Below are 57,671 nucleotides of genomic sequence, written 5' to 3' on the forward strand. Positions count from 1 at the left end.
CTTAAGGTTCTGTCTATGAAGCTCCCTAAATTTAAGAAAAAACTGCACCTTATAACCTCGCTGCTAACCTAAAATTTTGATACACTCCACCACAGGAAATACAATATACGAATTACTATGAAGCTTTATACGATCCAACATTCATTGGCACTTCTTAGCATTCAATTAATCATAACAAGTTGGTGTCTATTCACATACTCTCATTTACCAAACACTGTTCTTAATTCTATGATTTTGGTTATGTTTGTATTTTTATTAACTACTTATACTCTTCCGTCAAAAAATAGACTATTTTCAAATAAACAGCATGAGTTCATTATTACACTTATAAGTAGTTATGGCGTTTCAGCTCTATTTATTACACTCATCCGAATAGATTACTCTCGTCCTGCTTTGCTTATAGGGGCTGCCTTAACCTTTATTTGGATTCTCATCTATTATCGTTTACATAAAAAACAAAAAATTACACTATATTCTCTTACTGGATCAGTAGATAGTGTTGACTCACGTTATAAAAACATTACCATATATCAGTATCAAAAAGACATATCACTACATCAAATCAAAAAAAACTCCGATGGACTGGTTACTAATCTCCATGAAATACACTCAAGAGATACAGCTCAATTCCTTGCAGATTGTGCTCTTGCTCAAATACCCGTTTATCATTCGGAAGTGATTACTGAGCGATTAAATAAACAAGTATCAACTACTCATTTATCCGAAACCACCTTACAATCTCTCATCCCAAACTCTATATACTTAAAAATAAAGCCCGTACTAGAAGCAACTCTTATCTTACTATTTTTGCCTATAACTCTTATTTTATGCTCTATTATTTCAGCTCTACTTTATATACAAGATCCAGGAAAAGTAATATACACCCAAACTCGAGTTGGAAAAAATGGTACAACATTTACTCTGTATAAATTCAGAACCATGTACAATTCAGCATCAATCAAAAGTACACAATTTGCTACTCAAGAAAAACATCGAATTCATATTATTGGTGCTTGGTTAAGAAAATTTAGATTGGATGAAATACCGCAGTTTTATAATGTATTAAAGGGAGATATGTCCCTAATTGGCCCTCGACCTGAGCAACCTGAATTTGTTAAGTCCTACAAACAGCAAATCCCATTTTACAACTATCGCCATACGGTAAAGCCAGGAATCACCGGCTGGGCACAGATAAATCAAGGATATACCGACAATTCAGAATCAACGCAGACAAAGCTAGGCTATGATATCTATTATATTAAGCACTACAGCTTCGAGTTAGATTTAACTATCGCAATAAAAACGGTTAGGACCTTACTAACAACTGATGGATCTGCGTAATGAAGCAAAAAAAAGTAGTACATATACTCATTGACAATGCCACTCGACTTGAATTTTTCCAACGAGTCCTTAAGAATGAAAATACTACACCCTCTTATGTACTTCATTCGAACATCTATACCTATGTGCTAGCAAAAACAAAAAAGTATCCTGGCAGCCATATTTTACTTAGACAAAGTAAAGTTAAGAAAAACACAGTACAGTCAAGCATTGAAGAGATTAAGGGACAAAGAGAATATCACTATGGTATTAACCGAAGTAACTTTAAAAAATTAGTAGAACCAAATGATGAACTATGGGTATTCTCAGGATTTCAATACGTCGCTTTAGAAATAAAGACTACACATCATAATATTCGTTACTTTGAAATAGCTAATTTCCCGAATAAATACCAGTCAAGTTATACAGGGGTAAATGCGGATGCAGATCATCATCATAAAATAGAAGAATTGCGAAGAACTCGTACTGTGACGCCTAGAGAAATAGAACTGCTAAAAAAACGATTACTAACTTTTCGTCCACCACACGTTGACTCATCAATATTAAGCAAAGCTCTAGAACAGTTTGTGAACCTGATAGGTTTTTATTGCCTAAAAACAACAGCACCTCATTCATCACCCTTGCAGCAATTAAAAACAGCAATAGAGATCTATCGAGTTAGAAAGGTAATTCATAGCCATAAGAGCTTACAACACCCAAGTAATTTCAATTTATTCATAGGTCAAGTAGCACAAGATTCACAAACCCTATTTCAATCTAATACAAATGCCATTGATTCAATTAAAAAAGCACACCAAGACTCAGAATCAAAAGGACTCCCCCTTATCGTTCGGCTTCACCCTGGAGAAAAACAACTTTGCGTAATACAGGAACAAATCCATTTTTGTAAACAAGAAGGCATCCTCATTTGCAACCAAGGAGCTTTACTTGAAAGCGTTCTTCAAAGTGAGCATATATATACAATAAACTCCACTGGAGGGTTACATTCTTTACTCCTTGAAAAACCAGTAACCCTTTATGGCAACAGTTTTTATCAAGATTGGAAAGCCAGCGATGTTGTCCTTTACCACCAATATTTACTTCAAGAGCTGTACTCTCCTACCCCATAAAAGGAAACAATAGTGAACATAATTACTACATCCACCAAAGTTGGGGATAATGCTCAACTCTCATTTAAGAAAGTAGGGGTACTAGATATCCGACGCAAATCAATCCCGGAACTATGTGAAGATAAGCGAGTTTTAGTGGTTGGCTGTGTAGATATGATTGATATGCTCTCTATGCAAAAGTACATAGAACAAGGAGAACATCAATTCCACAATATTTCCCAGAAAGCCAGCTATACGGCAGGACTTGATATCAATGAAAAGGGCGTTAAATTACTGCAAGAAAAAGGATACCATGTTGATCATTGCGACATATTCAACGGTCAAAGTAAGTATCTAGAGGAAGAGTATGATTATGTCGTTTTGTCTCATGTTTTAGAGCATATGATTGATTTAACGGGCTTCATAAACAAAGTAATGAACACTGTAAAAACCAAACAAGTTATTTTTGCGGTACCAAATGCATACAATATAAAACATGCGCTCCCCGCTCTATTACTACAAAGAGAAAAAGTCAGTAATGACCACTATTACACTTTTACACCAATCACCTTTGTAAAGCTTATCAAAGGATTGAACTTTGAAGTAAAAGCACTATATTTTGATCAAGATAGAAGAATAAAATCAGGTAAAAAACACCGAGTATTGGGAACCTTATGGTCAATAGTAAAGTCAAAACTATTCACACACAGCGGTGATATTGTTTTAATTGCTCAATATAAGAATTAACTTTTCTGTACGCTCCTTTGAAAATTACATGAAAAGTAAGCCGTGAATAAAGTATAAATCGTTTTTCCTCCAATCGAGGTTAACACAGCCCCCCATACTCCATAGTTAATAGTTAACACAGCGAGTAAAACAAAAACGACTAGTGCTGACATAATTGTTGAAATAGTAATATAGCCTAATTTATTTTGGGCTATTAAAAAGCTTTCAGTCCACCCCAAAAAAGCTGCAGGAATCAGCAATAGTGAGCTATAAATCAATAATTCATGAAAAGATACATACTCCTCCCCAAACATCCTCATAATATCTTCACTGGAAACAAATATAATCATTACACCAAACAGCATGGTAACGACAGGAAAGAATGCCCCCACATAACCCAACTTCAATACTGCTTTTGAATCTTTAAGACTCACCGCTTTAGTAAAACGAGGTAAGAGTAATATTCTTGCTCCAACAACTACAAAGAACAAAACATTCATTAAACGAGCAGTAACTCCCATCACTGCAATACTCTTATCATCTAACCAAAATGAAGATAAAGGCAGCACCAGATGTGTAACCGCAAGACCAAGAACCATAATCGACAGGTATGGCAATGTGCTTTTGAATGTCTTATTTAACTCAGCAACTGATATTCGACTAAACCCTATATCACCCATTTTAATCAAATAACCTAGCGCAATAACTAGCGTCAAAAAGACACTAAAAGAATACAATTTAATAAGAGAATATTTAGGTACACTCAGAACTAAAACAACAAATATAAAAGGTTGTAAAACAAATTGAAAAAACGCCCCCAAAGGAGCTTTATTATGACCTTGAAATATAGTCATCGTTAAAAAAAACAATGACATTGCGTATATTTCAAATAAACCTAGTTCAACAGTTAAGTCAAGCAACCTAACTAACACCCCAAAATACAATCCAAAACAGATCAATGCACCCAATAAGGAAAGCAAAAAAGCAGCAGAAATAGCGCAGTATTTTTCTTTTAAGTCATAACTGGCGGCAATATTCTTTACGAGTAATCGCCCCCCTCCCAATGTAGCCAATTGTGATACAAAAACAAGAATACCGAGAGAAATAAAATATTGCCCAATAATCTCTGGTTGATATAAGCGAACCAGTAATAAGTTAACTAGTAAAGCCCCGATTGCCCCTGTAACCTTAAGAGAACCAAGTTGAACCCCCTGCTTAATTAATCCGCTCGACTTACCTAGGCTATTCCTCACTACACCCTATCTCCAGAACCCTTGCCTGAAACTGTCTGTATAATATAAAGAAAATAGAGTTTTACTGATAACTTTTGAATCATCTTTTTATCCCACTCCGCCAGCAACTTAGGTGTCGACATATCGATATCATTAATTTGAGCTAAACCCGTTACACCAGGCCTAACAGAGAGAACCCCTCTTGATTCTCTCTCGTCAATCAGTTTTTGTTGGTTAAACAAACATGGCCTTGGACCGACTAAGCTCATTTCACCTTTAAGCACGTTGTACAGCTGAGGCAGCTCATCAAGTTTGGTTTTACGCAGGAATCCACCAAGCTTAGTCACTGAACTCGCTCCAACTAAATGAGTCGCTACAGACTTGGTTTCGACTGGCATGGTGCGGAATTTGACCAAGGTGAAAGGTTTTTTGTTACGACCTACACGGGTCTGAAAAAAGACAGGCGACCCCGTATCAAAGTAACCAAGGATACAAATAATGAGAAATACTGGCCATAGGAACAGCAGGCCAAAGAAAGCAAAAACAAAATCTAACAAACGAATCAAAATATGTGTCCTATCAAATTCGGATTGAAAACATGGGGCGCTATAAGCACCACTAATCAACAAAAGGATACCTGAAGAATTTATGGATATGAAAGCCATAAGCTACCTAAAACGCATCAATGCGACTTCAAGTATACTTCTACGGTTTTATTGATCCCCTCTTCGAAAGTAACCGGAGGGGTCCAACCCAAGATCTCTTTGGTGTGACAAGTTTCTACTTGAAGGTTAGCACATACTCTTTGGGCTAAATGCTGCTTTCGCAATACAGACGCGCCTACCCTTATCCAAGACATTGGGATCGGTAAAAGCCTCGATGATTTGTCCATTGAAAGCGCAATAGCTCTTATTAATTGACTCGTCGAGACATCCTGGCTATCAGAAGCCAAGAAGGTATGCCCTGGTGCAGAGGGGTGCTCACAACAAGTTAATATTAAACTTGATAAGTTATCTATATACACCAAGCTTCTTTTGTTATGAATCGCGCCAAATGGAAGTGGCATGCCCTTTTCAACCATACGCATAATTGATAAGAAATTTGCTTTCACACCTGGCCCATAAACCAGTGGGGGCCTAACAATCACCACTTCTAAGCCCGTTTCTTTTGAGAGCTTCGTTAGCGCAACTTCCGCTTCATACTTACTCAAACCGTAAGGATCTTTCGGGATGTTATCTAGATTAGGTAAAAAAGGTGAACCAGGTTCGGTAAGCTCACCGTTAACTTTAATAGAGCTGACGAATACAAACCGTTTAACACCGGCTTCAGCGGCTTGCTTCGCTAAGTTCAAAGTGCCAAGGGTGTTGATATCTCGATAGGCAGCCAAAGCATCTTGCTCACCTTCGTTCATTTGATGCACTCGGGCAGCACAATGAACAATACAATCTACACCTTTGAATGCATCAGACCAGTCAGTTTTAGGCCCAATAGATGAAACAAAAAAACAATTATGTTGTGTTCTGGAAGTCCTGCGCACAACAGGCACAACAGCCCAACCACGCTCTTCTGCTAGCTGAACCACTCGAGCACCAACAAACCCCGTACTACCAGTCACCAAAACTTTCATGATAAGAACGCCTAAAAGTCGAACATTTAATAAACAAAATCAACAGCAAAAGTACTGGACGCCCATAACCACCAATTACAACTAGCTTAGCGCACTTAAGAACATTAAAATACCCACACTTAGAATCGTAACATTTCGCTAGTAAGCTCTAAAATACATCAAGGAACATAATGATAAATCCAATACGACTTCTCCTAAACGCTAAACGCTAAACGCAAAAATAAGCGCATTATCAGTATTGGATACGATGTATTTGCAATAACGATATCCATTTATCTAGCGATAGCACTACGCCTTGGAAAGCCTACATTCGACATTGGGATAAATGAGATTACAACCCTCATCCTCACAATATCTATCACTGTCTTCAGTTTCGCCAAACTCGGAATGTATCGTGCCGTACTACGATATATGATGTTTCCGGCCGTCGGGAACATCTTCCTTGCAGTATTGATTTCATCGTTAACACTAGTCATGAGTGGATTCTTTTTCCACACATTTATACCAAGAAGTGTTCCATTTATTTATGCTGGGCTGGCAATATTAACATTAGGAGGACCAAGGATCGTAATTAGATCTATTTATCATCAAATTTACAAGCGTAAGAAACCAAACGTATTCATCTACGGTGCGGGGTCAACAGGAAGAGAGTTGGCATACGCTTTAATACATGGTGATGAGTACAACCCCGTAGTGTTATTAGATGATGATCCAAATAAGATAGGGCATATACTTTTTGGTATAAAAGTTCATCACCCCGATGAGTTTGAACACCTTCAGTCTTTATACCAGCCGGTAAAATTACTATTGGCAATGAATAATATAAATAAAGGAAAAAGGCTGAGACTAGTAGAGAAGCTGTCACACTGGCCTATAGCAGTACAATCGGTTCCATCAGTTGAGGATATAGCTGCAGGAAAAGCATCCGCAACCGAAATAAAAGATCTAGATGTAGCTGACTTACTGGGAAGAGAACCAATTAGCCCTAATAATGAACTTTTAACCAAAAACATTTTCAACAAAAATGTAATGGTTACTGGTGCAGGGGGGTCAATAGGCTCAGAATTGTGCCGCCAAATCTTAATACAGCAACCGAAAAAACTCATCCTATTTGAGTTAAATGAATATAACCTATACAAAATAGAGCAAGAACTAAATGCGATTAAAGTTAGTTTAAAAAGTGATACTGAAATTATTGCTGCATTAGGATCAGTTCAAAGGCAAAACCGTCTTGAAAAACTAATGAACACATACGATATAGAGACTTTATATCATGCGGCAGCATACAAACATGTTCCCTTGGTAGAAGACAACATCGTTGAAGGAGTAAGAAACAACGTTTTTGGTACGCTAGCCTGTGCACAAGCTGCTATAGAAACAGGAGTCCAGAACTTTACTTTAATATCTACCGACAAAGCCGTTCGACCAACGAATATAATGGGTGCAACAAAGAGAATGGCTGAATTAGTTCTACAAGCTCTAGCTGAAAAACAAGTCGGTATAAACTTCACGATGGTCCGCTTCGGGAACGTGCTCGGGTCTTCAGGGTCCGTCGTCCCCTTATTCAAAAAACAAATCAAGGCCGGGGGGCCGGTAACTGTGACACACCCCGACATTATCCGTTATTTTATGCTTATACCCGAAGCAGCTCAACTCGTCATCCAAGCAGGGACGATGGGACATAATGGGCAAGTTTTTGTTCTAGACATGGGAGAGCCCATTAAAATTCTTGACCTAGCAAAACGTATGATACATTTAATGGGTATGAAAGAAACTACAGAAGGTAGAACTGAAGAGGGAGACATCAATATTGAATTCACCGGTCTACGGCCGGGAGAAAAACTGTACGAGGAGTTATTAATTGGTGACAATGTTGAAGGAACAAGCCACCCCAAAATAATGACAGCAATAGAAGACAAACTTAACTGGGCTGATATGACAGCCTTACTAAGTGAAATTGACAACTATTGCCACGACTTTGATACAGACTCTATTCGTATCGTTCTAGCACGGTATTGCAACCTGACCAATTGATTAAGACCTGCGCCTTGGATCGACTTTGTGTATCCAAGGCAGCAAAGCAGAAAACAGGCTATTGGGGATAATTGCTCGCAACATAGGGAAACATAGGGCAATATAAGAAAATAATCTAGGATCATTTTGTCTGACGGCAGCAAAACCTATCTTTGCTCGATTCCATGCTACGCTAAACGTATTTTTTGTCTTTAAATTTTTATCAAGACGATAATAAATTAACTTTTCAGGCAAATTAGCGAAAGTAAGGCCTCTTGAAGCAGCCCTAATCCAAAGTTCGTAGTCGTCTTGTCTTCTTGGGATACTTTCAGAATAACCACCAACTCGTATAATAGAACTCTTTCGAAATATCACTGTAGGGTGGACTATTGGGCAACACCAAATAAGACGTTTAATACTTGAATGCTCTTTGGGGACTATCAGTTCATCATAAACATCGCCAGCCTGTGAAATAACATCACAATCTGATCCACAAATATCTATATCAGTATTATTTTGTAAGAAATGAACTTGCTTTTCAAATCTATTTGTCTTACAAATATCATCAGTATCCATTCTAACGACAAGCTCATACTTACATTCGCGTAACCCGATGTTCAACGCTTTCGCTAAGCCCACATTCTTATCGATAGCAACTTCAAATATTGGAATAAAATCGATCCAATAGGATAAAATGGATTTCAACTCTTGACGTATAGGACCATCAATAACAATAATGACTTCTTCTGGGGCTAACGTCTGTTCGAATATACTGCGAAGACATAAATCTAAATAATGAGGATCTTCACCATCGTATAAAGAAAGTAGCACACTGAACTGTCCTCGATTATCATTCATATTCGCGCTCTCTAAGTGTTGTTTGCTTTTCATGAAACAAGATCCAAAAATTATATGCGATAATCAAGCCTGTCAAAATAAAATAGAACAAAAACACCTCGAACCAAGCTTCAAAGTAAAAAGCTAAACATGTTAGAACATAAACGTTTCCAGTATCCAGGGCTTCATAGGTTATTTTTAGTATTTTAAATTTTACTCCAGCCCCAGCCCTTTTCGCATATCCTTTAAGCCAAGGAAAATAGTGAACCCTTAACATTGAGATAAATGAGTTGTAGACAATACCAACGGCGCCGCACATTACAATCCAATGCTGAATGTCACTAAAACTATACCCTAGGCTAAGCTTACTGTATATGAGCAATAGATACACGGTCGAACAGAACCTATCTATTGAAACATCTAAAAAAGCTCCAAACACGCTAGTTTTCTTTGTAGCCCTAGCCAGAGAACCGTCCGTGCAATCAAGAACGTAACTAATAACCCAGAAAACCAAAGTATAGAGATACCAACCTGCTACAAAAAAGAAACCTCCAAAAATAAAAAACAGTAAGGACAATACAGTTACAGTATTAGGTGATAACCTACATTTATAGGCTAGAAGAAAAAAAGGGTATGACATATTTTGATAAATATGTTTAACGCACCACATAGACACTGGAGCTTTAAACTTCTCAAAATCAGAGAAACTAATATTCACTTTGCGATTCCTAAATTTTATATTTTTTATAACTTTCAGATAACTTTTGATTGTCTAACAACCAACTCCTAATAGAGGCATTTACCAATCGAGAACCAAACAGAAGCAAAATAGCGCTGTGCGTAGGTATAGGGTTAATAGAATACACTAAGAAAAGAGATACTAATAAAAACAAATAAAGCAACGAAGATGAAACATCAATAACTTGAGTTGAATCAATTCTTATTGACTCCAAAAAATCAAATTTATTATCGGTAAAAGCAACATATTCAATAAAAACCGCATATAGTAAAACTGTTGAAACGAAAACTATAGCGTAATAAGGTGAAATGAGAGTAAATACTAATAGAGATACCAATATAGTCATGATATCAGCTAAGTATCTATACGTTGGCTTCAAGTTTTTTTTAATTATTCTTCTATCCGTATTATTTATCTCTAAATCTTCTGATTCAAGCTTTTTAATCTGCTCATTTTGAAGTCTTGAAAAGTATACTTGAATAGAGGTGTTAAAAATATACAACACAGCTGTTGCTGTTATTAATAATGTAATATATTGATTTTTCGTTACACTTTCACCAAGCAACTCAGGAACATTAAAGTCACTCGCCAGTAATAAAAATATCTTTATAGGAATGAACATTATAGCCAACTTCAAGTACTTACTTGAAAATTGTAGTATCGACAATGTCATAATCTTCGTCGAAAAAATTTTCGTATACTCAAGGTAAAAGTACGTAAAGGATTTAAACTTTGAATGCAAACGCCCTAGTAAGTAAGTCACTTTTTTTATCATGATAAATTTACCAATCTAATTATTTCAGACACCACTCGCTCAGATGATCTCCCATCTTCATAAGGATTATATTTTCGATTAAACTCTAAATAAACATCAGCTTCAATAGAAAAGCCAGATAATACAGCTTGAAGTATGCCATAAAGCTCAATATATGAGTATGTCCGAAAACAAGGAAATGTCTCATCAATTTCTAGGTAAGCCCCTCTTGACTTATTCATGTAGCGTTCAAAGTCATAAAGGTAGCAAATTATAGGTCGTTTTAATAGTGCGAAGTCAAATATCAAGCTTGAGTAGTCAGTGATTAGTATATCCGAGATACCTAGTATTTCATTAACATCATTATGGTTGGATACATCTATAACATTTTCGTTAAAAACAGAGGTATTGGTAAAGTAATGCCCTCGGTAAAGTACAACAGCATTACCTGAAGAGCGACTGATCTCATCTAATTTTTGATTCAAATGACATGCGTTATTCGTCTCACTGTACTTATCAGAAAAAATCGAATCTCGATATGTTGGAGCATATAGAACTACCTTTTTTCCTTCTGGAATCCCTAGTCGTTCCTTTAGACGCTTAATTCTCATCGAATCAAAACCATTAATCAGTCGATCGCTTCTCGGATAACCGTATTCCAACACCTGATTTTGTTCTAAAAAGAAAGCACTTTTAAATTTATCAGTTGCATAATGGGAGGGAGATAAGAACAAATTAATACTTTTAGATTGCTGTTGATAAATATAACTTCTAGCAAGTGGAGTTATTGATGTATCCTCGGTTATACTTATATCGCAGCCAAGCTTTTTAATCGGTGTTCCATGCCAACACTGAACGAAAGTTTGGTTTTTAGATTTATGTATCGACTTAGGTAATCGGCAATTACTAACCCATATTAGACTCTCTCGATAAGCTTTATAATATTCATTAGTATTAAATTTAACAACTTTAGTTCGTTTTCTTGCTATTAGATGTTCGTATTTACCATAATTATTGGAGTCTACCACCCAAACATATGACAAGTTTAAACAATCAAATTTATCACACAGAGTGTTATAAATTGCTAGTGGCGAGTCAGAAACAGAACGACCATTAAAACTCTCGAAAATAACAGTTCTAGGCTTGACATTTACACCTAAATACTTTGTAACAAAAATCAATTTCAACAGTTTTAATGTAAGAAAATGCCAAATAATATCTAGAGATTTAAACTTACCCTCTAACCACCCGCATAGACTAGACTTAATTCCCTCCACATTACATACCTAATTTTGATTTAATTAGCTTAAGATAAAAATTAACAACTTTAATTTTTGAGTGTTTAACTTTAATACTAGCTAATTTTTCTGAAATTAACTTACCTGATTGACCAAGGTTTTCTGAGGGTAAGTAATCTTGCATGAATTCTTTGACATCGCTGCCGACTGGTTTTCCTTCGGAGATAAATCTATGAACCTCATCAATGCTATCCGCATGTAGCCCTATATTATTCTCAAAAATATATGCCTCTGCTGAGCCTTTTACATACTTTATGACTCGATCTTTAAGTATCCAACGTGGAAATATAACAGGAATACCTAATGCCCAAGCTTCATAAACCATAGTGCCAAAATCAGAAATGACAAAATCTGCTTCAGCTAATGGGTTCTCGGTCGCCTCTTTAGACTTACGGTTACGAGGATGTAAGGCTACCGTATAGTTATATTTATTAGACATACCATCAGTATATTCTGCGAACTTCGGATATGTTGAGGTTGACTCATTTTCTTCACCACGCTTTCTATAATCATGCGTAGGGGCCCAAAGAACATTGATTTTTTTTTCCTTCGCCTTTGGAGCTTCTAAATATAAATTTCTTTGAGCTAGTAAAACATCTAGACGAGGCCATCCTACTACGTGGATTTGTTCAGGTGATAATGTCACTCCATCTTGACTAAGTAGCTTTCTCTTCAACCAAGGACCTGGAACAAATATATGCTCAAACTTGTTTATCATTCGCCCATCAGTATCTTTCATCGATAAGTAGTTTTTATCTGCAACCCCATGAGACATTAGCACATCAGCTTCTTGACGGATAAAATATGTGAAATTTATGCATCTTGGGTGGTATAAATGAGTACTTAAGTATTTTTTCTTATCTAAGTACATTGTAATAGGGTTACTAATGCTTTTCTGTACCTTTTGATAAGATTTATTTAGATTCTTTTTAAAGTTAATTTTATTCATCTCTCGCCCCATATTATCTTATAATACATTTTTTATATTATGGATGAAAATATTTGTTGAATCGCCTTTTTGTAAATCACCTAAATAGTTCACTTTGACACTCTTCAATATTTCACGATTATAATTATTAATTCTAGCATCTAAATCTTGATACAAATCAGGCATATTAGTAACCGACACTAAAATTCCATCATTTTTTGCTAGTTCGGGGATACCCTCACTCCTATCTACAGAAAACATGTCTACAACGCAATATGGCTTCTCATGCACTAGATAATCTACGATCACAGATGAGTTATCAAAAATTGAAAACTCCACATTTTGATAAAAAGAATTTATATCACCCTCTTCAATATAAAATCCATCAGAATGAGAACTCAAAGCTCTAACGATCTCATCATGATATTTTTTGTGCGTTGATGATTGAGAACCTAAGCTAGGATGAGGCTTGTACAGTAAAGAATACTTACCACTCCGCAATATCTTTTTGACCATTTCCAAGGCTTCAATTCCAATAGATGAGTAATTCATCTCACTATGGGTTCCTTCCCATGTAGGAGCATATAAGATAACTCTCTTATCTTTAGGCAATGACAGATCTCTATATTTTATAAAGTCAAGTTGAGGACGCCCAACCTTGATAAACTTCTCCTCATCAAATCTAGACAGGTTATTTCTATAACGCTCGAGTGCAACATTACCGGCAACGAAAACCAAGTCGTAAGCTTTCGCTTGATTTGAATACATTGACGACTTCTCTGATTCACCATGATTGATAAAGATATGGCATGCACCATTGTATGAGAGCGACTGGAAGTTTTTGACACGATTATTCGGGTAAAGTATGGCGCCAACTTTAAATTTATTATAAATATCAATCAACTGAGCGATACCCCGAACAAAAATACGACATTCACCATACCCGGCAAAGCTACGATAGGCAGCTTCACTTCGAAATACCGTCACCACCTTTAAACCGCGAGCCTTCATTTCCTGGATAATAGGCCCCCACATGTCATACTGGTATTTTGAATCACATCCTCCTGACATATAGAAGACAATGTCATATTCTGAGTGCTGAACATCAAAACGAACATGTATTGCTTGTTGAGCTTGTGTATATACATATAGCTTCTTTAATGACTTTAAAATCTTAAAAATAATTTTATTTAACATAGATACCTATCATAAGTTCACTTTTACTCGTGAATATCTACTTTCGTTATACATATTTCAATTCGAATGAAGCATAAGCGTTACGCATGACAAACTTAGCTAACATTTAAGCTATGAAGGTACTGGCTCATCAGATGGTTTTTACAGTATGCTTAGACGTTAGAGCAAGCTTCCTCAAGATTATAGATAGCATTATAGTGCTATCTACATTGTGTTTCTAGAGTTAGTACGGGAAGCTTTGAGTGGACTAAAGTTTCGCTACGGGACTTTCCCGAGAAAGCGAAATGCTAAGTGCATGAAGTAATTAAAACACCAACATCACGTATTACATACGCATATTTTTTACCTACTCCCCCTAATATCAAAAACATTCTTCGGTGTTCAACTAGACCTTGTGGGCTAAGAAATTACTCTTTCAACCATAAAACACTCAGCATAACCTAACGAGTATTGAGAGCCTCTTAGTATAGCCAACGATTCTACCGCTTCATAACTTCGGCTATGTGGAGCATCTCTCATTTCCATGGAGTAGTGTTTTAAAGCTTCAAGTTTTCTATCCCACTGCAGTGTTATGTCATTCACTTTCTGAGGAATGAATGGTTCTGCCGTGCAACTATTCCACTCTGTCGATGATAGAACTTCAAAGGTGTAAATCTCTTTCACCGGACAAGACGACTGTGGCCTACAAGAAGTCATAACAGCCTTATGAGTCACTTGATGATCTACATTTAGATCTCCAGCAAAATGAGTATAAATTACGCTAGGTTTCGCATCACTAATAATACTCTCTAGGGCTTTAACAACATCAAGAAGAGCAACACTATCCATACGATTGTCGGGAAAATCAAGTTGGTATATTTTACTAATGCCTAAAACAGCCAATGCCCCCTCAGCCCCCTGGGCTCTCTCTAATGAATCAGAGCCCGTTTCTTTGACTCTTGCGCCAACACCATTAGTCATAAAAACTACAGACACGTTGTCACCAGAATCTATGTGCTTCGCAATTGTACCACCACACCCCAAAGTTTCATCATCGGCATGAGCAGCAACCACCAAAACATTCATTTTGCATCATCCTTAAGCCAATCAAAAACTTCACAATGTAATTCATGGTTTCTTGTACACACAATCCCTTCAACTTCATAAGAGCCTTCGTACTTATTCCATTCGCCTTGAATATCAGTCAAAACCCCACCTACTTCTCTTAAAATCAATTCAGCTGGAGCCAAATCCCAATCACGTACAATTACATCTTTAACAAACACATCAGCAGTACCATCTGCAACTCTAAGGAGCTTCAGTCCCAAGCTACCGCTTTCTATGTATTTGTCACAGTTTAATCCTTCGTATGCTTTGTGTGAAAAACCTCTCGGCTCAGGATAGTTATCAATTAGGATTCTGGACGAACGATGTGTTAATTGCTCCAGAGGTTCACCATTCAATTTAGCTCCCTGACCTTGTTTGCCGCTATATAATAAGCCCAGCTCTGGAGCATAGATAGCCGCTAATATCGGTTGGCCATGTTCCATCAAAGCGACTTGGCTTACATAACCAGAAAACCCTCCAATATAACTAGCCGTTCCGTCAATCGGATCTATCAACCAATAAGTTGAAGGTCTTCCCCCCACTAAGGTGCTTTCATCTTCCTCACTAACGACAGGGATCGATGACGAAATTTTGGCTAACTCTTTGACTAAAAAATCATGAGCCATAAGATCTGCTTTCGCCTTAAACTGAGTTCCTTCCCAGTGTCCATCTTTACCATTTAATGTAAGCCAATGCTGTAACTTATCCCCTAAAGCCAGCATAACCGCTTCTAAGTCATTTAACATCATTCTCACCTATATAATATTTTTTCATGTTTTCTAATGAGTCTTTTAAAGTTAATTGAGGGGGCATAGAACTCAATTCTTTTAGTAAATTCAAATCAAACTGAAATTCTGGGTGTTCCACATGACATTTAACATTCCCTTCAAATATACTATTACAGTTAGCTATGAGATCATTAATTGAGTACTTATTTTCATACCCGACATTAATTGTTTTATTTTTAGGCATACTATTAATAATATCAACTATACTGGAAGCTGCATCATCTACATGCATCGCTGCCCATTGTATTTTATCTTTTGGCAGCTCGATTTTTTTTTCTTTCAATATAGACATTATAATATTATGAACTAAACCCGATTTCTTAAGCTCACTATATAACCCGGGAATTCTCAAAATTATTGATGTATCGCAATGTTCCTTGATATAGTCCTCACCTTCGAGTTTACTAATAGCGTATTCGCTATCAGGAAAGCACTCGTCAGATTCATTATATAAAATTCTTTTACAATCCCCATATACGGTCATCGAAGATATATATACAAAAGGTATAGTTCTATCTATAGACAAATTAGCTACCATTTTCGTATTTGTGTGGTAAATTGACCTATCGTTGTAAGACTCTATATTTTTAGGAACTTCCGCTGCACAATGAATAATCAAATCAGGATTTGTATTATCGAATAGTTGTTGAACCTCACTCACTGATGCTAAATCACATTGAATAAAACCAATAAGTTTTCGACGTGACACTCTAATTAATGTGTGGCTATTTAAATCAACTTTCTTAGATATGGCCAACCCTAAAAATCCGCTAGCACCAGTGAGCAAAATATTCATTCTATATATCACCCCATGTAATCCATTGGTCTTTATTCAAAGACTTAGTCGCTACCCTTCCGATCACTTGATCTTTTAGATGCACAGGTATGCCATAGCCAGGCCTCTTTGATACTAACATGTCATTTGTCAAAACAGTTCCTACTTCTACATCACAACTAACATGCAAGCTTCGACGTACTTTTTTATACATATCTTGCTCTTCAGGTCGCGGGCCGTTTTTCTCTCCGTTGCCAATTGCAGATTCAACCTCACGGATTTTATCGACAAGTATTTTTAGTTCGTCAGGTTCAATTGCGAAAGCATGATCAGGCCCGGGTAAACTACGGTCAAGTGTAAAGTGCTTTTCGATAACTGAAGCACCAAGAGCAACAGAAGCAACTGGTATATTATCTCCTAGGGTATGGTCTGAGTATCCAGTTACCACGTTAAATGCAGACTTCATTGTCGACATTGATTTTAGGTTCGATAAATGAGGAGGGGCCGGGTAGAGAGAAGTGCACTGGAACAATACAATCTTATTGTTACCTTCTTCGCGACACACATCGACAGCCCTCTGAATTTCCATCCAATCAGCTAGGCCTGTTGATAATAATATTGGTTTTTGAGTTTTAGCTATGTAGCGGACCAAATCCAAATCAGGAAGGTCAAATGAAGCGACTTTATGTGCAGGAACATTGATCGCTTGAAGCTCATCCACAGCATCATAATCACACGGTGATGAAAAGAATATAAGCCCTTTGCTTTCCGCATACTCTTTCAAAGGTAACTGCCAATCTCTATTCAGCTCCAAGCTCTTTATTAAGTCGTGTATGTTTTCGTACCCCTTAAGGTACTTAGGCATTTCAGCATACTTAGATACATGCTCGGTCGCTTTAAACGTTTGAAACTTAACAGCATCTACGCCCGCTTCAGCTGCGGCATCAATATGCTTTAATGCAAGCTCAAATGACTGATTATGATTAGAACCAACCTCTGCTATAATAAATGTGGGACACCCATCGCCAATTCGCTTATTACCAATCTCAAATTGCATTATTTATCCTTGCTTATGTAATTAACCCAATGCCTATGTAACTTGACTTCTGACTTCCAGTTTTTATCAAGAGTACTTGATTTTTCTTCTTTAAAGTAATTCTCTATAGCTTCAACTCCAGATGAAATTCCTAAGCAAAACGTCGTAGAAATTCTAGGGTTTATCTCAATTGGCAATACCGTTCCATCGGGTTGTAGGAACACTTGAATATTATAACAACCTTTGGTTAGAAAAACGTTGTGTATTTTTTGACAGGCATTTGTAACAAGATTATTTCGCTCTGTTTCAGCCTTTATAGTGATACCTTTCTTTAAGTCTACTTTGACGGGTACTATCGCGTGAAGTCGTCCGTAACGATCGGCTGACATCATTACCGTGTACTCAACACCAGACATCAAGTCTTGCGCAATAATTTCGGAGTCTTCATATTCAGAGTTTGTTCTGTATTGCTTAAGATCAGACTCAGAATAGATAACCTGGATGCCTCTAGAACCTCTCCCCCACCTAGGCTTAACAAAAAATGGATACGACAATTCATCTATGTTGTCTAGAGTTGTTGTATAAGGTGCATCAACTCCCTTATCAGCAAAAGTCTGCATTAACTTTAGCTTATCCATCATCAAAACCACATGTTCATGATCTGGTAGTAATATATCCAAACTTGGTAAAGCGCCTTGAACATCTTTCATAAAAGGAAGTTCTTCATCGACACTAGGTATAAGTAAATCGATGTTATGTAATTTGCAAATTGAAACAATCTCAGACACAAAATTCTCGTGTGATGCAAAAGGAATCTCAAGCCGTTTCTCTTCTGGAATCAGCGGATTTATATTATCCTTGCTTGCATCTGCAAAATAAATATCATACTTATCGCCTAGCAATCTATATATAAGTTCATTACCAGCTCCACCACCGCCAGTAAATAACACCTTCATATTTTTATTAACCATCACTCTTCTCAATTTTCATGTTGTATTTAATACCATTTTTATAAAAAAAAGCAGGATATCTTTGATTATCAACAACTCTTAATAATTCAAACAATTCATCTATAGACTTCGTCGTATCGATTTCACTATCTTTTGGAGTACGCCTACGAAAGAAAGATTCACTCCCAGCTTGTTTTCTCGGTGATAATTTATCGAACTCACGTACGAAGTTTACACACATCTCAACAGTTTTCTTTCCTTGTAAATGCCGCCATTCCTCGCAGAGTTCATCCCCCCTTAAAGACAAGCCACTTTGGAGCCAAATGTCACCAGAATCCACAGTATTCGTAGCCTCAATTAGGCTGAACATAATTTCATTTTTGCCATCCAAAATTTGCCACGCCATTGGTGCAAATCCCTTACCATTTGGTAAATCACTTTCATGGACAACTAAGTTATATATATTCTTCTTTAGTGACTCTTCTTTAACAATTCGCGTACAACCCAATAAAAAACAAACATCACCATTAGGAATTTGATTTTCGTTACGAATTAATTTGCAAGTGACTCCGAGATTTTCGAGCATAACCTTCAGATCTTCCACGTAAGGTAGAATCCAAGAGTCGTTGTCAACTAAAATTGATGTTCTATTTATTTCTTTCATAAGCTTCCATCACAGATAAAACTCTAGCAGTACCTTTGCCATCGCATATGTTCAAACAACTTGTAACTGAATCCATATAACTTTTCTGTTCATCTCGAAATTTAATGAGCAGCTCATTTAACTCCGATGCAATATTTTTTTCGTTACAAATGCGTATTGCGCCGGTAGTACTGAGCTGCTTTGCTATCTCTAACTGATTATCAGCCATAACAATCATTAACCCAGGAAGTCCACAGGCACAACGCTCCCAAGCACTTGTCCCTCCGGCTCCAATGGCTATATCGCAAGAAAGCATGGATTGAATCATTTCTTCAGCGGTCAAATTATAAAGAAGTGATACTTTAGGGCAGCCAGAATACTTGTTCACAAGATACTTTCTATGAGGGTTAGCAGCACCTATAACTAGATAAATATGTTCCACTTCATCGATATCTAAGGCTTGTTGCAACACTAGATCACTGTAATTTAATTGATCTGAAGCGCCGAGAGATATAAATATCTTTTCTCTTATTAGCCTTTTGTCTCTTAACTGTGAAATATAATTGGCTTTGAAAGAGTACCTTTTATCTAATAATGCATATTCAGTTCCCACAAGAATACTACAATCATTCGAGACTAAAGTATTATAACGTTTTTTATCAATCCCGTAAGTTTGGTCCAACAAGATATCACAAGAGTGTTTTCGGTCAGCTAGGTCATCAATAATCAGGACTTTTTCTACTATCTCTGAAAGTTCAGTTTCCCATTTTTTATCGATTTGATAATGGTCAACAATAAGCCATTCAATTTCACCTATAGTTCCAATTATTTCCTTTGTTAACTTTGCGTCAATCTCCCAATTATTTTTATTGACGTGAACACTGTCATTTTCAGGTAAAATGTGGAGGGTAACGCCTTTAGATTTAATTATATCAATAAACTTGTAAATCAAATCGCAACATATTAAATGAACCTCGGCATTAGAGTCGGTTAACTTTATACCATCAACAAGAGATAGACATCTCATTAGATGCCCACCACCGATAGTCTCACTTCCATCAACCCTTACTACGTATTTCATAATGCAATATTACTTTTCATTAATCCCTGATACATTAGCTCAGCCCTAACCCAATCATCCTCATTATCAATATCTTGAACAAGATAGGTAGGTAATATAACTGGACAGGAATTTTTAGTGAAAAATGGCTTTCCAGCAACCCAAGAGTCAAGGGTTCCCCAGTAAAATTGTCCTGCATCATGGTAATATTCTTCTAAATCCTGAGATCGCGAAGAAAATGCGTCGGGTTGTAGCATTTCGATTCTATCATGCGCATCGAGCTTAAACCCTCGCTGAACAGGGAATGCGTATGCCGTCGCGCTGAAGACATAGTTACAGTTTCGCGAAGTTAGGATTTCAAGGCCTTGCTGTATAGAATCTACACGCACAAAAGGAGCTGTTGCATATATACAGCACACATCCGTTATATTAGGGTGCAACTGACGCAGAAACTCTATACCATGTTGTATCACCGGAATTGTCCCTGCATAATCGTCAGCAAGCTTAGAAGGTCGAATGAACGGCACTTCAGCTCCAAACCTAACTGCGATATTGGCAATTTCTTCGTCATCCGTTGATACAATTATTTTATCAAAGCAACCGGATTCTCTCGCCGCTTCAATTGAATAAGCTATCATTGGCTTACCGTGGAAATTCTTAATGTTTTTCCTCGGTATCCTCTTACTACCTCCCCGAGCCGGGATTATTGCCACCCTCATGCTTGTTCTCCCAATACTTCACTCAAAGCTTGAACCACTTCGTCTTGTTGTTCAAAAGACATTGTGTGGTACATAGGAAGAGATATTGCTTCTTGGTAGTATCTTTCTGCTTCAGGAAAATCACCTTTAGAAAAACCCAAGTCTTGATAGTAAGGCTGTATATGTACTGGAATATAATGGAGATTAACTCCGATCCCTTTGTTTCGCATAGCATCGAACAAATCCCGATGAGTGATCGAGATTTCGTCTAGCTTTAAGCGTATGACGTACAGGTGAAGCCCCGAATATGTTTCTGGTAACTGATAAGGCGTTATTACAGGTAAACTTACTAGTTTTCTATCATAACGATCTGCAAGTTTATGTCTTTCTCCAACAAACTTGTTTAATCGAGACATTTGGGAAATACCTAAGGCGGCTTGTAGTTCTGTCATGCGATAATTGAAGCCTAACTCAAGCTGTTGATAGTACCACGAGCCATGGCTGCTTCCTCTCATTTCATCTAAATTTCGAGTAATACCATGGCTTCGTAGCAACGTCATTCTATCTGCTAAATGCTTATCATTAGTAACCGCAGCTCCGCCTTCAGCTGTTGTTATAATTTTTACAGGATGAAAACTAAATACAGTAATATCACTGTACTCGCAGCATCCAATAGGTTTATTGTGATACTTACCACCTATGGCGTGTGAAGCATCTTCAATAATTCTAAAGCCGTATTTCCTAGATAATACAAAAATAGCTTTCATGTCGCATGATTGTCCTGTCAAATGGACAGGAACGACAACTTTAGGCAACCGCCCCTCTAATTTAGCAGCCTCTAATTTACGCTCTAGCGCAACAGGGCATATATTATAAGTTTTAGGGTTTATATCGACAAAATCTACATCAGCACCACAATACAACCCACAATTTGCTGAAGCGACGAAAGTTATTGGTGTAGTCCAAAGAAAGTCACCTTTTGTCAACCCAAGGGCTAAACATGCAATATGAAGTGCAGATGTAGCACTATTAACCGCTAAAGCATATTTAGCTGTTGTATGGTCAATAAGTGCTTTCTCAAACAAAGGGACTTTGGGGCCCTGGGTTAGAAAATCAGATGTCAGAACGTCAACAACACTTTTAATATCATCACTATTGATATCTTGCTTTCCGTACGGTATCACTTTTTATTCTCACAGTTTAAAGTTAGCATCAACATGCTCAATAATAAGATTACGAAGCCCTTCGACGGTTTCCCACTCGGTATTAGTACCGGAGTTATACTTAAAACCAAAAGGGACTTTTTCTGCTTTATGGTGATGCATAAATTCGCTTTCACTGTAAGTAAATGATACCGAAGGAAGGATTACATAATATTGCCCCAAATCTATCGTGTTCAAAGAGTCAGCATCAGTGATCATTTCTTCATGAATCTTCTCACCTGGCCTTACACCTACAATTTTCGTTTCACATTCAGGAGCTACGGCTTCGGCAACATCCATTACTCGGTAAGATGGGATCTTAGGAATAAATATTTCACCTCCGAGATGATTTTCGATCGCGTACATAACCATGTTTACACCATCTTGTAATGAAATATTAAATCTTGTCATCTCTTCATGTGTAATTGGAAGCACGCCTTCACTTTTTCTATTCAAGAAAAATGGAATAACTGACCCCCTAGAGCCCATAACGTTACCATAACGTACAACACTAAATCGGATATCTTTTGAACCTTTAATATTGTTTGCGGCAGTAAACAACTTGTCAGATGCAAGCTTTGTCGCACCATATAAGTTTACTGGGGCACATGCCTTGTCTGTAGATAAAGCAACAACATCGTGAACACCACAGTGGAGAGCAGCTTGAATTACATTCTCAGCGCCGTCGACGTTTGTTCTAATACACTCTGTTGGGTTATATTCTGCAGTATCTACTTGTTTAATAGCAGCGGCATGGATGATGACATCAACACCTTCACAAGCTTGAATTAATCTTTGTTGGTCTCTAACGTCACCGATAAAGAAGCGTAGCTGTGGAAACTGTGAACTAGGATACTTCTGCTTAATTTCGAATTGCTTAAGCTCGTCTCTTGAATAGATTATTATTTTTTTTACATCAGAAAATCGTTCTAAAATTGTTTCAATGAACTTTTTACCAAATGAACCTGTACCACCAGTAATCAATACAACTTTATTATTAAGCATTTATAATTCCTTTATCTTTCCAAAAATTTGATTGATGATTCTACAGCGCGGAGTGCTGCCAACTTTATTTGCTCATCTCCATGAGATAAATAGCGTTCCATTTCGATAGTATTGTAACTCGGCGTTCCTATGTTGTCATTTGTCGAGGAACGATTTGTTATTTTATTTTCTATGGATACATCTGACGTACCCATATAATATAAAAGCCCTGCAGCATCTTGTTTTAGACTTTCTGACGGAATTTCGTAACTTCCAGACAAAATATACTCCTCATACTGCCTTCTGTTCCTCGGGTATATTAGATCTATTGGGTAATCATATTTACCATAATAACTTGTCATCATAACTGGCACTCCTAGAATAGTTAATTCCATCGATGATGTTCCATTATAGAGAATGGCTAAGTCAATATGCGGTGCAATTTCAGGAACTCTAAATTCATTATGTCCTAAAAAAATCACATTGCTAGGAAGCTCTTTAGGGATTAGATCTCTAAAATACTGTTGCAAGTCCAGTGATGATTCGGAAACTAATTCTACAGGATGAGGTTTAATAAGTAATAAGAAGTCATCATTACCTTTTACGATTTCTATTGTGTGATTAATCCAGTCTTTCATATCGCTATGAGCATTTCCCCCATCTTGAGGTACAGCCAAATCACATGTCATTTTACCAAAGCAACATATTATCTTTTTACCATCGGTCTTCGCCTGTTCAATAACCGAATAAGAATTATAGTCTTGTGAAGAGTTTAGGCTACCTCTTTGCATTTCTAGCAGCTCATGAACCTTTTCTTGTGCTATCAATAGATTGTTCGCATCAGCAATCCATTTTCGGAATCGCGATGGTAAGGCTAGGAAACCAGCTCGACATTCAGGGTGTTGTGTCATATCTAGCACTGTCAACATCGAAGATAACCTTGTCGATTGACCTTTATAGTACTTTTCATAACCGATATTGTATGATGAGTAGAATATATTATCCCCTCGATTAAGAGCAAAGTCCCTAAAAATGGAGGCCGGTGCTCTGTGTGATGTCGCTCCTAAGAATAATAATGGAAAACCCTTCAGGTTCTTATCTTTTTCTAATTCTAAGCACAACCTTAAAGCGAGATCACATTGTTTTAGAGTTGTATCTAAGAACCGTTTTATTCCTGGTTTATTTATATCAATGTCAAAAGAACGATATCTAATTGATAGCTGTTCATATATCCCCTGATAGAAATTGACACCTTCGCACTCAACTTTTTTATTCGCCCAATCGAGATTCCAATCTAATTGAATACAACCATCAGAACAACCGCTGATCAGGTATCCAATATATTTATCAATAATCGGAATTCCTGTCGGTTCACAAATTTTTACTTCTTGAGATAGGCTGACTACAACATAACCCATCGTCTTAAGTTGATGAATAATAGGAGTCGACATCGCTAATGCATGATAGTGATCAACGCAGTGAGCCTGGAATATAACCCCTTTTATCTTGGATGTATCAGTAATGCGTTCTGGTGCATTTACAAAAACTTTGGAATCATGTAGAAATTTGTTAGCCTCAATATTTAATTGTATTTTTTTCAATGATGGTTCTGAGTGTTTTTTATCACTAAACAACAAATAGTTCTTATATTCAACTAGAAAAGAGTAAGCATTATCAAACTTGCCACATTGCCTATAATAATTAACTATTGCATAACACAATGAAAAATGTGATTTTTTACTTAATATATTATCTACATTAAATAAATCATCACTTTCTATAAATAATAAAGCTTTATCAAGCTTACCTGAATTTACTAGGCTATTAATGTAAACACCCTCAAGTGAAAGTTCACTTAAGTAATTCTTATGTCTATCAAGAAAACACTCTGCTTTTTTGTAACCACCCAGTTTCATTAAGTGGTTTATCATCGACTTAAAATAGTATGCTTCATTAGCACCCATTTCATTTGAGTGGTTATTTAAATAATCAGAAAACCAGTGATTAAACTCATCACTATCTTTTATCATATAATAATAAAGTACTTTAGTAAAATCATCACTATAACTTTCATTGGTCTTGATTATACTGAAAAATTTGTTAGAAACCTCTTCTAGTAACTCTTGACGCATAAACCAATTTGTATCTACTCGAAATGCATTGTTGCCTTCAGTTTCATGTAGAATAGATGCGATGCGGAACCAAATCCTCTCTTCGTGACTTTTGCATGAGTCAATCATGGTTCTAACATGAGAATATTCAAATCTGAGCAAGTAATAACGCAAGACTCCAAACCATAGTTTTTTATTTGTAGATCCAAAATCAAACATAAAAGTTGGAATTTCTAATAGGGATTGTGGTTTTCTTCCCCGACTTGTTTTTATCGAGTTACTCAGAGAATCAATTAAGTTTACTCTTACTTTCTTAGGTAAAAAAGTAATATAACTAGACAACTCATCAGTAAACTCATCGATAAATGTTTGAAGCTTATCGTACTCTACAAGCTTTCTAAAATAATTTTCAACACCATTATAGTATATATCCAGACGCGAAATATCATACGTTATTAATTCATTCGTATCACTTGCACTTGGTGGTTGAGAGTTTAATAGTTTCTTTAGTAAATTAGATGAAATGCTGGTTGATTCTGCAATTATTTCCAACAAGTAATCTTTGTCATTAGAAACACTTGGCCCATAGGAAAACTCTCTACGTGTTGTCTTAGAAGAGTATACTTCGCTAAAAAAACCGTGAAATTCTTCACCTTTACTGACAAAAAGCCAAACTAGAGCTTCGTTAAACTCTATGGGTAGTTTAGATATTGGTGATTTATAGTTCACGTCTCGAATGAAATACGTATAAAATACACTTTCTAGCGTGTCAGTTTTTTCTTTTTTACCATATCTAAGGCTAGCTCCTTCACAGCTACTGTAAAATGGATTGCCAAACACAATTATTTGTTTACCAAAAATTAAAGCATCAAAGCCGTATACACTACCATATGTGTATACTTTATCACTTCTTAAAATAAAAGAATCCGGATTAATGTTATGAGATAATGTAATTACATTATTAGGTAAGTTCTCAATCACACTTTTATTATTTACGAGCTCACTTTGGCTCGGTATATAATAAACTTTAGAATTTGGGTTTTCGCTTGCAGCTATAGCAAGTATATCTTTTTTCAGACCACCTACCTTTCTCTTATAGTATCTTCGGCCTATAACTGTTACACAATTTTCATTAAGACCATCAATATTAACATCTTTAAGGTATAGTTTTTTATACTGCTCAACAAGGCAAGATACTTTCTCTACTTCAGAAGCATCGATGAATACATCTTTACTTTTCGATAAAATTAATTCTTTATTTTTTTTATATCCACCTTTCATCATGTAAATTAAAGAATCTAATGAGACTGGATGTATAGAGTCAAATGATTGGAATTCTACAGGAGAATAAAGATCAAGATAGGACTTTAACTTTCTAAAACCTTTTTCAACATGCTTGTTTTCTTTAATTTTTCTTTTAATTCTAACTGAAATAGAGTTGAGCTTACTTTTCATGTGTCATTGCCTTAATAATTTCAATCACATCATGTAGTGAATTTTCTATTTTTTCTAACTCTTCACTTTTGATTCTCGATAATGTCGTTTTTATCTTTGTAGTAGAAACATCTTCAGTTCTAGCTAGATATACAACTTCACAGAGGTCTTCAAGAAAGTCGAATTTACCAGCCCAATCATCTCCCATAGCAAAAACATCAGCCTTGTAAGCTTTTACATCGTTAAGCTTTTGCTCCCAATTATGCTCAGGAAATACCTCATCAACGTATTTGCAGGCCCCTACAATTTCCGCACGCTCTTGATAGGAAAAAAAGGATTTTTTCCCTTTTAACTCATTAAACTCATCTGAAGAAATTCCAACGATTAGCTTATCACCTAACTCACTCAAGCGTTTTAAAAGACGAATATGCCCAACATGAAACAGATCAAAAGTCCCATAAGTTATTACAGTTTTCAAAGGTTGCTCCCAGCGTTCTAACGCTTTCCTGTTAAATAATTAAAGCGTGCTATTGTATTTTAAGCTAATCGCTACTTCACTCTGAGTTCAGAGATTGCCTTTATAGTTTACCTTATGCAGTTTAAGGAAGGTAGTATATTGATATCAAAACTCATCGGTTGCAATCTTATCTCCCGGCTTTAACATGTTTGAAAGGGGCGATTACCTCTTCAGGTGCCAATGCAAATTTATTCCGACTTTCTTTGAGTTACCCGAACGTCCAAGAGAGTGTCACTAACCTCGCGTATTGATATTGATTAAGCAAAGGACGCTGCTAACTTCTGCTGCAAAGTGATTCGGTGCGAGTTGAATGAGACCTCAAAGTTAAATATCTTATCCTGAAAAGCCTTTCAAACAGTCGTTGCTATGTACATACTATCGTTAACCTCGCTATACTCCTGACCTATAGTTTCTGCCAATAACGAATAAGAGTTCAAGACATGCAAGAGTTAGTTCCATTTGTTCAAGAGAATATGATTTTAGCCATCGTATGGATCGGCTTAGTTGTTGCCATCATTGCGAACGTTATCAAGACATCAAACGCAGCCTACAAAGAGATCTCAGCTGCGCAAACTACACAACTGATCAACCGTGAGAACGGCGTTGTAGTTGACATCCGTACTAAAGATGAGTTCAAAAAGGGCCATATTACTGACGCACTTCACATTTTACCGTCAGACATAAAATCAAATAACTTAGGTAACCTTGAAAGCCGTAAAGCTGACCCAATCATCGTAGTATGCAAGACAGGTCAAACCGCTCAAGAAAGCGCTAACTTGCTGGTTAAAGCAGGCTTCGAAAACGTAAGCGTGCTGAAAAGTGGCCTAATGGCTTGGAGCGAAGCTAACCTACCTTTAGTAAAAGGCAAAAAGTAAGCTGACCTAATAAACTAACTTTCGGGTTTTGTTCGACAAATATGACGAACAAAACCTAATTATAAATTTTTAAGGACAAGAAAATGGCTGAAGCAGCACAACAAGACGCACAACAAAACTTCGCAATCCAACGCATCTTCCTAAAAGATGTATCTTTCGAAGCGCCAAACTCTCCAGATATGTTTCAAAAAGAGTGGAACCCAGATGTAAAACTGGATCTAGACACCCAGAGCCGTGAACTAGGCCAAGGTGTTTATGAAGTAATTCTACGCCTAACGGTTACCGTTAAGAACGCAGATGACACAGCATTCCTTTGTGAAGTTCAGCAAGGTGGTATCTTCTCTGCAAGCGAAATGGAGGCTGGTCAACTAGCACATTGCCTAGGTGCATTCTGCCCGAACATCCTATTCCCATATGCTCGTGAAACAATCTCTAGCCTAGTGGTTAAAGGTACGTTCCCACAACTGAACCTAGCACCTGTAAACTTCGATGCTTTGTTCATGAACTACCTACAGAACCAAGCTCAGCAGGCTGAAGGCGAACAGGCTTAAGTCTCAAAGTAGAACTTAATTCTAACGTTAGTTAACTTTTAAATGCACATCGTAACTTCTGCGATGTGCATTTTTTCTTTACACTGTACTAAGATAGAGAGCCTTCTAATTTAGTAGAAAGCTTTTCCAAAACTCTTCGATTTCCCTCATTATTTTTAGGTGGAAGCATGACAGATACAACTCGCCCGACTAATACGGCATACGCTTACGATAAAGACAGCGCTTACGGCAAAGAGATCGCCATGACAGTCATTGGCGCAGGTTCTTACGGAACCTCTTTAGCTATTTCTCTAGCGCGTAACGGTGCAAATGTTGTTCTTTGGGGACATGACCCTATCCACATGGCACGTCTTGACTCAGAGCGTGCAAATAATGAGTTTCTTCCTAATATCGACTTTCCAGAAAGCCTGATCATCGAATCAGACCTTGAGAAAGCAGTAACAGCCAGTCGTGACCTCCTAGTCGTTGTCCCTAGTCACGTGTTTGGCATCGTCTTAAATAGCCTGAAGCCTCATTTATCTGATAGCTCTCGTATCTGCTGGGCAACGAAAGGTCTAGAACCTGAAACAGGCCGACTACTTAAAGATGTCGCGCACGATGTGCTTGGTGACAATTACTCTCTAGCGGTTCTATCTGGCCCTACTTTCGCCAAAGAACTTGCGATGGGTATGCCGACAGCAATTTCAGTCGCGTCACCAGATGAGACCTTCTTAGAAGAGCTTCAAGAAAAGATTCACTGTGGCAAAACATTCCGCGTATACGCAAACTCAGATTTCATTGGTATGCAGCTTGGTGGTGCGGTTAAAAACGTTATCGCGATTGGTGCTGGCATGTCGGATGGTATTGGCTTCGGTGCTAATGCGCGTACAGCGTTAATTACCCGTGGTTTAGCAGAGATGAGCCGATTAGGTGCAGCACTTGGCGCACAACCAGAGACCTTTATGGGTATGGCGGGACTTGGCGACCTAGTACTGACATGTACCGACAACCAATCGCGTAACCGTCGCTTCGGTTTAGCATTGGGTTCAGGTAAAGACGTTGACACCGCACAAGAAGAAATTGGCCAAGTGGTCGAAGGTTATCGCAACACCAAAGAAGTTTGGTTACTATCAGAACGTATGGGCGTTGAGATGCCAATTGTTGAACAAATTTACCAAGTGCTGTATCAAGGGAAAGATGCCCACTTAGCGGCACAAGATCTGCTTGCTCGAGACAAGAAGTCAGAGCGATAACATCGCGTATTCAGTCGTGGGATAAAATAGATAAGATGGATGGTAAAATGAAACACTGTGAACAACAAAAAGTTTGGCAATGCATTGTGAAGGAAGCTCGACAGCAGTCGGAGCAAGAACCTATGCTTGCGAGTTTTTACCATGCCACCATTATCAACCACGAAAGCTTAGGTGCTGCATTAAGTTATATCCTAGCCAACAAGCTAAAGACAGCCTCAATGCCTGCGATGGCAGTGCGTGAAGTTGTTGAACAAGCCTTTGAAGAAGATGACTCGATCATTGATGCAGCCGCTTGTGATATCTGCGCGACAGTTACTCGAGATCCGGCTGTAGAAATGTACTCTATGCCATTGCTCTACCTTAAAGGCTATCACGCACTGCAAGGTTATCGCGTGGCTAACTGGTTATGGAAGCAAGGGCGTATTGCACTTGCCACTTACCTGCAAAACCAAATTTCAGTCGCATGCCAAGTAGATATCCACCCTGCTGCGCGTATCGGCAAAGCGATTATGCTCGACCACGCGACGGGCATTGTGATCGGTGAAACTGCAGTGGTCGAAAACGACGTATCCATCCTTCAAGATGTTACTCTCGGCGGTACAGGTAAAGAAGGCGGTGATCGTCACCCTAAAATCCGTGAAGGCGTGATGATTGGTGCTGGTGCGAAAATACTCGGCAATATTGAAGTGGGTGAAGGCGCGAAAATTGGTTCTTGCTCAGTGGTTCTTCAAGCCGTTCCGCCTCATACGACTGTCGCTGGTGTTCCTGCAAAAATTGTTGGAAAGCCGAAAACTGATAAGCCATCTTTAGACATGGATCAGGGGTTTAACGGTCGCTCTCAGAACTTCATCCATGGTGATGGGATTTAAGAGCAGATTCGGGATCCGACGAATAGCCGATAGCCGAGATGCGAAAAGACTCGCAGCAGATGCTGATTATTAATAAGAGCAAAATGACGATAATGATGAAACCCGTTCAATCAATGAGCACTGTTCTTTTGATATCTGCCAGCCTTGGTGTTGCTCTTTTGTCTTCATCATCATTTGCTGCATCTCAAGGTGAACTGAAAGGCGTATCAAGCGAAATCTCTCGTCAACAGAAAGCGCTCTCTTCCCAGCAAAAGAAACTCGATAGCCTACAGGCAAACCTCAAGAAGCAGGAGCTGTCCATCGCTTCACTTGAAAAAGCGATTCTAGACAGTAAAAAGCAGCTCAATACTGCTAATGCTAATATTGCTAATTTAGACACAAAGATTAAAGCGCTCACTGCACAGAAAAAAGTCCAGACAGACAAGTTAGAGCAGCTCATTCAGACTTACTACATGACGAGTCGAGCTAAGGCTTCTTCTCACATTCTCAACACCGGTATAGAAGAAGATCGCATCAGTCATTATTACCAGCACCTTGCCAAAGCTCGCTCCGCAACCATTAAAACGATTGAACAGACGCAACTTGAATTAGAAGAAAGCCACAAACAGCGTCAACTTGAGCAAGAACAGATAGCAACACTGCTAAAACAGCAAACCACCAAGCGCGATACGTTAGCCAAAACTCAAACGCAGCGTAAGAAAACGGTTGGCAGCATCAAGAAAAACATCTCGGGTGACAAGAATTACCTAGCAGAGCTTCAGCGAAATGAAACACGCCTCAAAGCTGAAATAGCGAAAGCAGAAAAAGCGGCTCGAGAACGACGTAATGCCGTCCCTATGGATGGGTTAGCCAAACGCAAAGGTAAACTGCCTTGGCCAATCAAAGACAAAGTTCTGCATAACTACGGCTCACGCCAAACGGGTCAAATTAACTGGAAAGGCATGGTGATAAACGCCAAGTACGGTCAGCAGGTAAAATCGGTTTACTCTGGCACGGTGGTATTTGCAGAGTATCTGCGTGGCTATGGATTAGTGGTGCTACTTGACCACGGTAAAGGTGATATGACGCTCTACGGCTTTAACCAAGCACTTTTAAAGAAAGAAGGTGACAAGGTTAAAGCTGGCGAAGCGATTGCGCTTGCTGGTGACACTGGCGGCCAAACGCGCCCTTCACTGTACTTTGAGATTCGCAGAAACAGCCAAGCCCAAAACCCGAAGAGTTGGTTAGTTCGATAAAGAGCAGATACGGGATGCGAGTATCTTTCTTCGAATCCCGTATACCGCTTACTCGTCTCTTTCTATTTAGAGTTCAACGCCCTTACACCATCTTCTAATAATGTCAGCTGTTCAAAACCTTGCGCGGTCGCAATTGGTTTAACGGTCGCTATCATCTGCAGCATTCCTTGATGAACGACTTGCTCGGTAATTTGGGCTTTTGGAGACATCGCAGACTGATACGCCAACCAACCCGATGCAATCAAGTGAAGAGAAGTCACCATCGACTTCATCTCTGAGTCTGTCGCTTTCAACAAGTTCAACTCAACAAAAGCTCTCATAATATCGACAAGGTTAGTTTGCAACCTTTCTTGCACAGCCATGTAATCGAGGTGAAGCTGCTCATCACGAGACAAAATTTCAGGGAGGTTTGCGTAGAAGAATCGGTACTTCCACATCAACGTGAAGATAGAATCTAAGTAAGTCTTTAGTAACGTCAGGCTTTCTTGTTGGCCTTGAATCGGTGTGAACCTTTCAAGTAACTCTGTCGAATAGAGAGTAAAGATGTCACGGACAATTTCTTGCTTGTTGCGGAAATGGTAGTAGAGGTTACCAGGGCTAATCTCGATATGCTCAGCAATATGATTGGTCGTAATACTACGCTCACCGTGCTCATTAAAAAGCTCTAGAGCAGCGTAAACAATCTTGTCACGTGTTTTCATTAGTTATTAGTATCCCTATCCGTTTAGGGGTTCAGTATATCGCCACTAAACGGATAGATCGAGCTGTTAACATCTGGTCTAATTAGCATTAGCTAAAATAGAGCCGAATCAATCACTGCCAAACAGATCTCGTGTGTACACCTTATCTGCAACGTCTGCGATCTCTTCTACCATTCGATTAGAAACAATCACATCGGACACCGCTTTGAACTCAGCAAGATCAGAATAGACTTTCGAGTTAAAGAAGTGCTCTTCTTTCAATACCGGTTCAAACACGACGACTTCGATGCCTTTGGCTTTTAAACGCTTCATGATCCCTTGGATGGAAGAAGCACGGAAATTGTCAGAGCCCGCCTTCATGATCAAACGATAAATACCGACAATTTTAGGCGAGCGCTTAATAATTGAATCCGCAATGAAGTCTTTTCGGGTACGGTTTGCATCAACAATCGCACCCACAATGTTGTTTGGTACATCTTGATAGTTTGCTAATAGTTGCTTGGTGTCTTTTGGTAAGCAGTAACCACCGTAACCAAATGAAGGGTTGTTGTAATGATTGCCGATACGAGGGTCTAAGCCAACACCTTCTATGATCTGACGAGAATCCAAGCCATGCGCTTCCGCGTAAGAATCAAGCTCATTGAAATAAGAAACTCGCATCGCTAGATAAGTATTTGAGAATAACTTTACTGCTTCTGCTTCCGTTGAGTGAGTAAACAGTACGTCGATGTTTTCTTTTTCCGCACCTTCCACAAGAAGATTCGCAAACACTTTAGCGCGTTCAGAACATTCACCAACGATAATACGTGATGGGTGTAGATTATCGTACAGGGCCTTGCCTTCACGCAAAAACTCCGGTGAGAACATGACGTTTTCGCAGTTCAGCTCTTGCTTAATACGCTCGGTATAGCCAACCGGCACCGTTGATTTAATAACCATCACCGCATCAGGATTGATCTCCATGACGTCTTTGATGACAGATTCTACAGAGCTGGTATCAAAATAATTGTTTTTAGGGTCATAATCGGTAGGTGTAGCAATGATGACAAATTCAGCATTTTTGTAAGCGGCTTTATCCGTTGTTGCCATGAAGTTCAGCGTCTTATTTGATAGAAAGTGCTCAATCTCATTGTCTACAATCGGTGACTGCTTATTGTTTAGCATTGCCACTTTTTCATCGATGATATCTACCGCAATGACTTCATGATGTTGTGCCAAAAGCATAGCGTTTGATAGACCCACATACCCTGTACCGGCTACTGCAATCTTCATGATAATACCTATAGTTTTGAGTAATTAACTCAACATAATTTATAACTTAGCTTGCCGTATCATACTCTGGTTGGGGAATTATTCCACTAGCCCGCTTTATCCATTCCTTGCTATACTCGTGACAGTTTTGTATTCAAAAGAGTTAGAAAATTATGATTATCGTAACGGGTGGTGCTGGCATGATTGGCAGCAATATTGTTAAGGCGCTTAATGAAGCGGGCCACAACGATATTCTAGTCGTCGACAACTTAAAAGATGGTAAGAAATTTAAGAACCTTGTAGACCTAGACATCACGGATTACATGGATCGTGATGACTTCCTAACTCAAGTCATGGCCGGTGATGATTTTGGTCATATTGAAGCTGTTTTCCATGAAGGAGCATGCTCTGCTACCACTGAGTGGGATGGCAAATACATGATGCTCAACAACTATGAATACTCAAAAGAGCTACTTCATTACTGTGTTGAACGTGAAATTCCTTTCTTGTATGCCTCTTCAGCTGCAACTTACGGTGAAACCGACACTTTCATTGAAGAACGAGAGTACGAAGGTGCATTGAATGTCTACGGCTATTCAAAACAACAATTTGATAACTACGTTCGCCGCTTAACCGCGGATGCAGCAGCACACAACGAAACGCTTTCGCAAATCGTAGGGTTTCGTTACTTCAATGTTTATGGTCCACGCGAGCAACACAAAGGCAGCATGGCCTCTGTCGCTTTCCACCTAAACAACCAAATGAATTCCGGTGAAAACCCGAAATTGTTCGCAGGTAGCGAAACCTTTAAGCGTGATTTTGTGTATGTAGGTGATGTTGCGGCTGTAAACTTGTGGTTCTTAGAAAATGGGGTATCTGGCCTCTTTAATCTAGGTACTGGCAATGCTGAGTCGTTTGAAGAAGTCGCCAAGGCAGTTATCAAGCACCATGGTAAAGGCGAAATCGAAACGATTCCTTTCCCTGAGCATTTAAAAGGTGCTTACCAAGAATTCACTCAAGCAGACCTAACGAAGCTTCGCGGTACAGGTTGCGATATCGAGTTTAAAGCAGTAGCCGATGGCGTTGCTGAGTACATGAAGATCGTAAACGCTTAACGGTATATTTCAGATTAGGACCAATAATACACCCTACTTTTAGCGTGTATTATTGGGAATGTCTAACGAATATAATCATTCCCAGAGTGACCGATATTAAGTTAACTCTCTGATTTAAATAATGTAGTGAATGAATGACCACACAACGCAATGATTTTGATCCAAAAGCTTACAATCCTGAGTTTGAATGGGGTTTTCTAGCACCTAAATACTGGGGAACTTGGATTGCTGTTTTGTTATCGTCTTTAGTCTGCTTCTTACCTAATAGCATTCGTTTAGCATTAGCTAAGTTTATGGCTAAGCAAGCTGTAAAAATTAAGAATAAGGCTAACCGCCGGGCTAGAGTGAACCTTGAGATGTGTTTCCCTGAGCAATCAATCGAAGAGCGCGAAGAAACTCTCTATCAGTCATACGTTACTTCCATCTCATTTTTGATGGGATTTGCTTCACTGACACTCAAGAGTAAAACTTGGCTAGAGAATAACACTGCGATAAACGGCCTAAGCAACCTAACCGATATTATAGACAGTGGCGAGAATGTGATCTTGCTGGTGCCACACACATGGGCTATCGATATCCCAGCGGTATTATTAGCTTCACGCAATTTACCTGTATCTGCGATGGCGAAAGCACAAAAAAACAAACTCAGTGACTGGCTAATGCACCGACAGCGCGTGCAATACGGCGGTCGTGTTTATGATCGCAGCGGTGGTATCAAACCTTTCATCAAGTCGGTACGTGATGGGTACCTGGGTTACTACCTCCCTGATGAAGATCTTGGCCGTGAGCACAGTGTCTTCGTTGACTTTTTCGCGACTCAAAAAGCAACTATCTCAGGCCTTGGTCGCCTATCAAAACTAAGTAAAGCTAAAATTGTGCCCTTGTTTGCTCAATACGATAGCAGTACAGGCCAATACGCCTTGGACTTCTACCCTGCTCTACCCTTCCCAACAGGAAGCGAAGAAGAGGACGCACGTATGATGAACCAATGTATTGAAAATTACGTGAGCAAAAACCCAGAGCAATATATGTGGATCTTAAGACTGCTTAAGACTCGCCCTGATAGCAATATAAATCCTTATAGTGGTTAGCATTACATTAAACAGTATGAATATTATTAACAGAAAGCAGATTTATACAGCAATCTTACTATTACCTTACTTTTTTGCTGTTACAGGCATGTTAGTTTTAGATAGTGGTGATAAGAAAATGATCCCACTATTTTTGATTAGTATCATCGTCAGTATATTAGTATTTAAAAAAGAAACTATATTAAATAACATACAGAGCCCGTTTGTGTGGTTAATTGGCATTTCATGTATATATATCGTATTTAGTTACTATTATCATGGAGCAAGCTCTAGAGAATTAAGATCACTCATCGCCACTACACTATTTCTGATATTTTTCCCGTACAAGCTTCTCACAAAACAACTAACCCGCTGGATTGTTCTAGTTGGCGGCCTTTTTGTATGCCTCAATAGCCTCTACTTCAATGTGTATATGGACGTGGCTCGTGATGCAGGGTATATGAACCCGATACCATACTCCACCGCATGTGCACTACTCGCTGTTATCTCTTTTTCATTGTTATTAGAATCAACTAGAAAAAAAGAGGCTATTATTACCCTGTCCGCTTTTTTATTCTACTTACCTCCTATTGTTTTAAGTGAGACTAGAGGTATTTGGCTCGCGTTTTCTTTATCATTGGTTTTATTATTAATAATAAAGCTAAAAATGACGCGCCCTTCAAATAAGAGTATTTTATTAATAACTGCAGCGGTAATAGCTATTTTATTCTCTGGTTTCATGACATTTAAAGATAATATTAGTCACAGATATGAAAAAACCATTTATGAAATAGAAAAAATAAAAAATAACAACTATAACACCTCTATCGGTCTCCGACTAAAAATGTGGTCTCTCGCTCCAGATTTATTCGAAAAAAAACCAATACTTGGTCATGGACAAGAACATAGAGAGATATTAAAAGGGAAATTGAAAGAGAAAGAAATTTCTAAGCGTCTTTTTCATTTCGCCTCAAGCCATTATCACAATCAATACATCGATAAGATGGTTAAGTCCGGAAGTATTGGGTTAATCCTTTTAATGAGTATATTAATTTACCCATTAATTACACTAAGAAATTTAAAACCATTTGAAATGTATATTGTTATTGGTTCTACTTCTCTGTTTTTTATTGCAGGGTTAACCGATGTGCCTTTCAATCATGCTCAAACACTCACGTTATACTTACTATTCTTAGTCCCTATATGCTCAAGAATTCAGAGGGATTCCAATGACTAAAATCTTTGTCATAAATTTAGAATCTTCCGCAGAAAGAAAAGAAAATATTAGCCGTCAATTGGGCGAACTATCTCTTCCTTTTGAGCTGTTTTCTGCCGTGGACGGCAGAACATCACCTCCTCATCCATTACTGAAACGTTATAATGATGAATTAAGCCAAACATATAGAGCAAAAACGCTTAACGCTGGTCAATTAGGCTGTTACGCAAGTCACTTTTTACTCTGGGAAAAATGTATAGAGCTAAATCAGCCAATAATTATTATTGAAGACGATGCTTTGTTATTTAAAAAGACATTTTTAAATTTTTTAAAAGATATTCCTGAACTACCTGAATCTATCGAATGTATTCGGTTATTTAATAATAAACGTCGAGAGTTCAGTTCTTATTCTATACTAAAATGTTCTTCGACCAACATCCACAAATTCACAAAAGGGCATATGAGTACAACTGCTTATTATCTTACACCTCAAGGAGCGAATAAACTGTTACTACACTCTAAAGAGTGGTACATGGCTGTCGACATATATATGGATCGATTTTGGACGAATGAAGTTGAATGCTATGGAACTAAAGAACCTTGTGTCACTAATGACCCTAAGTTTGACTCTGAAATAGGCTACGCAAAAAAAACAGCTAATAGAAGTCTATTAAAAAAATGTAAACGTGAGTGGTTTAATCTTAATGAAACCATCCAACGCCATCTACATAATATAAAATTTAAAATTAGTAGCAAAAAACAATGAACTTCTCGCTGCTAAAGTGCTCTTACACATACAATTTTACACATGCCTTATCGAGGTGAATGATGGCAGATGAAATTTCAAATCTTTATATTTGCTCTACGGTAAGACATGTGATGCTAAGTGTTTTTCACGCTGTTAAATCAGATAGAAAAGCTACCATTGTATTATTCAATGACTATCAGAATATCCCTTTAGATGTTATAAACACATCAAACCAACCTGATAACATTAAAGTAATATTAGCTAGTAGAGACAAGTTAACATCGAAAATAAAGAAAAAGGGTTTTATAGGGAAGTTTATAATGAAGTCATCTATGCTCGGACTTCGCCTTCCTGCTTTTTTAAAAAAAACTTTAGTTGATTATATTAATAGTTACGAAGAAAACATACTCCCAAATATAGGGTGTTATGAGCTGTTTGTTTTCAATGACGATAATAGAATGTCTCGATTATTTAGGCTATTGGTTCCAAACTATAAAATGATTGAAGATGGAATGAGGAACTACATAGAAATCCCTATCCATGATCCACTAAAGAAAACAATTAGAAGAATTAAGAGCTACCCTTCCGAATCAATGGTAATGGGAGAGAAAAAAGAGTGCCTAGAAATTCACCTTCTTTCGCCAGAGAAATCACCTTCAATCGTAAAAGATAAGGTAAAAAAACTTAATCTTTCAAGGTCAGGATATGCAATTGAGATACTTTCAAAGCTATTCCAAATCGATAGTTATAATCATGAGAAAGGCACTGTAATTATAGCCACTCAACCGACATCCAAAGAGAACACTCTACGATTTAAAGATATAAACTTTGTTAAAAAGGTTTATCAAGACATTTATAAACAGGCAACCAATGCAGGCTATAATGTTGTGTTAAAGCTCCACCCTTCAGAGCCAAAAGACGATTACAACAAATTCTTTGAGGGCGTTGAACAATTACCACCTAAGCTTCCGGTTGAGCTATTCCTGATGTTGTCTAATAAGAAGATGGGGATTGTGTCGTTGTTTTCATCGGTTGGTATGGGATTGGAAGAGTACTGTGACGTTTTTCAGATATTGAAACAAGAAGAGATGGCTGACGCAGTCAAAAGCATCGCAAGTTTTGAACAAAATCGTGAAGATTTAGATATCAGAATTAAGCAAGTTTTACAAAAAATTGAATTATAATTTTAATATAATCACCTAAATTGATTGTCCAATTCAGTTCAACATAAAGAGTAACTCTATGACTAACGCCTTATCACTAATCGGTCGTACGGAGATGCTGTTCAATTCTGATATAAAACAGCATCAAAATGAACTAGCAGACATAATATCAGAATCTAGTTTTCTTGTTTTAGGTGGCGCTGGCTCCATCGGCCAAGCGGTAACCAAAGAAATTTTCAAACGCAACCCTAAAAAGCTGCATGTTGTTGATATTAGTGAAAACAACATGGTAGAGCTGGTTCGAGATATTCGTAGCTCATTTGGTTACATCGATGGTGACTTCCAAACATTTGCCTTAGATATTGGCTCCCTAGAATATGACGCATTCATTAAAGCCGATGGCAAGTTCGATTATGTGTTGAACCTATCTGCGCTTAAGCATGTTAGAAGTGAAAAAGATCCTTATACATTGATGCGCATGATTGATGTAAATGTCTTTAATACCGACAAAACAATTCAGCAGTCTATTGATGCCGGTGCGAAAAAGTACTTCTGTGTTTCAACAGATAAAGCTGCAAACCCTGTTAACATGATGGGGGCGTCAAAGCGCATTATGGAAATGTTCCTTATGCGAAAAAGTGAGCAAATGGCAATCTCAACTGCTCGATTTGCAAATGTGGCATTCTCTGATGGTTCGCTACTTCACGGATTTAACCAACGTATCCAAAAACGCCAACCTATCGTGGCCCCAAATGACATCAAGCGTTACTTTGTTACTCCTCAAGAGTCGGGAGAGCTATGTTTAATGTCTTGTATCTTTGGCGAAAACCGTGACATTTTCTTCCCGAAGCTGAGTGAAGCTCTACATCTTATTTCGTTTGCAGATATCGCGGTGAAATACCTAGAGCAACTTGGTTTTGAACCTCACCTATGTGAAACAGAAGAAGAAGCTCGCCAACTTGCACATACGCTTCCAGAGAAGGGCAAGTGGCCATGTTTGTTTACTGCAAGTGATACAACGGGTGAAAAAGACTTCGAAGAGTTTTTCACGGATAAAGAAGAGCTGGATATGTCTCGATTCGAAAATCTGGGCATCATCAAAAATGAACCTCTTTATGAGCAAGAGCTTCTTACTTTGTTTGAAAACAGTATTTCAGAGATGAAAGACGAGCGAGCTTGGACCAAGGAACAAATTGTAAAACTCTTTTTTACAATGATTCCTGATTTTGGGCACAAAGAAACCGGTAAATACCTCGATAGCAAGATGTAAGCGGAGTAATTAATGAAAGCGACATCTATTGTTGAATTTGTTAGAGATACCTACAAAACGGACGAATTCATTCCGCTGCACGCACCAACGTTTAATGGCAACGAAAAAGCCTACGTCATGGAAACGATTGACAGTACCTTTGTTTCTAGCGTTGGCAAGTTTGTTGATGATTTTGAGCGAAAGATTGAAGCGTATACTGGTACAACTAAAGCAGTAGCAACCGTCAATGGTACTGCGGCATTGCATGCGGCTTTATACATGGCTGATGTTCAACGAGGCGACCTCGTTATAACACAAGCCCTGACATTCGTTGCGACTTGTAATGCACTGTATCACATGGGCGCCGAGCCGATTTTTGTGGATGTTTCTCCAGTAAGTTTGGGCCTTTGTCCTAAAGCGGTGGATTCATTCTTAAGTGAGCATGCCGAAACAACCGAAGCGGGTTGCATTCATAAACAGACAGGCAAACGAATTAAAGCGGTTGTCCCTATGCATACCTTTGGTCACCCTGTGGAGCTCGATGAGCTGGTTGCAGTTTGCCTCAAATGGAACCTTGTTTTAGTCGAAGATGCTGCAGAAAGCCTAGGTTCTTTTTATAAGGGTAAGCACACAGGGACAATGGGTGACGTGAGTGCAATCAGCTTCAACGGCAATAAAATCATCACAACTGGTGGTGGCGGTATGGTCTTGTGTAAAACCGAGGAGCTAGGAGCACGAACCAAGCATGTCACGACGACAGCGAAAGTGCCTCACCCCTACGAGTTTTTCCATGATGAACCGGGCTTTAACTACCGTATGCCTAATCTAAACGCGGCATTGGGTTGCGCACAAATGGAAGTTATTGAGCAGTACTTAAAGCAAAAAAGACAACTGGCAAAATGCTACGAAAATCTTTTCAGTGGGACTGATTTTCAGTTTGTTACTGAGCCAGATTATGCCGAGTCGAATTACTGGTTAAATGCCATTATTTGCCCAGATAAAAAAAGTAGAGAAGAGATCCTTGCGGGCACAAACAGTGCAGGTGTGATGACTCGCCCAATTTGGCAGCTCATGCACAGGTTACCAATGTTTGAAAATGCAATGCGCGGTGATCTTACTTACTCTGAATTTATCGAAGCGCACCTAATTAACCTTCCAAGTACACCGGTGGAAATTTAAAGCTAAGTAGGTTTAATACACGATGCAGACACATAAAAAAGTCGCGGTCTTTACTGGTACCAGAGCGGAGTATGGTCTGCTCTTTTGGCTTTTAAAAGACATACAAAGCGACCCAGATCTAACATTACAGTTGCTCGTTTCTGGTATGCACCTATCTCCAGAATTTGGTGATACTTATAAGCAAATAGAAAAAGATGGCTTCCAGATCGACGAGAAAATAGAGATTTTGCTGTCTTCTGACTCGCCGGTTGGAACGGCAAAAAGTATGGGTTTGGGCGTTCTAGGTTTTGCTGATGCATTGTCACGATTAGCACCCGATGTCCTTGTCATTCTTGGAGATCGTTTTGAAGCTCTAGCTGCAGCGCAAACTGCCATGATACTCCGTATTCCAATTATACATTTGCATGGTGGGGAAATAACCGAAGGCGCTTACGATGATGCGATCCGTCATGCTATTACCAAATTGAGCTACCTGCATGGCACGTCAACAGACGAATATCGAAATCGAGTCATTCAATTAGGTGAATCGCCAGAGCGAGTAAAAAACGTTGGTGCGATTGGCTTAGATCACTTGAATAGAGGCTCTTTTATGACGATTTCAGAGTTGAGTGAATCACTGAACTTTGATCTTACAGGTCCTTATTTTGTAGTCACCTACCATCCTGTCACTCTCGGAGATGAATCCCCAGAGGATAGCTTTCAAGCTCTGTTAGACGCACTAGATGAATACCCGAATCACCAAATTATACTGACTTATCCCAATGCGGATGATGGCGGGCGTCGAATCATTCCGATGTTAGAGGCTTATGCCGCGAAACAACCAAGCCGCGTGCTGGCAATCCCCTCTCTCGGGCAAATACGCTATTTAAGTTCAGTCAAGCACGCTGCTGCAGTCATTGGAAACTCGTCGAGTGGTATTATTGAAGTTCCAGCTTTTGATGTTCCAACGGTCAATATTGGTTCAAGACAAAAAGGGCGACTAGCGGCCAAAAGTGTGCTGAATTGCGAACCCAGTTTGGCGTCTATCACAGAGGCAATTAGTGATGCTGTGAAGCGAAATTACAAGCTAGATGGTGAAACGATCATCAATCCTTATGGGCAAGGTGACACGAGTGCTCAGGTTATAGAAATGCTTAAATCCTTGCGTTTTGAACGCAGCAAAGCGTTCCATGACCTCACACTAGATAATGTATAATTCCTTTATAGACCGAGAACAAATACAAAAAGAGACTCTATGACATTAATAATTGCTGAAGCAGGTGTTAACCATAATGGGAATGATAAGCTCGCCTTTGAATTAGTGGAAGCTGCTTATCAAGCAGGTGCTGACATTGTTAAGTTTCAAACCTTTAAAGCGAAGAACTTGGTCACAGAGTCGGCAAAGCAAGCTGACTATCAAGCAGCGAACACACAAAAGCAAGAATCTCAGTTGGCGATGCTAAGTCGCCTAGAATTATCGTATGAAGTACACCATCAATTGGTTGCCCACTGCAATAAACTTGGGATTGAATTCCTCTCTACTGCTTTTGATTCTGAAAGCTTAGATTTTTTGGTGAACGAACTCGGTCTCAAGCGATTAAAGATCCCCTCAGGTGAGATCACCAACGCGCCTCTTGTTTTAGAGCATGCACGTACTGGTTGTGATCTTATTGTTTCTACAGGTATGGCTACATTGGCAGAAGTTGAGTCAGTACTTGGGGTTATAGCATTCGGTTATCTTACTGACGATGACAAACAACCCAGTATTCTGGCTTTCCAACAAGCTTATGCCTCGAATGAAGGTCAGAGGTTGCTTAAAGAAAAAGTGACTATCTTACATTGTACAACTGAATATCCAGCGCCAATGGAAGAAATTAATCTGAAAGCAATGGACACACTAGGCCTAGCATTTGATTTAGCGTCAGGCTATTCAGATCACAGTGAGGGAATAACTATTCCAATCGCTGCTGTAGCGCGTGGGGCAGTATTAATCGAAAAACATTTTACCCTTGATAAAACCATGGAAGGGCCAGACCACAAAGCTTCTTTGGAACCAGATGAACTCAAAGCTATGATCGATGCTATTCGCCAGGTTGAAGTCGCGCTTGGTACTAGTGTTAAGAGCCCCACTGTTTCTGAGGTTAAAAACAAGGCAGTAGCTCGTAAAAGCTTAGTCGCAGCAAAACCAATCTCTGTTGGGGAAACCTTTAACATGGAAAATTTAGTGATAAAGCGCCCAGGCTCAGGTATGTCTCCTTATAAGTTGTGGGAGCTTTTGGGGAAAACAGCAAGTAAGCCATATCGAGCAGGGGATCTAATCGTTGAGTAACCTTGAACTTCCCATTGTAATGATTGGTGGCGGTGGGCATGCTAGCGTGTTAACCGATATTTTGTTGGAGAAAGGACGAGAAATTATTGCAGTTATTAGCCCAGATGACATAACTCAACGTGATGTTTTCGTGGGACTTACTCAACTCTTAGAAGACGCTGATATAACGGAGTACTCACCAAGTGATGTTCTGTTGGTAAATGGTATTGGCATGATGCCTAAGTCTTCATTACGAGAGAAAGTTGGAATCTATTTTAGCCAGTTGGGTTATCGATTTGAGACTGTTATTGCGCCAACAGCTCATGTATCAAGTTTTGTTTCTCTAGCTGAAGGCTCTCAAATTCTAACTCAAGCCGTAGTGCAGGCAGGTGTTGAGATAGGAGCCCATAGCATCATTAATACAGCAGCTCTCGTTGAGCATGATTGTATTATTGGTCAGCACAATCATATTGCTCCTCGAGCAACACTTTGTGGACACGTTAAAACCCATGACAATGTATATGTTGGAGCTGGGTCGACAGTAATTCAGGGTATTGAGTTGGGTAAAGGCTGTATTGTAGGGGCGGGCAGCACCATTGTTAAAGACGTTGACTCGCACACAATTACTTTCGCTAAACTAAATCAGGAAACTAAGTGGGTTGGAAATGATTAATAGTTGGAAAAAAGCCATCTTGTCACCGTCAGCAACACTTAAAGATGCGTTACAAATTATAGATTCAGAAGCACTCCGTGGAGCATTGGTCGTTGATGGCTTGCACACCTTGTTAGGTGTAGTCACAGATGGGGATATTCGTCGAGGGCTGTTATCGGGCAAGGGCCTTAACACTCCTGTATCTGATGTAATGAACTCGTCACCAGTAACAGCAACATCACTAAATTCAAGAGATCACCTAATTGAGGAAATGAATAAGCTCGATATCTTGTTCATTCCTATCGTTGATGACGGGAAATTAGTTGGCCTCGAAACTCTTCACCGCGCTCTAGTAAACAAACCAAGTTATCAAAACCCAGTCTTTATTATGGCAGGAGGCTTTGGCACCCGTTTGAAGCCTCTTACAGACAATTGCCCCAAACCGATGCTAAAGATCGGAGATAAACCAATTCTTGAAACTGTGATACGAAGCTTTACTAAAGCGGGTTTCGTTAACTTTTATATCTCTACGCATTATATGCCTGAACAAATTCAAAACCACTTTGGCGATGGTAGTGATTTAGGCATTAACATCACCTATATCCATGAGAGTGAACCGCTAGGAACAGGTGGCGCATTAGGCTTATTACCTGATGACCTACCTAAAGACCTACCTCTCATTATGATTAATGGAGATGTTCTAACAAAGGTAGATTTTCAACGCTTGTTAGAATTTCATATAGACAATAACGCTGATGCAACAATGTGTGTCCGTGAATACGACTATCAAATCCCTTACGGTGTAATAAATGGAGAAGGAAACAAAATAACGAGTATGGTCGAAAAACCAATACAACGTTTTTTCGTGAATGCTGGTATTTATGTAGTTTCACCTCAAGTTATTGATTCTGTGCCAAAAAATCACCGTATAGATATGCCTACGTTGTTAGAGCAACATATGAATAAACGCAACAATGTGTTGATGTTTCCAATCCACGAGTATTGGTTAGATATTGGCCGCATGGACGATTTCAATCGAGCGCAGGCTGATATCCATAGCTTAGAGATGTTCTAATGATTTACACTAAAAGAGTATTGGCGATTATCCCTGCCCGCGGTGGCAGCAAACGACTACCAAGAAAGAACGTGCTGCCTTTAGCTGGAAAACCATTAATTGGGTGGTCAATTGATGCAGCCAAAAAGAGTAAGTATGTTGATCAAGTATTCGTTAGCACAGATGATCAGGAGATAGCGGATGCCTCCTCCCTATTTGGTGTCGATGTTCCAGAGCTAAGACCAGACCACTTAGCATCGGATACAGCAACGACAGAGAGTGTTCTAACTTATACGTTAGAAAAATTTGGACGTGACGTAGATATAATTGTACTGCTTCAACCAACATCTCCATTGCGAACGGCTCAACATATCGATGAAGCATTGGATCTGTTCATTGAAAAACAGGCTTTCTCCGTAGTTTCCGTTACACCATGTGAACACCCACCACTTTGGGCTAACACGCTTCCAGAAGATGGCACAATGGGAGACTTTATTCGCCCTGAAGCATTAAAGCGCTCTCAAGATTGCGGTGATTTTTACCGATTCAATGGGGCTATTTATATCTTCGATGCTCGAAAGCTTATGGAGTATGGTGAAATTAAATACACGGAAAAATCCTTTGCCTACGTGATGGAAAATCGAGTTTCTTTTGATATTGACCAACAATTAGATTTTGAGCTTGCCGAGTTTTTTATGAACAAAAAGGGCTAAACAGCCCTCTTCACTTTATATTACTGCTTTAGCAACTTCTCAAAAAACTCCAAATGCTTCTTCACTGTCACTCGTGAACTAAAGCTTTCATCTAGGCGCTTCTTAGCCGCTTCACTCATTGTTGTGCACTTTGCCTTATCTTGTGCGAGCTTGTCCATAGCCACCCCTAACGCCTTGGCGTCACCAGTCGGGACGATATAACCCGTTTCGCCATCTACAACGAGTTCAGGAGCTCCACCTGTGGTAGTAACAACAGAAGTTGTGCCATTTGCCATTGCTTCAACAATGGTACGCGGTAGCCCTTCTCCGCTGATCGATGGCTGAACTTGAAAATCTGCCATACACATAATTGAAGGGATGTCAGTACGATGGCCGATGTAGTGAATTCGCTCACTCATAGGGCTCGCTTTCATCTCATCAAAGTGAGGCTCATAGCCACTACCCGCTAAGATTAAGTGGAAGTTCGGTGCTGTAATGTATTTGGTCGCCTCAAGTAAAACAGAAATACCCTTACTTGGCCTTACATGCGCTGCAGTAATCGCAACTACATCATCTTCATTCAATCCAAACTCAGAGCGCTCAGTTGGTGGTACTTTATACCAATCCAATTCATGCCCTTTGTATATGGTAACAACGTTATCTTTGTTCTTCCAAACGCGCTTCACCACATCTTGTCGCACCGCTTCTGAAACACAGACTATGCCATCTACACGAGGGTGAAGTTGAGTTAAATAAGCACTAGGGTCATGTCGATATAACCCGCCAGTAGTGCCTCGATAAACGACTAATTTAACGTTGAAACCAATACACGCAAACGCCGCATTAGGTATCGTCTTTGAGTTAAAAGCATAGCAGATGTCGTAATCATGAGTTTTCAGCTCGTGGCGAATCTTTTTAATGGTGTCAAAACAAATTTTACGTTTCGGATAGCCATCAACTACTCGGATACCATGCTCTTCTAGCTTTGATACATGCTCAGACTCACCTTGGGTCATGATAGTGACTTGGTGACCTTGACGCGCGAGCTCTATAAAGATCGCGGCTTCAGGGCGTAAGCTATTCCATGCATGTAAGTAAGATGCACAAACTAAAATTTTCATCTATCGGTTCCTATTTGGCTTGGTCTTCTGAACGGTTTTCTAGAATCCACAAGCCAACATATTTATTGAAATTCACTTGGGCGTAGGTCATTGCCACAATAAATCCAACACTACCATCTAAAAAACCACGACGAATGACATAGATTAAAAAGAAAGTCCAAATAGCACGTAACAAAGCCACCAATAAACCTGAGCTCTTCTTTCCTTTTCGGTGATACTTCTGAGAGCCAAGCCACGCATATTTTGCAGCCTTATCTAGGCCATGCCCATAATCTCGATGAGTATAGTGGAGCAAATAGCCTTTCAGAATACCTATCGTCCCTTGTCCCGGTACAACAGTTTCATGCACTTCATCCAACGTATAACGAGAGCCCTCTCTTTTGAAGAGTCTCAGCACAGCACGAGCACTTCGACCATGCTTAAGCGTTGTTCCATAGAGCGTCACTCCCCAAGGAAGTTTATACGCGGTATGCTTGATTTGATCTTGCTTTAACAACTCAATAAGAGCCTTGCTCATTTCAGGGTCTAGAGCTTCATCAGCATCGATTGATAACACCCAATCACATGTCGCTTTATCTAACGCTCGTTGTTTTTGTTTGCCAAAACCAGGCCAATCAGTGATAGTCACATCATCTGTATATTTTCTACATATATCAACCGTTGCATCCGTTGAACCGCTATCTAATACAATAATTTCATCAGCAATATCCACTACCGACTTTAAACATACTTCAACACGGTCTTCTTCATTTTTTGTAATTAAAATAACGGATAGTGAGTGCTTTCTCATAACAGTTCTCTTTCGATAGTTTTAAAATTTCCAGTGCCCTAGCACTTTCCTCATTTTATATTGTCTTAACAAGTTGAGCGGTTTACTCTTCAAGTGTGAGGTACCTTTATCGAGCAAAGCGTTAGTTGCACCTAATACTCGTAGACTAGATTCACCATCATTATACGGATGAATAAACTGACAGTATGCCTCTACCTCTTCCATTAAATTACTTGGTCGTGACAACGCCAATTCTAAAGTCCCTTCAACTTCACACTTCTCCTTAATATTTAACAAGTGAGACTTAGGACTTTGATTATTAAAAGTCACGACTGGTTTATGTTGAAGTAAAAACATTAACAACACCGAAGATGTATCACACAGCATAACATCTGCTGCTTGAAGTAATGGAATGACGTTATCTGTTTCTACAAAGGTTAGGTTTTCACTTTCAAGGGACTTATACATATCCACAATTTCTGTCGACATTTTAGGGTGAAATTGTACGAACCAACGCCACTTCCCGCTTTGTGACATACGCTTCACTTCTTCATACAAATGAGGGGCACACGTGAGATTACGTGAAAACGTCGAGCACATTAGAACGATAGGGCGAGAATCGTCATTATTTAAGTATGGATTTTCATTATGTTGTGAAAACAATGGGTCCAACATTGGCCAGCCAGTTTCTTCAACGTCAAAAAAGCCATGCTTCGCTTTTAGATCCAAAAATGGTGCCGTTGTTTGAGGGCCTTGGGTGCAATACATATCAAAGCACCCGCGAATTTCAAAATGATCTTCTCTGCCACGTCGATTGAGCTTTCCTGAATTAAAACCATGGAAAACCCCAATTTTAACGCCGGGGATAAAACTAGGAACGACATTACCCGGTACAAATACAGCATCAGGATTCCATTTATTCACCTCGGCAATACTGTTTAATTGAACCTCGTCATGCAATAGAAACCTATCATCAACTTCATTCCCCTCTAAGAACCAACGCACTTCCCCTTGATGTTCCAAGATTACTTTTTGTAAAGGGCGCAAGATTGCATATGAATAATTTTGTGATATGTACATCAAATAGCGACGTTTTTGGCAGTTCACAGTTTATCCCTTTAATGCCTGTTTTCTAAAATCACATTCTAACTTAAGATAGAGTTAATCTACGATGTTTCTTCGTTTTACTCTCAAAGTTTTTATATTCTTATGCTTATACGACTTATCTATACTCTTATATTGTCATTGGCCTCTCCGCTACTGCTGTATGGGCTTTATAAGAGCAAACCTGGAAAGCCAAGTTTTGGTCAGCGTTGGAAAGAACATTTCGGGACCACACCGCAAACTCAAGGTAAGAATCCTATCTGGATTCACGCAGTATCGGTTGGTGAATCGATTGCCGCCGTACCGATCATAAAGCAACTGAAGCGACGCAATCCAAACCAAGCCATTATCGTTACCACCACAACCAGCACGGGTGCAGAGCAGATAGAAAAACTCGGTGATTTGGTCGAACATCGCTACATGCCGATTGATTTTTCTTGGTGTGTACGAGGCTTCCTTAAATCAGTAAAACCAAAGCAAATGTTGATTATGGAAACAGAGCTTTGGCCAAACACGTTACATTGCGTCGCGAAAGCTGGGATTCCTATTTCAGTACTCAACGCTCGCCTATCTGAGCGCTCGTGCCAGCGCTATGCTAAATTCCAATCCGTCTTTAACCTTCTAGCGAAAAACCTTTCTCAAGTACTCTGCCAATACCCAAGTGATGCTGAGCGTTTTATACGATTAGGGTTAGATAAAGCATCGGTGCATGTGACAGGCTCAATCAAGTTTGATATTGAAGTCTCTTCTGAACAAGTAGAAAAAGGTAAAGCTTTGAGGGATCAAGTCGGCTTTAATCGTGATGTCTGGATTGCTGCGAGTACCCACCAAGGTGAAGATGAAATTGTTTTAGATGCTCATAAGCAACTTCTAAAAGACAACCCAAGAGCGTTATTGATGATTGTACCTCGTCACCCTGAACGATTCAGCCAAGTGACGGAACTGGCTAAACAGCACGAATTCAATACCGTCACTCGAACAAGTCAACAACCTATCGCCTCTGATGTTGAAGTGTATATCGCTGATACGATGGGAGAAATGTTGACCTTACTCGGTGGTGCTGATGTGTGTTTTATGGGAGGAAGCCTTGTAGGCGATAAGGTAGGTGGCCATAATCTTCTAGAGCCGGCGGCCCTGCAGTTACCTTTACTCAATGGCCCTAGCTATTTTAACTTCAGCGAGATTACTGACAAGCTACTGGAAGCCAATGCCGTGGTTATTTGTCAAGATAGCCAAGATATCGTAGGCCAGCTCGAACAACTGTTCAAACAATCAGAGCTGCGTAAAGCTAAAGGCTTAGCGGCTTATCAAGTGGTTGAGCAGAACCGAGGGGCATTGAATAAAACCTTGGAATACATTCTTAGCTAACATTCTTGGCTGTTCGCCATTCTTAACGAATAGCTATTAACCTTGGTAGCCTTGCAATAACAGTTCCCAATCCGGCTCTTGCCATTGAATCTGGCGCTTGTTCACTTCTTTTAAGAACGAGCGCTTTAAGCGATTCAAGTTGCCTTCTTTCCAGTCATCACCCGCTTGCTGACCACACTTATCAAAGTCAATAATCCACACCCTTTGCGAGTCATCAAGCAGGATATTATGAATGTTGAGATCGGTATGATTAACCCCAGCATCGTGCATCTTGCGTACCTCTTGGCCAATTCGACGATAAACATCCGCATCTATCGGGCCATTGACCAAGACATCAACCAGATCTTTGGCATTGGGAATTCGTTCAGACATTAAGTCCGCTCGATAAAGTAGTCCGCTTTTAATTGCTCTAGCAGCAATAGGCTTCGGTACATTCACACCTGCGTTTGCCAATATCTTGAGGACATTAAGCTCCATCGCACAGCGAGTACTCTCCCAATCAGAGAAACGATATTGGTCTTCGACTAGCTTCCCAAACAATCCGCCACGGCGATAGTGACGCAACGCGGCCTGTATTCCATCAAGCTGAATGAACCATGTGGTACCACGACCTTGAGCACTCCCTGAAATGGCTTCACGTTTTCGCCAGTATTCAGCCTCGAAGATCTGTGCGATATCGTCCTCTGGTACCTGAGCCAGAAGTTCAGGGTCGTACCAAATTGTTTGGTTCTTGGTGCTAATCGTTTCCATCTATGAGGCCTTTGGGTCGCTTTTCGTCATTGCTATTTTACAACTAATGCGAGTATCTGCATAATTCTGATGTTATTCACTTTTTTCGGGCACTTTATGTCACTGTTCTCAACTGCACCTCAATCTCTTTGCATACTTCGCCTTTCCGCGATTGGCGACGTTTGTCATGCTATCTCTGTGGTTCAAGCCATCCAGAAGCAGTGGCCTGAAACGAAAATTACTTGGATAACGGGCAAAATAGAAGCCATGCTGATCGGCGATCTACCCGGTATTGAGGTTATTGTTTTCGATAAGAAACAAGGCTTCAAAGGAATGCGTGAATTATGGCGTCAGCTATCTGATCGTAAATTTGATGCACTTCTGCATATGCAAGCTGCACTCAGAGCCAGCGTGCTATCTTGGGGGGTAAAGGCAAAATGCAAGGTAGGATTTGGTAAAAACCGTACTCGTGAAGCTCAATCACTCTTTACCAACCGCCACCTACCTATCTCGGACAAGTTTCATGTACTGGATAACTTTGCCGAATTTGCTCGCTACATTGGTGTGCCTTTTGATAAACCTCAATGGGATATCCCTTTAACACCTGAAGATGAACAGTTAGCAATCAGTACTATGGCAGACAAACCGACCTTGGTTATCTCCCCTGCTGCTAGCAAAGATTCTCGCAATTGGCTAACAGAGCGATACGCTGCTATTGCTGACTATGCTGTCGAACAAGGCATGCAAGTGGTGTTATGTGGTTCTCCGGCACCAAGAGAAGTTAACCTTGGTAGCGACATCGAAAAATTATGCCAGTCGCCAGTAACCAACTTGATTGGCAAAACGAACTTGAAGCAACTGACTGCCGTACTGAAACATGCAACGGTGGTATTGGCACCTGATACTGGCCCAGCCCACTTGGCAACTACGCAGTCAACGCCTGTAATCGGCTTGTACGCGCACAGCGATCCTCGTAGAACAGGACCTTACAACGATCTCGATATCGTAGTGAGTGTTTATCAACAGCACGTAGAAGCACAACAAGGTAAACCAGTCGCAGACCTTCCATGGGGAACCCGTGCTAAAGGCGATGATCTGATGAAAGACATCACACTCGATATGGTAAAGCAGCAACTCGATAAGGCCTTAAACTCTAGTAAAGCACCGAATTCGAACACTACATTAAGCAAGGACAGCTAAAATGAGCACACACGTTATTTATCCAGGAACGTTTGATCCGGTGACCAATGGCCACCTTGATATCATTGTTCGTGCCGCTAGCATGTTTGACCATATCACTGTTGGAGTAGCAGCGAGCCCAAGTAAAAAAACCATGTTTGAATTAGATGAACGTGTAGAGTTGTTACGTGATGCGGTGTCTCACTTACCTAACGTGTCTGTTGAAGGATTTTCGGGGTTACTGGTCGATTTTGCTAAACAGCAGCAAGCGAATGTGTTGGTGCGAGGCCTAAGAACAACCATGGATTTTGAGTACGAGTTTGGACTCACTAGCATGTACCGCAAGTTACTACCAGGGCTTGAAAGCGTGTTCCTTACCCCTTCAGAAGAATATGCTTTCCTCTCTTCAACCATTGTTCGTGAAGTCGCTATACACGGCGGGGATATTAGTCAGTTTGTGCCACAAAAAGTAGCAGACGAAATCACAATAAAAACAGCCAAGTAGTTCTCTTTATCTACTCCGAAAAATAAAAATAGCGCTCAGTGAGCGCTATTTTTATTAATACCTATAATTTAATCCGCCCCGAGCACGATCTTTCCGACACTACAGAACCACTAATAGTCAATCAGCCATACTGCCTCAACATTCTTGAAGCCCGTCACAACCATAATCGCTAAATAAGTGAACCGTTATTACAAAAATCCAGGCGAGTGTTACTATGGTTCAGTATAAATAAACACATCAATATAGCTTTATGAAATCATACTGTATTACCTTAAAAGCAAACCATTGTAGGCAAAAATCAACAGCTAACGCCCTTAAGGATGCTCAGGTTGATTTTGAGTTTTTTATCGGAGTGGATGCACGAACCGATGAACATCCTCTACTAACAAGAATTCACGATAGAGCTTTTTTACACAATATGGGTAGACCGCATGCAATTGGGGAAGTGGGGTGTTATGCAAGCCATTATCTTATTTGGCAAAAATGCATAGAGTTAAATGAACCCATTTTAGTCTTCGAAGATCATGCCGATATTGATATCGATATATTTCGCAATACTTTGACTATCGCCGAGCAGCATATTGAGCAGTGTGGTTTTATTCGCTTACAAGACAGTAAGAATAGACTACATTATTCAGTTGATAAGTACGATACACAGCATCTTGTAAAGTATTTGAAAGTTCCTCAAGGAACCGCCTGCTATGCTATATCTCCCAAAGCGGCACAAGCTTTCATCGAACAAAGTTCAACTTTTAATTATCCAGTTGATGTATTCTTAAGGAATACTTGGATTCATAAGCACCCCATGTTTGGTGTTTCTTCTGCTGGATTACAGCGTAGTAAACGGCCGTCAATTATCGGTAGTCGTAAACATAAAGGTAGAAAAGACTATTCTGTCGCCTTTATGAAGATTGTGAACAAAATAAAGAGTATGGCACTTAATCTATCAACAAACCTTTATCACCTTGCAGTACTAGATAAAGAGTTCAGACCAAAATTCTAGGTCTAGGAAAAGTACACTCACATTAAATTGCCCCCTCTCTTTATGCTTATACTTATACCTAAAAAGCAATCATGCGATTACCTATAAAAATAGCGCTCAGTGAGCGCTATTTTTTATTCAAAGTTTATCAATTACTACAGCGAGTAATAGGCTTTATACCAATCCGCGAAAGCTTTCGCGCCTTCTTGGATCTTCACTTGAGGTTTATAGCCAACCGCTTCAAACAAATCTTCCGTATCAGCGTAAGTCGCGTACACATCACCAGGCTGCATTGGCATGAAGTTCTTTTTCGCTTCAACACCTAGAGCACCTTCTAATGCTTCGATGTAGTCCATTAATTTAACCGGGCTGCCATGACCGATGTTAAACACGCGATACGGAGCAGAACTGGTTGCTGGTGACCCTTGCTCAACGGTCCAATCTGGTTGCTTGGCTGGTATACGATCTTGAACACGAATAATACCTTCAACGATATCATCGATATAAGTGAAGTCACGCATCATGTCGCCGTTGTTATAAATGTCGATTTCTTTGCCCGCTACGATTAGATTCGCAAACTTGAACATCGCCATATCAGGGCGACTCCAAGGGCCGTAAACCGTAAAGAAGCGAAGACCTGTCGTTGGTACGTCGTATAAATGAGAATAGGTATGCGCCATCAACTCATTCGACTTCTTAGTCGCGGCGTACAGTGAAATCGGGTGATCAACACTGTCTGCCGTGTGGAATGGCATTTTCTGGTTCAAGCCATAAACTGAGCTTGATGAAGCGTAAACTAGGTGCTCTACCTTGTTATGGCGACAGCCTTCAAGAATAGCTAGGTGACCGACAAGGTTGCTATCGGCATACGCCATCGGGTTATCAATTGAGTAACGAACGCCAGCTTGTGCAGCTAAATGAATGACACGATCAAATTTCTGTTCAGCAAACAACGTTACCATGCCTTCTCTATCAGCAAGATCCATCTCGATGAAGGTTAGGTTTCCATGCTCAATGCGCTTTAGACGATCATGTTTCAAAGAGACTTCGTAGTAGTCATTCAAGTTATCAATACCGACAACCTCATGTCCTGCTGCACATAGTCGCTCTGAAACTGCAGAGCCAATAAACCCGGCAACGCCAGTTACTAAATATTTCATTCTACTATTCTCAATTCATATCATTAGTGTAATTGTAGCTACTAGCCTGCCTATCTACTAGCGTAAAAAAGTGAACATAAGTTCAGTTTTTTTATACTTGGCACTCTTCACAGAAAAACGTGTTCCTCTGCCCTATTTTTAGCTCTTGAATCAGAGCTTCACAATTAGGGCACTTTTCACCAGCTTTACCATAAACCTGAAGTTCTTGGGCAAAGTACCCGGGCTTGCCATCTGCTTGTGCGAAATCTTTTAGGGTAGTACCGCCTTGTTTAATGGCGGTAGCGAGCACTTGTTTGATCTCTTTGGTCAACAAGACCCACTCTTGTTTTGTCACTTTGCTTGCAGGGCGCAAAGGGCTAATACGTGAAGCAAATAGCGCTTCATTGGCATAGATATTACCCACACCAACCACCACTTTGTTGTCCATGATGAACTGCTTGACGGCCACTTTACGCTTTTCTGCTTTCTCAGCAATGTAGTCAGCGTTGAAGTCATCGGTTAGTGGTTCAGGGCCAGAACCAAGCAACACAGAGTGGACTTCATCAGGCGCCGACCACAACCAAGCGCCAAAGCGGCGAGGGTCGTTGTAGCGCAATACTTTGCCATTGGTGAGCTTAAGATCCACGTGATCGTGCTTTGCTGCTGGGAAGTCAGCATCTAAAACGCGTAGTGAGCCAGACATACCAAGGTGAACAATGGCAGTGCCAGTATCCGTTTCAATCAATAGGTACTTTGCACGGCGCGAGATAGAGCGAATCACCTGCCCTTCTAATGCTTTTAACTCTTGTGGGATATCCCAACGCAGCTTAGGCGTGCGAAAAGTAAGGGTTTTAATGGTCTCGCCAACTAAATGAGGCGAGATCCCCATACGGCTTACTTCGACTTCGGGTAATTCAGGCATAGTTAGTCGTCCGATTTAGAGGAGTGGTTAGCGTTAAAGCTTGGAAACAGGTAGCTCTCTTCAATAGACACCGCCAACCACTGATCATTCCAGTTTTTTAACAACCAGAACTCAGGCAATTGATAATAGGTAATACGCTGGGGCTCTTCTTGGTCTTGATACCATACTTCGATGGTGTGTGGTGTATTTAACCGAGGCGTAAGGTCTGTGTAGGTCTGTGAGTCGACTTCCGTGCCCACAAGCTCTTTCCAACGTTGTGACAGCTCTTGTGCATTGGTGGCTTGAGGAAAGTCAGTATCTTCGAACTGGTAAACCCATTGATTATCTTGTTGAATGACAGACCACTTAGCAAAGTGTAACGCTTGAAGCTTTGCTGTTGGGTTCAGGAGATAAGGATAAGGGCTATCAACCTGCGGTTCAGGCTCGATAAGGTACGCTTTGATCAATGTTGGAAGGTTTAACACGCCAATAAAAGCGATCACACTGAACATGAGTATGTTGTTCCACCGGCGTCCACGATATCTCATCTGATTCTGCTCATCTAACCTATTGAACATTCAGTATATCGTGAAAGTGGCAATACTTTCTATGTTGTACAGATTTCTATCTATCAGAGGCTATATCAAGCAAGAATAATTGAGTTCCTCAAATTTTAGATATAAAAAAACCCAGCGATTAAACTGGGTTTTTCAATTCTTTCTTCTACTGAAGAAGAGCAAAAAAAGCATCAATTACTTGATTTTAGCTTCTTTGTACATAACGTGTTGGCGAACTACTGGATCAAACTTTTTGATCTCAAATTTGCCTGGCATGTTACGCTTGTTCTTATCAGTTGTGTAGAAGTGACCAGTACCTGCAGAAGATACTAGACGAATTTTCTCACGAATGCCTTTAGCCATTGCTTAATTCCTCTTAAACGTTTTCGCCACGTGCACGGATATCAACAAGAACAGCATCGATGCCTTTCTTATCAATGATACGCATGCCTTTAGCAGTTAGACGTAGTTTAACAAAACGTTTTTCGCTCTCTACCCAGAAACGATGAGTTTGTAGGTTCGGCAGAAAACGGCGCTTAGTAGCATTGCGTGCGTGTGAACGGTTGTTACCCGTTACTGGACGCTTACCAGTTACTTGGCATACTCGGGACATGAATGTCTTCTCCAATCGTTTCAGCTCGATATCAACCTTGGTGGCCGAACCTCTCTATCAATTAAAATAGAAGGTAAAAACCGTTATGGAAAATCCATACAAGGCTATCAAAGGTCGCGCATTATACTAACTTGACACGCATTGCTCAAGACCCGAACAGATCCTTTTTACGGATTTCGTGATCTTTTTTTGTGCAGCGCAGCTTGCTTGAGTAATCAGAGCTGATTTTAGGTCTAAAAATGTGGGCGGAATAATAGCAGATTTAACGCAACTAACAACCTAAAATGTGATTCAAATCCATCCACGCTCTGCAAAAGAGACAACTTCGCCATCTCCAACGACAAAATGGTCGAGAACTCGGATGTCCACCAGCGCTAATGCATCGGTTAATCGGCGTGTAATCCGCCTATCCGCTTGGCTGGGCTCAGCAACACCTGAAGGATGGTTATGAGCTAAGATTAATGCCGCCGCATTATGATGAAGTGCCCGTTTAACCACTTC

General features: G+C 39.5%; 58 protein-coding genes (1 of these 58 running past the window's edge). 25 read left to right on the forward strand and 33 right to left on the reverse strand.

The genetic code is table 11. The features are described from left to right. Nucleotides 1-240 precede the first annotated feature (240 nt). Genes AB4307_RS04000 through AB4307_RS04010 form a run of 3 tightly spaced genes read left to right on the forward strand, consistent with a single transcriptional unit; the run spans nt 241 to nt 3,176 of the window. Nucleotides 241-1,341 (forward strand): sugar transferase, encoded by a 1,101-nt coding sequence (locus AB4307_RS04000; RefSeq protein WP_372131169.1) that lies wholly within the window; start codon nt 241-243, stop codon nt 1,339-1,341. Further along, on the forward strand, nt 1,341-2,450 hold the full coding sequence (locus tag AB4307_RS04005) for a capsular polysaccharide export protein, LipB/KpsS family (protein WP_017067153.1): 1,110 nt from the start codon (nt 1,341-1,343) through the stop codon (nt 2,448-2,450). The genes AB4307_RS04000 and AB4307_RS04005 overlap by 1 nt, the downstream gene beginning before the upstream one ends. A gap of 12 nt (nt 2,451-2,462) precedes the next feature. Further along, nucleotides 2,463-3,176 (forward strand): class I SAM-dependent methyltransferase, encoded by a 714-nt coding sequence (locus AB4307_RS04010; RefSeq protein ID WP_017067152.1) that lies wholly within the window; start codon nt 2,463-2,465, stop codon nt 3,174-3,176. On the opposite strand, the gene AB4307_RS04015 is transcribed toward AB4307_RS04010, so the two are convergent. The 3 genes from AB4307_RS04015 to AB4307_RS04025 all read right to left on the reverse strand — a co-directional run bounded on the left by AB4307_RS04015 (nt 3,173) and on the right by AB4307_RS04025 (nt 6,014). Next, entirely contained in the window at nt 3,173-4,408 is a 1,236-nt protein-coding gene (locus AB4307_RS04015; RefSeq protein WP_017067151.1) for an MATE family efflux transporter, read from the reverse strand. The two genes, AB4307_RS04010 and AB4307_RS04015, sit on opposite strands and share 4 nt — an antisense overlap. Further along, a complete protein-coding gene (locus tag AB4307_RS04020; RefSeq protein ID WP_372118391.1) occupies nt 4,408-4,956 on the reverse strand; it encodes a sugar transferase in 549 nt (182 codons plus the stop codon). Before AB4307_RS04020 ends, AB4307_RS04015 begins: the two co-directional genes overlap by 1 nt. A 113-nt stretch (nt 4,957-5,069) precedes the next feature. Beyond that, complete coding sequence (locus AB4307_RS04025) at nt 5,070-6,014, reverse strand: UDP-glucose 4-epimerase family protein (protein ID WP_372131171.1); 945 nt, start codon at nt 6,012-6,014, stop codon at nt 5,070-5,072. A 474-nt stretch (nt 6,015-6,488) separates the two neighbouring features. Between AB4307_RS04025 and AB4307_RS04030 the strand changes: the two genes are divergently transcribed. After that, nucleotides 6,489-8,048, forward strand: coding sequence for a polysaccharide biosynthesis protein (locus AB4307_RS04030; protein WP_372131173.1), 1,560 nt, complete (start codon nt 6,489-6,491; stop codon nt 8,046-8,048). Here AB4307_RS04030 and AB4307_RS04035 read toward each other — a convergent pair whose 3' ends face one another. From AB4307_RS04035 to tagD, 18 genes are all read right to left on the reverse strand, one after another. Beyond that, nucleotides 8,049-8,918, reverse strand: a complete 870-nt coding sequence (locus AB4307_RS04035; protein ID WP_372131175.1) for a glycosyltransferase — start codon at nt 8,916-8,918, stop codon at nt 8,049-8,051. Next, nucleotides 8,878-9,582 (reverse strand): CDP-alcohol phosphatidyltransferase family protein, encoded by a 705-nt coding sequence (locus AB4307_RS04040; RefSeq protein ID WP_372131177.1) that lies wholly within the window; start codon nt 9,580-9,582, stop codon nt 8,878-8,880. The genes AB4307_RS04035 and AB4307_RS04040 overlap by 41 nt, the downstream gene beginning before the upstream one ends. 10 nt (nt 9,583-9,592) lie before the next feature. Further along, on the reverse strand, nt 9,593-10,225 hold the full coding sequence (locus tag AB4307_RS04045) for a hypothetical protein (protein WP_372131178.1): 633 nt from the start codon (nt 10,223-10,225) through the stop codon (nt 9,593-9,595). A gap of 149 nt (nt 10,226-10,374) precedes the next feature. Next, nucleotides 10,375-11,634: a CDP-glycerol glycerophosphotransferase family protein gene (locus AB4307_RS04050; protein ID WP_372131180.1), complete on the reverse strand. Its 1,260-nt coding sequence runs from the start codon at nt 11,632-11,634 to the stop codon at nt 10,375-10,377. A gap of 1 nt (nt 11,635) precedes the next feature. Continuing rightward, complete coding sequence (locus AB4307_RS04055) at nt 11,636-12,604, reverse strand: CDP-glycerol glycerophosphotransferase family protein (protein WP_372131182.1); 969 nt, start codon at nt 12,602-12,604, stop codon at nt 11,636-11,638. Between the two features lie 18 nt (nt 12,605-12,622). Further along, nucleotides 12,623-13,780, reverse strand: coding sequence for a CDP-glycerol glycerophosphotransferase family protein (locus AB4307_RS04060; protein WP_372131184.1), 1,158 nt, complete (start codon nt 13,778-13,780; stop codon nt 12,623-12,625). Between the two features lie 399 nt (nt 13,781-14,179). Next, nucleotides 14,180-14,845 (reverse strand): PIG-L deacetylase family protein, encoded by a 666-nt coding sequence (locus AB4307_RS04065; protein ID WP_372131186.1) that lies wholly within the window; start codon nt 14,843-14,845, stop codon nt 14,180-14,182. Next, nucleotides 14,842-15,615 (reverse strand): 3'(2'),5'-bisphosphate nucleotidase CysQ family protein, encoded by a 774-nt coding sequence (locus tag AB4307_RS04070; protein WP_372131188.1) that lies wholly within the window; start codon nt 15,613-15,615, stop codon nt 14,842-14,844. Before AB4307_RS04070 ends, AB4307_RS04065 begins: the two co-directional genes overlap by 4 nt. Beyond that, the gene (locus tag AB4307_RS04075; protein WP_372131190.1) at nt 15,602-16,450 is read right to left on the reverse strand and encodes an NAD-dependent epimerase/dehydratase family protein; all 849 of its coding nucleotides are present in this window, start codon (nt 16,448-16,450) and stop codon (nt 15,602-15,604) included. The genes AB4307_RS04070 and AB4307_RS04075 overlap by 14 nt, the downstream gene beginning before the upstream one ends. Before the next feature lies 1 nt (nt 16,451). Next, nucleotides 16,452-17,486: an N-acetylneuraminate synthase family protein gene (locus AB4307_RS04080; RefSeq protein ID WP_372131192.1), complete on the reverse strand. Its 1,035-nt coding sequence runs from the start codon at nt 17,484-17,486 to the stop codon at nt 16,452-16,454. Next, nucleotides 17,486-18,436 carry an ATP-grasp domain-containing protein gene (locus AB4307_RS04085; RefSeq protein WP_372131194.1) on the reverse strand — a complete coding sequence of 317 codons (951 nt, stop codon included), beginning with the start codon at nt 18,434-18,436 and terminating at the stop codon, nt 17,486-17,488. The genes AB4307_RS04080 and AB4307_RS04085 overlap by 1 nt, the downstream gene beginning before the upstream one ends. Further along, on the reverse strand, nt 18,429-19,079 hold the full coding sequence (locus tag AB4307_RS04090; protein ID WP_372131196.1) for a formyl transferase: 651 nt from the start codon (nt 19,077-19,079) through the stop codon (nt 18,429-18,431). Before AB4307_RS04090 ends, AB4307_RS04085 begins: the two co-directional genes overlap by 8 nt. Further along, nucleotides 19,063-20,139 carry a UDP-2,4-diacetamido-2,4,6-trideoxy-beta-L-altropyranose hydrolase gene (pseG, locus tag AB4307_RS04095; RefSeq protein ID WP_372131198.1) on the reverse strand — a complete coding sequence of 359 codons (1,077 nt, stop codon included), beginning with the start codon at nt 20,137-20,139 and terminating at the stop codon, nt 19,063-19,065. Before pseG ends, AB4307_RS04090 begins: the two co-directional genes overlap by 17 nt. Continuing rightward, complete coding sequence (gene pseF, locus AB4307_RS04100; RefSeq protein ID WP_372131200.1) at nt 20,136-20,837, reverse strand: pseudaminic acid cytidylyltransferase; 702 nt, start codon at nt 20,835-20,837, stop codon at nt 20,136-20,138. Before pseF ends, pseG begins: the two co-directional genes overlap by 4 nt. Next, nucleotides 20,834-22,000, reverse strand: a complete 1,167-nt coding sequence (gene pseC / locus AB4307_RS04105) for a UDP-4-amino-4,6-dideoxy-N-acetyl-beta-L-altrosamine transaminase (protein ID WP_372131202.1) — start codon at nt 21,998-22,000, stop codon at nt 20,834-20,836. Before pseC ends, pseF begins: the two co-directional genes overlap by 4 nt. A 9-nt stretch (nt 22,001-22,009) precedes the next feature. Then, complete coding sequence (pseB, locus tag AB4307_RS04110) at nt 22,010-23,023, reverse strand: UDP-N-acetylglucosamine 4,6-dehydratase (inverting) (RefSeq protein WP_372131204.1); 1,014 nt, start codon at nt 23,021-23,023, stop codon at nt 22,010-22,012. 11 nt (nt 23,024-23,034) lie between these two features. Then, nucleotides 23,035-26,568 carry a capsular polysaccharide export protein, LipB/KpsS family gene (locus AB4307_RS04115; RefSeq protein ID WP_372131205.1) on the reverse strand — a complete coding sequence of 1,178 codons (3,534 nt, stop codon included), beginning with the start codon at nt 26,566-26,568 and terminating at the stop codon, nt 23,035-23,037. Next, on the reverse strand, nt 26,558-27,025 hold the full coding sequence (tagD, locus tag AB4307_RS04120) for a glycerol-3-phosphate cytidylyltransferase (protein ID WP_372131207.1): 468 nt from the start codon (nt 27,023-27,025) through the stop codon (nt 26,558-26,560). Before tagD ends, AB4307_RS04115 begins: the two co-directional genes overlap by 11 nt. A gap of 479 nt (nt 27,026-27,504) precedes the next feature. Between tagD and AB4307_RS04125 the strand changes: the two genes are divergently transcribed. From AB4307_RS04125 to AB4307_RS04145, 5 genes are all read left to right on the forward strand, one after another. Beyond that, entirely contained in the window at nt 27,505-27,939 is a 435-nt protein-coding gene (locus AB4307_RS04125; RefSeq protein WP_372131209.1) for a rhodanese-like domain-containing protein, read from the forward strand. A gap of 83 nt (nt 27,940-28,022) precedes the next feature. Further along, a complete protein-coding gene (gene secB / locus AB4307_RS04130; protein ID WP_004741403.1) occupies nt 28,023-28,490 on the forward strand; it encodes a protein-export chaperone SecB in 468 nt (155 codons plus the stop codon). A 167-nt stretch (nt 28,491-28,657) separates the two neighbouring features. Next, nucleotides 28,658-29,722: an NAD(P)H-dependent glycerol-3-phosphate dehydrogenase gene (gpsA, locus tag AB4307_RS04135; protein WP_372131211.1), complete on the forward strand. Its 1,065-nt coding sequence runs from the start codon at nt 28,658-28,660 to the stop codon at nt 29,720-29,722. A gap of 47 nt (nt 29,723-29,769) precedes the next feature. Further along, nucleotides 29,770-30,591, forward strand: a complete 822-nt coding sequence (gene cysE, locus AB4307_RS04140; protein WP_136974368.1) for a serine O-acetyltransferase — start codon at nt 29,770-29,772, stop codon at nt 30,589-30,591. 83 nt (nt 30,592-30,674) lie between these two features. After that, nucleotides 30,675-31,826 carry a murein hydrolase activator EnvC family protein gene (locus AB4307_RS04145; RefSeq protein WP_372131213.1) on the forward strand — a complete coding sequence of 384 codons (1,152 nt, stop codon included), beginning with the start codon at nt 30,675-30,677 and terminating at the stop codon, nt 31,824-31,826. A gap of 62 nt (nt 31,827-31,888) precedes the next feature. Here AB4307_RS04145 and AB4307_RS04150 read toward each other — a convergent pair whose 3' ends face one another. After that, nucleotides 31,889-32,527: a TetR/AcrR family transcriptional regulator gene (locus AB4307_RS04150; protein WP_065584535.1), complete on the reverse strand. Its 639-nt coding sequence runs from the start codon at nt 32,525-32,527 to the stop codon at nt 31,889-31,891. A gap of 108 nt (nt 32,528-32,635) precedes the next feature. Then, entirely contained in the window at nt 32,636-33,799 is a 1,164-nt protein-coding gene (locus AB4307_RS04155) for a nucleotide sugar dehydrogenase (RefSeq protein WP_017071086.1), read from the reverse strand. Nucleotides 33,800-33,951: 152 nt separating this feature from the next. Between AB4307_RS04155 and rfaD the strand changes: the two genes are divergently transcribed. The 12 genes from rfaD (at nt 33,952) to AB4307_RS04215 (ending at nt 46,224) form a co-directional block, all read left to right on the forward strand. Next, nucleotides 33,952-34,893 carry an ADP-glyceromanno-heptose 6-epimerase gene (rfaD, locus tag AB4307_RS04160; protein WP_371725388.1) on the forward strand — a complete coding sequence of 314 codons (942 nt, stop codon included), beginning with the start codon at nt 33,952-33,954 and terminating at the stop codon, nt 34,891-34,893. Nucleotides 34,894-35,027: 134 nt separating this feature from the next. Beyond that, complete coding sequence (lpxM, locus tag AB4307_RS04165; RefSeq protein WP_372131215.1) at nt 35,028-35,984, forward strand: lauroyl-Kdo(2)-lipid IV(A) myristoyltransferase; 957 nt, start codon at nt 35,028-35,030, stop codon at nt 35,982-35,984. Between the two features lie 16 nt (nt 35,985-36,000). Then, nucleotides 36,001-37,200, forward strand: a complete 1,200-nt coding sequence (locus AB4307_RS04170) for an O-antigen ligase family protein (RefSeq protein ID WP_372131217.1) — start codon at nt 36,001-36,003, stop codon at nt 37,198-37,200. After that, nucleotides 37,193-37,945, forward strand: a complete 753-nt coding sequence (locus AB4307_RS04175; protein ID WP_372131219.1) for a glycosyltransferase family 25 protein — start codon at nt 37,193-37,195, stop codon at nt 37,943-37,945. The genes AB4307_RS04170 and AB4307_RS04175 overlap by 8 nt, the downstream gene beginning before the upstream one ends. 59 nt (nt 37,946-38,004) lie before the next feature. Continuing rightward, nucleotides 38,005-39,111 (forward strand): glycosyltransferase family 52, encoded by a 1,107-nt coding sequence (locus tag AB4307_RS04180; RefSeq protein ID WP_372131221.1) that lies wholly within the window; start codon nt 38,005-38,007, stop codon nt 39,109-39,111. 58 nt (nt 39,112-39,169) lie between these two features. Further along, nucleotides 39,170-40,360, forward strand: coding sequence for a UDP-N-acetylglucosamine 4,6-dehydratase (locus tag AB4307_RS04185; RefSeq protein WP_372131223.1), 1,191 nt, complete (start codon nt 39,170-39,172; stop codon nt 40,358-40,360). A 12-nt stretch (nt 40,361-40,372) separates the two neighbouring features. After that, nucleotides 40,373-41,518: a LegC family aminotransferase gene (locus AB4307_RS04190; protein ID WP_372131225.1), complete on the forward strand. Its 1,146-nt coding sequence runs from the start codon at nt 40,373-40,375 to the stop codon at nt 41,516-41,518. A 22-nt stretch (nt 41,519-41,540) separates the two neighbouring features. Then, on the forward strand, nt 41,541-42,713 hold the full coding sequence (gene neuC, locus AB4307_RS04195) for a UDP-N-acetylglucosamine 2-epimerase (protein ID WP_016788454.1): 1,173 nt from the start codon (nt 41,541-41,543) through the stop codon (nt 42,711-42,713). A gap of 39 nt (nt 42,714-42,752) precedes the next feature. Next, nucleotides 42,753-43,826, forward strand: coding sequence for an N-acetylneuraminate synthase (gene neuB, locus AB4307_RS04200; RefSeq protein ID WP_372131227.1), 1,074 nt, complete (start codon nt 42,753-42,755; stop codon nt 43,824-43,826). After that, on the forward strand, nt 43,819-44,478 hold the full coding sequence (locus AB4307_RS04205) for an acetyltransferase (protein ID WP_016788456.1): 660 nt from the start codon (nt 43,819-43,821) through the stop codon (nt 44,476-44,478). The genes neuB and AB4307_RS04205 overlap by 8 nt, the downstream gene beginning before the upstream one ends. After that, nucleotides 44,471-45,532: a nucleotidyltransferase family protein gene (locus AB4307_RS04210; RefSeq protein ID WP_372131229.1), complete on the forward strand. Its 1,062-nt coding sequence runs from the start codon at nt 44,471-44,473 to the stop codon at nt 45,530-45,532. The genes AB4307_RS04205 and AB4307_RS04210 overlap by 8 nt, the downstream gene beginning before the upstream one ends. Next, a complete protein-coding gene (locus AB4307_RS04215) occupies nt 45,532-46,224 on the forward strand; it encodes an acylneuraminate cytidylyltransferase family protein (RefSeq protein WP_372131231.1) in 693 nt (230 codons plus the stop codon). Before AB4307_RS04210 ends, AB4307_RS04215 begins: the two co-directional genes overlap by 1 nt. 20 nt (nt 46,225-46,244) lie before the next feature. On the opposite strand, the gene AB4307_RS04220 is transcribed toward AB4307_RS04215, so the two are convergent. The 3 genes from AB4307_RS04220 to AB4307_RS04230 are packed head-to-tail and all read right to left on the reverse strand — an operon-like array spanning nt 46,245 to nt 49,200. Next, nucleotides 46,245-47,324 (reverse strand): glycosyltransferase family 4 protein, encoded by a 1,080-nt coding sequence (locus tag AB4307_RS04220; protein WP_372131233.1) that lies wholly within the window; start codon nt 47,322-47,324, stop codon nt 46,245-46,247. A gap of 10 nt (nt 47,325-47,334) precedes the next feature. Further along, the gene (locus AB4307_RS04225; RefSeq protein ID WP_372131235.1) at nt 47,335-48,114 is read right to left on the reverse strand and encodes a glycosyltransferase family 2 protein; all 780 of its coding nucleotides are present in this window, start codon (nt 48,112-48,114) and stop codon (nt 47,335-47,337) included. Nucleotides 48,115-48,135: 21 nt separating this feature from the next. After that, a complete protein-coding gene (locus AB4307_RS04230; protein WP_372131237.1) occupies nt 48,136-49,200 on the reverse strand; it encodes a CDP-glycerol glycerophosphotransferase family protein in 1,065 nt (354 codons plus the stop codon). A gap of 102 nt (nt 49,201-49,302) precedes the next feature. Here AB4307_RS04230 and waaA point away from each other — a divergent pair, with 102 nt between their 5' ends. After that, complete coding sequence (waaA, locus tag AB4307_RS04235) at nt 49,303-50,565, forward strand: lipid IV(A) 3-deoxy-D-manno-octulosonic acid transferase (RefSeq protein WP_372131239.1); 1,263 nt, start codon at nt 49,303-49,305, stop codon at nt 50,563-50,565. A gap of 36 nt (nt 50,566-50,601) precedes the next feature. On the opposite strand, the gene AB4307_RS04240 is transcribed toward waaA, so the two are convergent. Then, a complete protein-coding gene (locus tag AB4307_RS04240; protein ID WP_108093379.1) occupies nt 50,602-51,315 on the reverse strand; it encodes a 3-deoxy-D-manno-octulosonic acid kinase in 714 nt (237 codons plus the stop codon). Between the two features lie 96 nt (nt 51,316-51,411). Between AB4307_RS04240 and AB4307_RS04245 the strand changes: the two genes are divergently transcribed. The 3 genes from AB4307_RS04245 to AB4307_RS04255 all read left to right on the forward strand — a co-directional run bounded on the left by AB4307_RS04245 (nt 51,412) and on the right by AB4307_RS04255 (nt 53,981). Then, entirely contained in the window at nt 51,412-52,494 is a 1,083-nt protein-coding gene (locus AB4307_RS04245; protein WP_372131241.1) for a glycosyltransferase family 9 protein, read from the forward strand. 1 nt (nt 52,495) lies between these two features. Next, nucleotides 52,496-52,978: a pantetheine-phosphate adenylyltransferase gene (coaD, locus tag AB4307_RS04250; protein ID WP_017063092.1), complete on the forward strand. Its 483-nt coding sequence runs from the start codon at nt 52,496-52,498 to the stop codon at nt 52,976-52,978. A 250-nt stretch (nt 52,979-53,228) separates the two neighbouring features. Continuing rightward, nucleotides 53,229-53,981 carry a glycosyltransferase family 25 protein gene (locus AB4307_RS04255; RefSeq protein ID WP_016792613.1) on the forward strand — a complete coding sequence of 251 codons (753 nt, stop codon included), beginning with the start codon at nt 53,229-53,231 and terminating at the stop codon, nt 53,979-53,981. Nucleotides 53,982-54,115: 134 nt separating this feature from the next. Here AB4307_RS04255 and AB4307_RS04260 read toward each other — a convergent pair whose 3' ends face one another. From AB4307_RS04260 to radC, 6 genes are all read right to left on the reverse strand, one after another. Next, the gene (locus AB4307_RS04260; protein WP_372131243.1) at nt 54,116-55,120 is read right to left on the reverse strand and encodes an NAD-dependent epimerase; all 1,005 of its coding nucleotides are present in this window, start codon (nt 55,118-55,120) and stop codon (nt 54,116-54,118) included. A 91-nt stretch (nt 55,121-55,211) separates the two neighbouring features. Beyond that, nucleotides 55,212-56,021, reverse strand: coding sequence for a bifunctional DNA-formamidopyrimidine glycosylase/DNA-(apurinic or apyrimidinic site) lyase (gene mutM / locus AB4307_RS04265; protein WP_372131245.1), 810 nt, complete (start codon nt 56,019-56,021; stop codon nt 55,212-55,214). A 2-nt stretch (nt 56,022-56,023) separates the two neighbouring features. Then, complete coding sequence (locus AB4307_RS04270) at nt 56,024-56,548, reverse strand: hypothetical protein (protein WP_032546317.1); 525 nt, start codon at nt 56,546-56,548, stop codon at nt 56,024-56,026. 204 nt (nt 56,549-56,752) lie between these two features. After that, the gene (rpmG, locus tag AB4307_RS04275) at nt 56,753-56,920 is read right to left on the reverse strand and encodes a 50S ribosomal protein L33 (protein ID WP_002535344.1); all 168 of its coding nucleotides are present in this window, start codon (nt 56,918-56,920) and stop codon (nt 56,753-56,755) included. 13 nt (nt 56,921-56,933) lie between these two features. Beyond that, nucleotides 56,934-57,170: a 50S ribosomal protein L28 gene (rpmB, locus tag AB4307_RS04280; RefSeq protein ID WP_004728407.1), complete on the reverse strand. Its 237-nt coding sequence runs from the start codon at nt 57,168-57,170 to the stop codon at nt 56,934-56,936. Nucleotides 57,171-57,461: 291 nt separating this feature from the next. Continuing rightward, a protein-coding gene (gene radC, locus AB4307_RS04285; RefSeq protein ID WP_048607667.1) for a RadC family protein crosses the window boundary here: on the reverse strand, nt 57,462-57,671 show its 3' portion. 465 nt of this gene lie beyond the right edge of the window; only the last 210 of its 675 coding nucleotides appear in the window; the start codon falls outside the window, past its right edge; the stop codon is at nt 57,462-57,464.

The sequence above is a fragment of the Vibrio sp. 10N.261.52.C2 genome, from assembly GCF_041471425.1.
Taxonomy (GTDB): domain Bacteria; phylum Pseudomonadota; class Gammaproteobacteria; order Enterobacterales; family Vibrionaceae; genus Vibrio; species Vibrio crassostreae_C.

What these genes read in the sequence shown, in the direction of transcription:
- AB4307_RS04150 (WP_065584535.1), bottom strand. Translation starts at nt 32,527, where the DNA reads ATGAAAACACGTGACAAGATTGTTTACGCTGCTCTAGAGCTTTTTAAT.
- rpmB (WP_004728407.1), bottom strand. Translation starts at nt 57,170, where the DNA reads ATGTCCCGAGTATGCCAAGTAACTGGTAAGCGTCCAGTAACGGGTAAC.
- AB4307_RS04090 (WP_372131196.1), bottom strand. Translation starts at nt 19,079, where the DNA reads ATGAAAGAAATAAATAGAACATCAATTTTAGTTGACAACGACTCTTGG.
- AB4307_RS04270 (WP_032546317.1), bottom strand. Translation starts at nt 56,548, where the DNA reads ATGAGATATCGTGGACGCCGGTGGAACAACATACTCATGTTCAGTGTG.
- AB4307_RS04005 (WP_017067153.1), top strand. Translation starts at nt 1,341, where the DNA reads ATGAAGCAAAAAAAAGTAGTACATATACTCATTGACAATGCCACTCGA.
- AB4307_RS04125 (WP_372131209.1), top strand. Translation starts at nt 27,505, where the DNA reads ATGCAAGAGTTAGTTCCATTTGTTCAAGAGAATATGATTTTAGCCATC.
- AB4307_RS04240 (WP_108093379.1), bottom strand. Translation starts at nt 51,315, where the DNA reads ATGGAAACGATTAGCACCAAGAACCAAACAATTTGGTACGACCCTGAA.
- AB4307_RS04145 (WP_372131213.1), top strand. Translation starts at nt 30,675, where the DNA reads ATGACGATAATGATGAAACCCGTTCAATCAATGAGCACTGTTCTTTTG.
- gpsA (WP_372131211.1), top strand. Translation starts at nt 28,658, where the DNA reads ATGACAGATACAACTCGCCCGACTAATACGGCATACGCTTACGATAAA.
- neuC (WP_016788454.1), top strand. Translation starts at nt 41,541, where the DNA reads ATGCAGACACATAAAAAAGTCGCGGTCTTTACTGGTACCAGAGCGGAG.
- AB4307_RS04170 (WP_372131217.1), top strand. Translation starts at nt 36,001, where the DNA reads ATGAATATTATTAACAGAAAGCAGATTTATACAGCAATCTTACTATTA.
- AB4307_RS04210 (WP_372131229.1), top strand. Translation starts at nt 44,471, where the DNA reads ATGATTAATAGTTGGAAAAAAGCCATCTTGTCACCGTCAGCAACACTT.
- secB (WP_004741403.1), top strand. Translation starts at nt 28,023, where the DNA reads ATGGCTGAAGCAGCACAACAAGACGCACAACAAAACTTCGCAATCCAA.
- AB4307_RS04255 (WP_016792613.1), top strand. Translation starts at nt 53,229, where the DNA reads ATGAAATCATACTGTATTACCTTAAAAGCAAACCATTGTAGGCAAAAA.
- AB4307_RS04185 (WP_372131223.1), top strand. Translation starts at nt 39,170, where the DNA reads ATGACTAACGCCTTATCACTAATCGGTCGTACGGAGATGCTGTTCAAT.
- AB4307_RS04085 (WP_372131194.1), bottom strand. Translation starts at nt 18,436, where the DNA reads ATGGTTAATAAAAATATGAAGGTGTTATTTACTGGCGGTGGTGGAGCT.
- mutM (WP_372131245.1), bottom strand. Translation starts at nt 56,021, where the DNA reads ATGCCTGAATTACCCGAAGTCGAAGTAAGCCGTATGGGGATCTCGCCT.
- rpmG (WP_002535344.1), bottom strand. Translation starts at nt 56,920, where the DNA reads ATGGCTAAAGGCATTCGTGAGAAAATTCGTCTAGTATCTTCTGCAGGT.
- AB4307_RS04225 (WP_372131235.1), bottom strand. Translation starts at nt 48,114, where the DNA reads ATGAGAAAGCACTCACTATCCGTTATTTTAATTACAAAAAATGAAGAA.
- waaA (WP_372131239.1), top strand. Translation starts at nt 49,303, where the DNA reads ATGCTTATACGACTTATCTATACTCTTATATTGTCATTGGCCTCTCCG.
- AB4307_RS04045 (WP_372131178.1), bottom strand. Translation starts at nt 10,225, where the DNA reads ATGTTCATTCCTATAAAGATATTTTTATTACTGGCGAGTGACTTTAAT.
- coaD (WP_017063092.1), top strand. Translation starts at nt 52,496, where the DNA reads ATGAGCACACACGTTATTTATCCAGGAACGTTTGATCCGGTGACCAAT.
- AB4307_RS04000 (WP_372131169.1), top strand. Translation starts at nt 241, where the DNA reads ATGTTTGTATTTTTATTAACTACTTATACTCTTCCGTCAAAAAATAGA.
- AB4307_RS04060 (WP_372131184.1), bottom strand. Translation starts at nt 13,780, where the DNA reads ATGTTAAATAAAATTATTTTTAAGATTTTAAAGTCATTAAAGAAGCTA.
- AB4307_RS04025 (WP_372131171.1), bottom strand. Translation starts at nt 6,014, where the DNA reads ATGAAAGTTTTGGTGACTGGTAGTACGGGGTTTGTTGGTGCTCGAGTG.
- neuB (WP_372131227.1), top strand. Translation starts at nt 42,753, where the DNA reads ATGACATTAATAATTGCTGAAGCAGGTGTTAACCATAATGGGAATGAT.
- AB4307_RS04115 (WP_372131205.1), bottom strand. Translation starts at nt 26,568, where the DNA reads ATGAAAAGTAAGCTCAACTCTATTTCAGTTAGAATTAAAAGAAAAATT.
- AB4307_RS04035 (WP_372131175.1), bottom strand. Translation starts at nt 8,918, where the DNA reads ATGAAAAGCAAACAACACTTAGAGAGCGCGAATATGAATGATAATCGA.
- AB4307_RS04055 (WP_372131182.1), bottom strand. Translation starts at nt 12,604, where the DNA reads ATGAATAAAATTAACTTTAAAAAGAATCTAAATAAATCTTATCAAAAG.
- AB4307_RS04080 (WP_372131192.1), bottom strand. Translation starts at nt 17,486, where the DNA reads ATGCAATTTGAGATTGGTAATAAGCGAATTGGCGATGGGTGTCCCACA.
- AB4307_RS04215 (WP_372131231.1), top strand. Translation starts at nt 45,532, where the DNA reads ATGATTTACACTAAAAGAGTATTGGCGATTATCCCTGCCCGCGGTGGC.
- pseB (WP_372131204.1), bottom strand. Translation starts at nt 23,023, where the DNA reads ATGCTTAATAATAAAGTTGTATTGATTACTGGTGGTACAGGTTCATTT.
- lpxM (WP_372131215.1), top strand. Translation starts at nt 35,028, where the DNA reads ATGACCACACAACGCAATGATTTTGATCCAAAAGCTTACAATCCTGAG.
- AB4307_RS04175 (WP_372131219.1), top strand. Translation starts at nt 37,193, where the DNA reads ATGACTAAAATCTTTGTCATAAATTTAGAATCTTCCGCAGAAAGAAAA.
- AB4307_RS04070 (WP_372131188.1), bottom strand. Translation starts at nt 15,615, where the DNA reads ATGATGTTAAATGACTTAGAAGCGGTTATGCTGGCTTTAGGGGATAAG.
- cysE (WP_136974368.1), top strand. Translation starts at nt 29,770, where the DNA reads ATGAAACACTGTGAACAACAAAAAGTTTGGCAATGCATTGTGAAGGAA.
- AB4307_RS04075 (WP_372131190.1), bottom strand. Translation starts at nt 16,450, where the DNA reads ATGAATATTTTGCTCACTGGTGCTAGCGGATTTTTAGGGTTGGCCATA.
- rfaD (WP_371725388.1), top strand. Translation starts at nt 33,952, where the DNA reads ATGATTATCGTAACGGGTGGTGCTGGCATGATTGGCAGCAATATTGTT.
- AB4307_RS04155 (WP_017071086.1), bottom strand. Translation starts at nt 33,799, where the DNA reads ATGAAGATTGCAGTAGCCGGTACAGGGTATGTGGGTCTATCAAACGCT.
- AB4307_RS04065 (WP_372131186.1), bottom strand. Translation starts at nt 14,845, where the DNA reads ATGAATGTTTTGGTGGTTGCTGCTCATGCCGATGATGAAACTTTGGGG.
- AB4307_RS04245 (WP_372131241.1), top strand. Translation starts at nt 51,412, where the DNA reads ATGTCACTGTTCTCAACTGCACCTCAATCTCTTTGCATACTTCGCCTT.
- AB4307_RS04180 (WP_372131221.1), top strand. Translation starts at nt 38,005, where the DNA reads ATGATGGCAGATGAAATTTCAAATCTTTATATTTGCTCTACGGTAAGA.
- AB4307_RS04030 (WP_372131173.1), top strand. Translation starts at nt 6,489, where the DNA reads ATGAGTGGATTCTTTTTCCACACATTTATACCAAGAAGTGTTCCATTT.
- pseG (WP_372131198.1), bottom strand. Translation starts at nt 20,139, where the DNA reads ATGAAATACGTAGTAAGGGTTGATGGAAGTGAGACTATCGGTGGTGGG.
- AB4307_RS04260 (WP_372131243.1), bottom strand. Translation starts at nt 55,120, where the DNA reads ATGAAATATTTAGTAACTGGCGTTGCCGGGTTTATTGGCTCTGCAGTT.
- AB4307_RS04190 (WP_372131225.1), top strand. Translation starts at nt 40,373, where the DNA reads ATGAAAGCGACATCTATTGTTGAATTTGTTAGAGATACCTACAAAACG.
- AB4307_RS04220 (WP_372131233.1), bottom strand. Translation starts at nt 47,324, where the DNA reads ATGAAAATTTTAGTTTGTGCATCTTACTTACATGCATGGAATAGCTTA.
- pseF (WP_372131200.1), bottom strand. Translation starts at nt 20,837, where the DNA reads ATGAGGGTGGCAATAATCCCGGCTCGGGGAGGTAGTAAGAGGATACCG.